Annotated in this window: 58 protein-coding genes, 1 tRNA gene and 1 pseudogene (2 of these 60 cut by a window edge); 32 read left to right on the top strand and 28 right to left on the bottom strand. The window is 29.1% G+C overall.

What is annotated here, in order from left to right; genetic code table 11:
* On the bottom strand, positions 1-1820 hold the 5' portion of the coding sequence (pheT, locus tag L8X27_RS04350) for a phenylalanine--tRNA ligase subunit beta (RefSeq protein ID WP_263681080.1). The gene continues 511 nt to the left of window position 1, outside the view; only the first 1820 of its 2331 coding nucleotides appear in the window; the start codon lies at positions 1818-1820; its stop codon lies off the left edge, out of view.
* The gene (gene pheS, locus L8X27_RS04345) at positions 1817-2809 is read right to left on the bottom strand and encodes a phenylalanine--tRNA ligase subunit alpha (protein WP_087699975.1); all 993 of its coding nucleotides are present in this window, start codon (positions 2807-2809) and stop codon (positions 1817-1819) included. The genes pheT and pheS overlap by 4 nt, the downstream gene beginning before the upstream one ends.
* An 85-nt stretch (positions 2810-2894) precedes the next feature.
* Between pheS and L8X27_RS04340 the strand changes: the two genes are divergently transcribed.
* Positions 2895-3260 (top strand): histidine triad nucleotide-binding protein, encoded by a 366-nt coding sequence (locus L8X27_RS04340; protein WP_220566684.1) that lies wholly within the window; start codon positions 2895-2897, stop codon positions 3258-3260.
* Between the two features lie 17 nt (positions 3261-3277).
* On the opposite strand, the gene pckA is transcribed toward L8X27_RS04340, so the two are convergent.
* Genes pckA through L8X27_RS04315 form a run of 5 tightly spaced genes read right to left on the bottom strand, consistent with a single transcriptional unit; the run spans position 3278 to position 10743 of the window.
* Positions 3278-4852 (bottom strand): phosphoenolpyruvate carboxykinase (ATP), encoded by a 1575-nt coding sequence (pckA, locus tag L8X27_RS04335; protein WP_263659753.1) that lies wholly within the window; start codon positions 4850-4852, stop codon positions 3278-3280.
* Between the two features lie 10 nt (positions 4853-4862).
* A complete protein-coding gene (locus L8X27_RS04330) occupies positions 4863-6641 on the bottom strand; it encodes a biotin/lipoyl-containing protein (protein ID WP_263671175.1) in 1779 nt (592 codons plus the stop codon).
* Positions 6642-6699: 58 nt separating this feature from the next.
* Positions 6700-8034: a sodium-dependent transporter gene (locus L8X27_RS04325; protein ID WP_133319885.1), complete on the bottom strand. Its 1335-nt coding sequence runs from the start codon at positions 8032-8034 to the stop codon at positions 6700-6702.
* A 9-nt stretch (positions 8035-8043) separates the two neighbouring features.
* Positions 8044-9381 (bottom strand): sodium-dependent transporter, encoded by a 1338-nt coding sequence (locus L8X27_RS04320; protein WP_263659755.1) that lies wholly within the window; start codon positions 9379-9381, stop codon positions 8044-8046.
* A gap of 9 nt (positions 9382-9390) precedes the next feature.
* Entirely contained in the window at positions 9391-10743 is a 1353-nt protein-coding gene (locus L8X27_RS04315) for a sodium-dependent transporter (protein ID WP_263661209.1), read from the bottom strand.
* Between the two features lie 195 nt (positions 10744-10938).
* Here L8X27_RS04315 and L8X27_RS04310 point away from each other — a divergent pair, with 195 nt between their 5' ends.
* From L8X27_RS04310 to L8X27_RS08045, 5 genes and pseudogenes are all read left to right on the top strand, one after another.
* Complete coding sequence (locus L8X27_RS04310; protein ID WP_012661906.1) at positions 10939-11262, top strand: F0F1 ATP synthase subunit C; 324 nt, start codon at positions 10939-10941, stop codon at positions 11260-11262.
* Between the two features lie 28 nt (positions 11263-11290).
* Positions 11291-11376 (top strand) — tRNA-Leu (locus L8X27_RS04305).
* A gap of 30 nt (positions 11377-11406) precedes the next feature.
* Entirely contained in the window at positions 11407-11841 is a 435-nt protein-coding gene (locus L8X27_RS04300; protein ID WP_220566681.1) for a hypothetical protein, read from the top strand.
* A 64-nt stretch (positions 11842-11905) separates the two neighbouring features.
* Positions 11906-12673, top strand: a pseudogene (locus L8X27_RS08050) (PAS domain-containing protein); the annotation flags it as partial.
* Positions 12653-13201: a methyl-accepting chemotaxis protein gene (locus L8X27_RS08045; protein WP_412175415.1), complete on the top strand. Its 549-nt coding sequence runs from the start codon at positions 12653-12655 to the stop codon at positions 13199-13201. The pseudogene L8X27_RS08050 and the gene L8X27_RS08045, both read left to right, overlap by 21 nt.
* Before the next feature lie 11 nt (positions 13202-13212).
* Here the strand turns inward: L8X27_RS08045 and L8X27_RS04290 are convergent, their stop codons facing one another.
* From L8X27_RS04290 to L8X27_RS04255, 8 genes are all read right to left on the bottom strand, one after another.
* Positions 13213-14376, bottom strand: a complete 1164-nt coding sequence (locus tag L8X27_RS04290) for a metal-dependent hydrolase (RefSeq protein ID WP_263671174.1) — start codon at positions 14374-14376, stop codon at positions 13213-13215.
* Entirely contained in the window at positions 14373-15275 is a 903-nt protein-coding gene (locus tag L8X27_RS04285; protein WP_263671173.1) for an NAD(P)H-dependent glycerol-3-phosphate dehydrogenase, read from the bottom strand. Before L8X27_RS04285 ends, L8X27_RS04290 begins: the two co-directional genes overlap by 4 nt.
* 2 nt (positions 15276-15277) lie before the next feature.
* Complete coding sequence (gene gatB / locus L8X27_RS04280) at positions 15278-16696, bottom strand: Asp-tRNA(Asn)/Glu-tRNA(Gln) amidotransferase subunit GatB (RefSeq protein ID WP_263671172.1); 1419 nt, start codon at positions 16694-16696, stop codon at positions 15278-15280.
* A 123-nt stretch (positions 16697-16819) separates the two neighbouring features.
* Positions 16820-17500 carry a F0F1 ATP synthase subunit A gene (locus L8X27_RS04275; protein WP_133319696.1) on the bottom strand — a complete coding sequence of 227 codons (681 nt, stop codon included), beginning with the start codon at positions 17498-17500 and terminating at the stop codon, positions 16820-16822.
* A 62-nt stretch (positions 17501-17562) separates the two neighbouring features.
* Positions 17563-19071 carry a phytoene desaturase family protein gene (locus L8X27_RS04270; protein ID WP_263681079.1) on the bottom strand — a complete coding sequence of 503 codons (1509 nt, stop codon included), beginning with the start codon at positions 19069-19071 and terminating at the stop codon, positions 17563-17565.
* Positions 19062-20402, bottom strand: coding sequence for a DNA repair protein RadA (radA, locus tag L8X27_RS04265; protein WP_258108000.1), 1341 nt, complete (start codon positions 20400-20402; stop codon positions 19062-19064). The genes L8X27_RS04270 and radA overlap by 10 nt, the downstream gene beginning before the upstream one ends.
* Positions 20403-20405: 3 nt before the next feature.
* On the bottom strand, positions 20406-21272 hold the full coding sequence (ftsY, locus tag L8X27_RS04260; RefSeq protein ID WP_263681078.1) for a signal recognition particle-docking protein FtsY: 867 nt from the start codon (positions 21270-21272) through the stop codon (positions 20406-20408).
* Positions 21272-21817 (bottom strand): TlpA family protein disulfide reductase, encoded by a 546-nt coding sequence (locus L8X27_RS04255; RefSeq protein ID WP_133319700.1) that lies wholly within the window; start codon positions 21815-21817, stop codon positions 21272-21274. The genes ftsY and L8X27_RS04255 overlap by 1 nt, the downstream gene beginning before the upstream one ends.
* Positions 21818-21883: 66 nt before the next feature.
* Between L8X27_RS04255 and L8X27_RS04250 the strand changes: the two genes are divergently transcribed.
* The 4 genes from L8X27_RS04250 to L8X27_RS04235 are packed head-to-tail and all read left to right on the top strand — an operon-like array spanning position 21884 to position 25818.
* A complete protein-coding gene (locus L8X27_RS04250) occupies positions 21884-22513 on the top strand; it encodes a 5-formyltetrahydrofolate cyclo-ligase (protein ID WP_263681077.1) in 630 nt (209 codons plus the stop codon).
* A complete protein-coding gene (gene rny / locus L8X27_RS04245) occupies positions 22437-23990 on the top strand; it encodes a ribonuclease Y (RefSeq protein WP_263660211.1) in 1554 nt (517 codons plus the stop codon). The genes L8X27_RS04250 and rny overlap by 77 nt, the downstream gene beginning before the upstream one ends.
* Positions 23991-23998: 8 nt before the next feature.
* On the top strand, positions 23999-24562 hold the full coding sequence (locus L8X27_RS04240) for a DedA family protein (protein ID WP_133319703.1): 564 nt from the start codon (positions 23999-24001) through the stop codon (positions 24560-24562).
* The gene (locus L8X27_RS04235; RefSeq protein ID WP_263669923.1) at positions 24559-25818 is read left to right on the top strand and encodes a ComEC/Rec2 family competence protein; all 1260 of its coding nucleotides are present in this window, start codon (positions 24559-24561) and stop codon (positions 25816-25818) included. The genes L8X27_RS04240 and L8X27_RS04235 overlap by 4 nt, the downstream gene beginning before the upstream one ends.
* Here L8X27_RS04235 and L8X27_RS04230 read toward each other — a convergent pair.
* From L8X27_RS04230 to L8X27_RS04220, 3 genes are read right to left on the bottom strand one after another with little or no spacing between them, the layout of a single operon-like run.
* Positions 25765-26577 carry a YihY/virulence factor BrkB family protein gene (locus tag L8X27_RS04230; protein WP_133319705.1) on the bottom strand — a complete coding sequence of 271 codons (813 nt, stop codon included), beginning with the start codon at positions 26575-26577 and terminating at the stop codon, positions 25765-25767. The two genes, L8X27_RS04235 and L8X27_RS04230, sit on opposite strands and share 54 nt — an antisense overlap.
* Positions 26577-27959, bottom strand: a complete 1383-nt coding sequence (locus L8X27_RS04225) for an FAD-linked oxidase C-terminal domain-containing protein (protein WP_263681076.1) — start codon at positions 27957-27959, stop codon at positions 26577-26579. Before L8X27_RS04225 ends, L8X27_RS04230 begins: the two co-directional genes overlap by 1 nt.
* On the bottom strand, positions 27959-28669 hold the full coding sequence (locus tag L8X27_RS04220) for a plasminogen-binding N-terminal domain-containing protein (protein WP_375154839.1): 711 nt from the start codon (positions 28667-28669) through the stop codon (positions 27959-27961). The genes L8X27_RS04225 and L8X27_RS04220 overlap by 1 nt, the downstream gene beginning before the upstream one ends.
* Before the next feature lie 127 nt (positions 28670-28796).
* Between L8X27_RS04220 and L8X27_RS04215 the strand changes: the two genes are divergently transcribed.
* From L8X27_RS04215 to tpx, 3 genes are read left to right on the top strand one after another with little or no spacing between them, the layout of a single operon-like run.
* Positions 28797-29954, top strand: a complete 1158-nt coding sequence (locus L8X27_RS04215) for a M23 family metallopeptidase (protein WP_263681075.1) — start codon at positions 28797-28799, stop codon at positions 29952-29954.
* Position 29955: 1 nt separating this feature from the next.
* On the top strand, positions 29956-31299 hold the full coding sequence (mgtE, locus tag L8X27_RS04210) for a magnesium transporter (protein ID WP_133319709.1): 1344 nt from the start codon (positions 29956-29958) through the stop codon (positions 31297-31299).
* An 11-nt stretch (positions 31300-31310) separates the two neighbouring features.
* Positions 31311-31829, top strand: coding sequence for a thiol peroxidase (gene tpx, locus L8X27_RS04205; protein WP_263671168.1), 519 nt, complete (start codon positions 31311-31313; stop codon positions 31827-31829).
* On the opposite strand, the gene L8X27_RS04200 is transcribed toward tpx, so the two are convergent.
* From L8X27_RS04200 to waaF, 6 genes are all read right to left on the bottom strand, one after another.
* Positions 31826-33211, bottom strand: coding sequence for a replicative DNA helicase (locus L8X27_RS04200; protein ID WP_263671167.1), 1386 nt, complete (start codon positions 33209-33211; stop codon positions 31826-31828). The genes tpx and L8X27_RS04200 overlap by 4 nt on opposite strands.
* A 12-nt stretch (positions 33212-33223) precedes the next feature.
* Entirely contained in the window at positions 33224-34126 is a 903-nt protein-coding gene (gene cysK, locus L8X27_RS04195; RefSeq protein WP_263662201.1) for a cysteine synthase A, read from the bottom strand.
* Positions 34127-34222: 96 nt separating this feature from the next.
* On the bottom strand, positions 34223-34525 hold the full coding sequence (locus L8X27_RS04190) for an HU family DNA-binding protein (protein WP_039619003.1): 303 nt from the start codon (positions 34523-34525) through the stop codon (positions 34223-34225).
* Positions 34526-34616: 91 nt separating this feature from the next.
* Positions 34617-35744, bottom strand: coding sequence for a hypothetical protein (locus tag L8X27_RS04185; protein WP_263671166.1), 1128 nt, complete (start codon positions 35742-35744; stop codon positions 34617-34619).
* 8 nt (positions 35745-35752) lie between these two features.
* Positions 35753-37255 carry an MBOAT family O-acyltransferase gene (locus L8X27_RS04180; RefSeq protein WP_263681074.1) on the bottom strand — a complete coding sequence of 501 codons (1503 nt, stop codon included), beginning with the start codon at positions 37253-37255 and terminating at the stop codon, positions 35753-35755.
* Entirely contained in the window at positions 37256-38176 is a 921-nt protein-coding gene (waaF, locus tag L8X27_RS04175) for a lipopolysaccharide heptosyltransferase II (RefSeq protein WP_263662631.1), read from the bottom strand.
* Between the two features lie 52 nt (positions 38177-38228).
* Between waaF and L8X27_RS04170 the strand changes: the two genes are divergently transcribed.
* From L8X27_RS04170 to L8X27_RS04085, 18 genes are read left to right on the top strand one after another with little or no spacing between them, the layout of a single operon-like run.
* A complete protein-coding gene (locus L8X27_RS04170; protein ID WP_263671165.1) occupies positions 38229-39062 on the top strand; it encodes a glycosyltransferase family 2 protein in 834 nt (277 codons plus the stop codon).
* Positions 39034-40401 carry a mannose-1-phosphate guanylyltransferase/mannose-6-phosphate isomerase gene (locus tag L8X27_RS04165; RefSeq protein WP_263671164.1) on the top strand — a complete coding sequence of 456 codons (1368 nt, stop codon included), beginning with the start codon at positions 39034-39036 and terminating at the stop codon, positions 40399-40401. The genes L8X27_RS04170 and L8X27_RS04165 overlap by 29 nt, the downstream gene beginning before the upstream one ends.
* The gene (gene gmd / locus L8X27_RS04160) at positions 40402-41541 is read left to right on the top strand and encodes a GDP-mannose 4,6-dehydratase (RefSeq protein WP_263671163.1); all 1140 of its coding nucleotides are present in this window, start codon (positions 40402-40404) and stop codon (positions 41539-41541) included.
* The gene (locus L8X27_RS04155; protein ID WP_263671162.1) at positions 41541-42077 is read left to right on the top strand and encodes a dTDP-4-dehydrorhamnose 3,5-epimerase family protein; all 537 of its coding nucleotides are present in this window, start codon (positions 41541-41543) and stop codon (positions 42075-42077) included. The genes gmd and L8X27_RS04155 overlap by 1 nt, the downstream gene beginning before the upstream one ends.
* Positions 42078-42088: 11 nt before the next feature.
* Positions 42089-42487: a hypothetical protein gene (locus L8X27_RS04150; RefSeq protein ID WP_263671161.1), complete on the top strand. Its 399-nt coding sequence runs from the start codon at positions 42089-42091 to the stop codon at positions 42485-42487.
* A complete protein-coding gene (locus L8X27_RS04145; protein ID WP_263671160.1) occupies positions 42487-43059 on the top strand; it encodes an acyltransferase in 573 nt (190 codons plus the stop codon). Before L8X27_RS04150 ends, L8X27_RS04145 begins: the two co-directional genes overlap by 1 nt.
* Positions 43060-43075: 16 nt before the next feature.
* Positions 43076-44179, top strand: coding sequence for a DegT/DnrJ/EryC1/StrS family aminotransferase (locus tag L8X27_RS04140; RefSeq protein WP_263671159.1), 1104 nt, complete (start codon positions 43076-43078; stop codon positions 44177-44179).
* A complete protein-coding gene (locus L8X27_RS04135; RefSeq protein WP_263671158.1) occupies positions 44176-45165 on the top strand; it encodes a hypothetical protein in 990 nt (329 codons plus the stop codon). The genes L8X27_RS04140 and L8X27_RS04135 overlap by 4 nt, the downstream gene beginning before the upstream one ends.
* A 2-nt stretch (positions 45166-45167) precedes the next feature.
* The gene (locus tag L8X27_RS04130; RefSeq protein ID WP_263671157.1) at positions 45168-46127 is read left to right on the top strand and encodes an alpha-1,2-fucosyltransferase; all 960 of its coding nucleotides are present in this window, start codon (positions 45168-45170) and stop codon (positions 46125-46127) included.
* An 8-nt stretch (positions 46128-46135) separates the two neighbouring features.
* Complete coding sequence (gene rfbA / locus L8X27_RS04125; protein ID WP_263671156.1) at positions 46136-47011, top strand: glucose-1-phosphate thymidylyltransferase RfbA; 876 nt, start codon at positions 46136-46138, stop codon at positions 47009-47011.
* Positions 47012-48046 carry a dTDP-glucose 4,6-dehydratase gene (rfbB, locus tag L8X27_RS04120; RefSeq protein ID WP_263671155.1) on the top strand — a complete coding sequence of 345 codons (1035 nt, stop codon included), beginning with the start codon at positions 47012-47014 and terminating at the stop codon, positions 48044-48046. It abuts the gene before it with no gap.
* Positions 48043-48621 carry an acyltransferase gene (locus tag L8X27_RS04115; RefSeq protein ID WP_263681072.1) on the top strand — a complete coding sequence of 193 codons (579 nt, stop codon included), beginning with the start codon at positions 48043-48045 and terminating at the stop codon, positions 48619-48621. Before rfbB ends, L8X27_RS04115 begins: the two co-directional genes overlap by 4 nt.
* A gap of 5 nt (positions 48622-48626) precedes the next feature.
* Positions 48627-49064 (top strand): sugar 3,4-ketoisomerase, encoded by a 438-nt coding sequence (locus tag L8X27_RS04110; protein ID WP_263671153.1) that lies wholly within the window; start codon positions 48627-48629, stop codon positions 49062-49064.
* Complete coding sequence (locus tag L8X27_RS04105; protein ID WP_263671152.1) at positions 49061-49462, top strand: sugar 3,4-ketoisomerase; 402 nt, start codon at positions 49061-49063, stop codon at positions 49460-49462. The genes L8X27_RS04110 and L8X27_RS04105 overlap by 4 nt, the downstream gene beginning before the upstream one ends.
* The gene (locus L8X27_RS04100; RefSeq protein ID WP_263671151.1) at positions 49459-49893 is read left to right on the top strand and encodes an N-acetyltransferase; all 435 of its coding nucleotides are present in this window, start codon (positions 49459-49461) and stop codon (positions 49891-49893) included. Before L8X27_RS04105 ends, L8X27_RS04100 begins: the two co-directional genes overlap by 4 nt.
* Positions 49894-49914: 21 nt before the next feature.
* A complete protein-coding gene (locus tag L8X27_RS04095) occupies positions 49915-50733 on the top strand; it encodes a formyltransferase family protein (RefSeq protein WP_263681071.1) in 819 nt (272 codons plus the stop codon).
* A gap of 2 nt (positions 50734-50735) precedes the next feature.
* On the top strand, positions 50736-51800 hold the full coding sequence (locus L8X27_RS04090; RefSeq protein ID WP_263671149.1) for a glycosyltransferase family 2 protein: 1065 nt from the start codon (positions 50736-50738) through the stop codon (positions 51798-51800).
* A 1-nt stretch (position 51801) separates the two neighbouring features.
* Positions 51802-52887, top strand: a complete 1086-nt coding sequence (locus tag L8X27_RS04085; RefSeq protein WP_263671148.1) for a DegT/DnrJ/EryC1/StrS family aminotransferase — start codon at positions 51802-51804, stop codon at positions 52885-52887.
* Here L8X27_RS04085 and L8X27_RS04080 read toward each other — a convergent pair.
* Genes L8X27_RS04080 through waaC form a run of 4 tightly spaced genes read right to left on the bottom strand, consistent with a single transcriptional unit; the run spans position 52884 to position 57483 of the window.
* A complete protein-coding gene (locus L8X27_RS04080; RefSeq protein ID WP_263671147.1) occupies positions 52884-54035 on the bottom strand; it encodes a glycosyltransferase family 2 protein in 1152 nt (383 codons plus the stop codon). The two genes, L8X27_RS04085 and L8X27_RS04080, sit on opposite strands and share 4 nt — an antisense overlap.
* A 3-nt stretch (positions 54036-54038) precedes the next feature.
* Positions 54039-55586: a glycosyltransferase family 2 protein gene (locus L8X27_RS04075; protein ID WP_263671146.1), complete on the bottom strand. Its 1548-nt coding sequence runs from the start codon at positions 55584-55586 to the stop codon at positions 54039-54041.
* An 8-nt stretch (positions 55587-55594) separates the two neighbouring features.
* Entirely contained in the window at positions 55595-56467 is an 873-nt protein-coding gene (locus L8X27_RS04070) for a lipid A biosynthesis lauroyl acyltransferase (protein WP_263661245.1), read from the bottom strand.
* Positions 56464-57483, bottom strand: a complete 1020-nt coding sequence (waaC, locus tag L8X27_RS04065) for a lipopolysaccharide heptosyltransferase I (protein WP_263671145.1) — start codon at positions 57481-57483, stop codon at positions 56464-56466. Before waaC ends, L8X27_RS04070 begins: the two co-directional genes overlap by 4 nt.
* A 65-nt stretch (positions 57484-57548) precedes the next feature.
* Between waaC and L8X27_RS04060 the strand changes: the two genes are divergently transcribed.
* Positions 57549-57671, top strand: partial view of a 3'-5' exonuclease gene (locus L8X27_RS04060; protein ID WP_263671144.1) — the start only. Its footprint extends 657 nt past the window's final position; only the first 123 of its 780 coding nucleotides appear in the window; the start codon lies at positions 57549-57551; its stop codon lies beyond the right edge, outside the window.

Below are 57671 nucleotides of genomic sequence, written 5' to 3'. Positions count from 1 at the left end.
GTATAAAAATCCACTAAAACAGGCTTGGCCTTATTTGTGATTTTAGCTTCTTCTTTATAACCACTAAAGATCATTGCAAATTTAGCATGCTCATTTGAAAACTCATCAAAAACACTACCACACTCAAAAAGTTTAATTTTCTTTTTTGAATTTCTTAGATTAAAGCTTACTGCATTTAAAAGATGATTTATCAAAGTACTTCTTAAAGTATTAAGTTCGTTAGTAATAGGATTAATGAGTTTGTTTTTAATACATTTAAATCCTAGCTGACTTAATTCTTCTTCATTATCCAAAACATAATGCACACTTTCAAAATATCCATTGTTGCTTGCTTTTAATCTTAAATTTTTAAGCTCTTGATAATCAAAATATACTTGATTTAAACGATTTTTTTCTCTAAATTCTAAAGCTTTTGATGGGATATTATCAATACCGATAATTCTTACTATTTCTTCACTAATATCAGCTATATTTACTATATCACTACGGTGAAGTGGAATTTTAATATTAAATTGTTCATCATTTACCACACTTATTTCAAAGCCTAGTTTTCTAAGAATTTTGACTAAATTATTTTTATCTATAGGCATACCAATGATTTTATCAACCTCTGTACCAAAAATCCCAATAATATTTGCTTCATTTTCTTTAAAAACTTGTTGGCTTCCTGAAAAAACACTCATTGCACTAATTTTTAAGCACTCATTAAATAAATACTCCATTCCCAAAGAAAGCTTAGGCTCACTACCTCTTAAAGAACGATATATAGTATCATTTTTCTTTTTATAAAAGGCTATTGCATTTGCTATAGTTTGAGGATGAGTATAGCTTGCTTCTATAATGATGATTTTACTCTCATCATTAATTTTAAATTTATCTTCTTGCTCTATACCTGCTAAAGCAATCAACTCATCTTTATAATAAACCCCATACTCTCCATGCTCTTGAGTTTTAATCTCTAAAACAATCTTTTCATCAATTTGACAATCTTGACAAAGCTTATGAAAATCATAAGCACAAAAAATCACTCCACTTGCATGAGTTGCATAAGTTAAAAGATTTTCTATGTTGTTATTTTTATATGCTTCAATCAAAGCAAGACGAATTTGTATCGTGATATTTAACTTAAATTCTTCTTTAATCTCTAGTGCCTTATAAGCAAAAAATCCTTCAACATCACTTTGATTTTTAACACTTAGTATTCTTCCTATACCTACGCTATTTTCACCTTCTTTTAAAGGATTTAATTCTTTTAAATTTAAATCAAGTGCTGCACTTAAATCTCTAGCAACACCATATAAACTCAAGCAATCCCCGCGATTTGGAGTAAGTTCTATTTCAATTAATTCATCATTAAACAAATCATATTCATTAAGAGCTTTTCCTAAAACTAACTCTCCCATACTTTCATCTAAAACCATAATGCCTTCATTACTTTTTCCAAAACCAAGCTCACTAGAAGAGCAAATCATACCCATAGATTCAACCCCTCTAAGTTTGGCAGGTTTTATCTCAAGTCCGCTAGGAAGCACTGTACCTACTAAAGATACGGCTACAAATTGATCTTTATCAACATTTTTTGCACCACAAACAATTTGTAAGATTTCATTCCCAACATCTACTTTACAAATATTCAATTTATCTGAATTTTCATGTTTAACTTTTTCTAAAACCTTACCTATTACAACTTTTTGGGGAGCTTTAACACTTTTGAAACTATCAACCTCTAATCCTATGGAATTTAAAGTATTTACTATAGTTTGTGTTGATATTTCACTTAAATCAATCCATTCATTTAACCAATTTCTACTAATAATCATCTAAATTGCTCCAATAATCTTAAATCACCTTCAAACATAGAACGCAAATCAGGAATTTTATGTAAAAGCATAGCAAAACGCTCCACACCCAAACCAAAAGCATAGCCACTTACATTTTTATAACCAACAAATTTATAAACATTAGGATCAACAACGCCACATCCTAAAACTTCAAGCCATCCTGTTTGCTTACAAACCCTACATCCACAACCTTTACAAAACACACAAGAAATATCTACTTCAGCAGATGGCTCTGTAAAAGGAAAAAAGCTAGGTCTAAAACGCACTTTTACATCGCCAAACATATGTTTTAAAAAATGCTCTAGCATATCTTTTAAATTTGCAAAATTTACCTTATCGCCTTCTTCTACCACAAGTCCTTCTACTTGATGAAACATAGGGGTATGAGTAATATCAAAATCTCTTCTAAAAACTGCACCTGGTGCTATCATTCTAATAGGTGGTTTTTGAGATAGCATAGTTCTAATTTGAACTGGAGAAGTTTGAGATCTAAGCAAGGTTTTATCTTCAAAATAAAAAGTATCTTGCATATCTCTTGCAGGATGATTTTGTGGTAAATTTAATGCTTCAAAATTATGAAAATCATCCTCGATCAAAGGCCCTTTTTCTATACTGAAATTTAAAGCTGTAAAATATTCTATAATTTTATCCATAGTTTGCATGATTGGGTGCAAAGCACCTGCATTTGAAGTTTCATCAAAAAAGCTAAAATCTTGCACATCTTGTTTCATTTTTTCATTTAAAGCTTTTTCTTCTAATTCTTTTAATTTTATTTGATAAGCCTCATTAAATTCATCTCTTGTTTTATTTAAACCATTGGCAAATTCTTTTTTTTCTTCACCTTGCAAATCTTTTAACTTTGCAAATTCTAAAGTCAAAATACCTTTTTTTCCTAAAACACTTACTTTTATATTTTCAAGCTCTGCTAAAGTATTTACAGAAGCAATTTTTTCTATCATATCTTGCAATTTTAGCTCCAACTAAATTTTTTTTAAACATTCTAATGTAAAATTATTTAAAATTAGCAAAAAATAACAAAAAAAGGATTACTAAATGAGAGAAAAAACCGTATTTGAACTAATCGTAGAAGGAAAAATCCCTGCTAATAAAGTTTTAGAAAGTGAAAAATTTTTAGCTTTTCATGATATCAATCCTAAAGCACCTATTCATATTTTAATCATTCCAAAAGAACATTTTGAAAACTTTCAAGAATTAAGACCTGAATTAATGAGTGAAATGACACAATTTATCCAAGAACTAGCTACTCTTTTAGGACTAGATAAAAGCGGGTATAGATTAATCACAAATTGTGGAAAAAATAGCGGACAAGAAGTTTTTCATTTGCATTTTCATATGTTAGGTGGATTTGAGCTTCCAAAAAATAAAGAAACCCAAATCAATCCTCAATCTTTATTCTAAAAAGAGCTTAACTCTTTTTAGATAGCAGGACCAGCTAGTTTAAATTCTGCTCCTTCTTTTACATCTTCATAGCGTTTGAAATTTTCTATAAACATTTTTGCAAGCTTTAATTTAGTTTCTTCATAAGCTTTTTTATCCTCCCAAGTATTAACAGGGTTTAATAACTTACTTTCTACACCCGCTAATTCTTTTGGAACTGCAAGATTAAATAAATCATAGTTTTCAAACTCACAATTTTGTATACTACCATCTAAAATCGCATTAATGCAAGCTCTAGTAGCTTTAATACTCATTCTTTTACCTACACCATAAGCTCCACCGCTCCAACCGGTATTTACCAGATAAACATTTACATTATGCTTGCTGATTTTTTCGCCCAAAAGTTTTGCATAAACAGTTGGGTGTAATGGCAAAAACACTTCTCCAAAACAAGCTGAAAAAGTCGCAACAGGCTCAGTAATGCCTCTTTCAGTACCTGCTACTTTAGCAGTATAACCACTTAGAAAATAATACATTGCTTGTTCTTTACTAAGCTTACTAACCGGAGGTAAAACACCAAAAGCATCCGCTGAAAGGAAAATGATATTACTAGGATGACCTGCACTAAGGCTTGGCTCGTGATTTAAAATATGCTCTATCGGATAAGAAACTCTAGTATTTTCAGTTTTAGAACCATCATTGAAATCAACGCTTAAATCATCTTTTAAAACTACATTTTCTAAAAGTGCATTTTGCTTTATAGCTCCATAAATTTCTGGTTCACTTTGAGGATCAAGGTTAATACATTTTGCATAACAACCTCCTTCAAAATTAAACACACCCTCATCATCCCAACCATGCTCATCATCGCCTATTAATTTTCTTTTTGGATCAGTTGAAAGAGTAGTTTTACCTGTACCACTAAGCCCAAAGAAAAGCGCTACATCACCTTTTTCTCCAACATTAGCACTACAATGCATAGAAAGTTTATTTTCTAGTGGAAGCCAATAATTCATCATAGAAAAAATTCCTTTTTTCATCTCTCCACCATACCAAGTTCCACCAATTACTGCTATATTTTTTTCTATGTTAAAAATGACAAAAACCTCTGAATTTAAACCATCTTTTTTATAATCTTCATTAATACATTTGCAAGCATTATACACCACAAAATCAGGTTTAAACTCACTAAGTTCTTCTTCTTTTGGACGAATAAACATATTTTTTACAAAATGTGCTTGCCATGCAATTTGAGTTACAAAACGCACAGCTTTACGACTTTTTAACGAAGCTCCACAATATGCATCTTGGATATAAATATCACTATTACTAAGTTGTTTTTTAGCTTTTGCTAAAAGCTTTTCAAATAATTCCTCACTAATAGGCTGATTAATCTTACCCCAAGCAATGTATTTTTGCGAAGGATCTTGTTTTACAAAATATTTATCTTTAGGACTTCTTCCAGTAAAAATCCCTGTATCTACACTAAAGGTACCATTTTTAGTACATACACCTTCATTGTTGTTTTTTTCGTGCTTTAAAAGCTCATCATAGCTAAGATTGTGAAAAACTTGTCCGATATTTTCTAAGCCTAAATTTTCTAAACCTTTCATCTTTACCTCCTTATTTATAAGTCATTAAAGCTTGACCTTCACTTACGCTCTCACCAGCATTTACTAAAAGCTCTGCAATTTCTCCATCTTTACTTGCATTAACCTCGATTTCCATTTTCATAGCTTCAAGTACAGCTACAACTTGACCTGCCTTTACACTATCATTTTCTTTAACTAAAATTTTAAATACATTTGCATTCATACTTGCAACAATAGCATTATCATTTACTTGAGTTTTTGCAACTTTTGCATTATCTGCACTTACTTTTACAGCACTTTTAACATTAACATCTCTATCAAAACCTGCACTTACTTCTACATGGTATTTGTTACCATTAACTGAAACGGTAAATTGATTTTCATCGATAAGACTTGATTTTAATTTGCTATTTTTTCTAACATTAACCTTAGCTTCACCTTTTAAGAAAGCTATGCCTTTTTCTTTACAAGCTGCAACGATAAAAATATTTTCTTCACTTGTTTCTAAATTTTCTTTTTCTAATAAGTTTTTAATATAAGCTGTACTTTTGCTCTCATCAGCATCAGCAATATCTGTGGCTAATTTTGTAGTTGGTTCTAATTTTAATTGCTCGCTTGCAAGCTTAATTACTTCAGGATCTGGAGCAACGGGAGTTTTTCCAAAATATCCTAAAACCATTTTTCCATATCCATCTGCAATTTTTTTCCAAGGACCAAACATTACATTATTAAAAGCTTGCTGGAAATAAAACTGCGATACAGGAGTAACAGAAGTACCATAACCACCTTTTTCTACTACTTCTTGCATAGCTTTTATAACTTGAGGAAATTTATCTAAAATATTATTATCTCTCATCATTTGTGTATTAGCAGTTAGTGCTCCACCCGGCATAGGTGAAAAAGGTATTAAAGGATTCACCGCTGTTGCTTCAGGTGGTAGAAAATAATCTTTTAAACAATCTTTTAACACTTCTTCGTATTTTAAAATTTTTTCTTCATCTAAACCAAGATCAAAATTGCTTCCTTTTAGAGCATGAAGCATTGTTAAAATATCAGGTTGAGAAGTACCGCCACTAACAGGAGCTGCAGCTAAATCTATACCATCAACACCTGCTTCTAAAGCCGCTAAATAGCATGCTATGCTTACCCCTGCGGTTTCATGCGTATGTAATCTTATATGCATATTTTCAGGCAGGTTTTTTCTAGCCATTTTAATAACTTCATAAATTTTATTTGGATTTGAAGTTCCGCTTGCATCTTTAAAACAAATACTATCAAAAGGAATTTGAGCTTGTAGGACTTCTTTTAAAATTCTTTCATAAAATGGCACATCATGCGCACCTTTACATTTTGGAGGTAAATCCATTAAAGTAATGGTAATTTCATGTTTTAAACCATGTTTAACTATACATTCTCCACTAAATTTTAAATTATTTACATCATTTAATGCATCAAAATTTCTTATTGTAGTTGTGCCGTGTTTTGCAAACATTTTTGCATGCAAATTGATAATTTCTTTACTACCTGTATCAAGTGCTACGGTATTAACCCCTCTTGCAAGAGTTTGTAAATTTGCATCTTTTCCAACGATGGCTCTAAATTTGTCCATCATTTCAAAAGCATTTTCGTTCAAATAAAAAAATAAACTTTGGAATCTAGCTCCACCACCAAATTCAAAATGCTTAATATCTGCTTCTTTAGCTGCTTCTAGGGCAGGAAAAAAATCATTCATTAAAACTCTAGCACCATAAACAGATTGAAAACCATCCCTAAATGTGGTATCCATCACATCAATTAACTTTTTAGCCATAATTTTTCCTTATTTTTACATCTTTGCAATTATAACTCTACTTTCTTAAAAAATAAATTTATAAAATTTGATTTAACATAATGATAATAATCGCAATAGGTGCAACAAATCTAAGTAAAAAATACCATACTTCAAAAATACTTCTACTCATAAACTTAGAAAATAAATTGTAAATTTTTATTTTTTCCACAAAAAATCCTACGAAAATAGCACTTGCAATAGCTCCAAGTGGGAGCATAAAATTAGAAGTTAATTTATCTAAAATATCAAAAAAACTTAAACCAAAAAAACTAAAGCTAGCCCCATAATTAGCACTAAAAGATAAAATACAACTCATTCCCAAAAGAAAAACTACAAAGCCTATAAAAACCAAAGCTTTTTTTCTTGAAATTTTATATTCATTTACAAGATAAAAAGTAAAAGGTTCTATCATAGAAACTGCTGAAGTAATCCCTGCAAAAAATAAAGCTAAGAAAAAATAAAAAGCTAAAAAATGTCCAAAGATAGCACCTAAATTAGAAAATAAAGTTGTTAAAGATATAAATACAAGCCCAGCTCCTTCTGCAGGATTAGCATTAAATTTAAATATAAAAGTAAATACAATAAGTCCCATCATCAAACCTATACTGATATTTAAAAGCACAATTATGGCCGAACTTGTAATTAAATTTGTATCGTCTTTTAAAGAGGCTGCATAAGTGGTAATACAACCTATACCTAAACATAAAGTAAAAAAAGCAAGACCTAAAGCTGTTAAAACAGAGTTTAAACTAAGCTTGGTAAAATCAGGATAAAACAAATAAACAAAAGCTTCCTTAAAACCATCTTGAAAAAAACAATATACTAGCATTAAAACAAGCATAATAAACAAACTTGGCATAATCCAAACATTAAGTTTTTCTATACCGCTTTTAACCCCTCTTGAGACAACAAACAAGGTAAGAAAAAAAGCAATTAAAAAATACAAACTACTTTCTAAAATACTATTTTGTATTAAATTTCCAAATAAAGCTCCTGCTTCTTGAGTATTACTAGGTAGATAATAAATCGAAGTTATCATGTATTTTAAAACCCAACCCATAATAACAAGATAAAAAGATAATACAAAAATTCCACCGAGCATAAAAAATCCAGCAAATTTCCATTTTTGAGCATATTTAGTTGCTAAGCTTTTATAAGCATTTACAGGATCACTCTGACTTAATCTTCCCATAGCAATTTCAGCCAAAAATACACAAAATCCTATACTAATAGTCAAAAGCAAATACAAAAGCACAAAAGCAAAACCACCATTTTGGCCTACTAAGGTTGGAAATTTCCAAGCATTTCCAAGCCCTATAGCTCCACCTGCTACTGCTAATACAAAACCTATTTTAGAAAATTTATCATTCATTTTAACACCTTAGAAAAAAAGCTGTCTAGCCATGATTAAAATAACCGCTAATGGAGAAATGTATCTTAAAAAGATATACCAAATTTCAAAATATATCCCACGCATAAATGGGTAAAATAAAGTTTGTAAAGCTTCTTTTTTAAGCACAAAACCCACAAAAAATGCTGTAATTAAAGCAGAAATTGGCATTAGCAAATTTTGTATGAAAAAGTCTAAAATATCAAAAAAACTTTTCCCAAAGAAATTTAAACTTGATGCACTTACATGATAAAAAGAAAGTATAGATAAACTTCCAAGAAAATAAACAATCATACCCACAAAAACCAAAGCTTTTTTTCTTGAAATTTGATAACGATTTATAAGATAAAAAGTAAAAGGTTCTATCATAGAAATAGCCGAAGTAATCCCTGCAAAAAATAAAGCTATAAAAAAGGCTATGGCTAAAACATTTCCCAAAAACCCTAACTTTGCAAAAAGCGTTGTTAATGATATAAATATAAGTCCTGGACCTTGTTGAGTAGGATCGGCTCCGAATTCAAATATAAAAGTAAATACAATAAGTCCCATCATCAAACCAATGATAGTATTAATAATGATAATATTTAAAGCACTGCTTATAAAATTTGTTTTATCGGGCAAACTTGCTGCATAAGTTAAAATCACACATACACCCAAAGACATACTAAAAAATGCAAGCCCTAGTGCATCTAATATAGAATTAACACTTAATTTTGAAAAATCAGGTACAAATAAAAACTCACTTGCTTTAGAAAAACCATCCATACTAAAAGAATATCCAAGCATTAAAATAAGCAGTATAAATAAGCTTGGCATCATCCAAACATTGAGTTTTTCTATACCACTTTTAACACCTTTTGATACTACATAAAAAATTACCATAAACACAAAAGTAAAACATATAAATTGAGATAAAACATCATTAGAAAGTAAATTTCCAAAAATAGCGCCTGCTTCTTTTGTATCTTTAGGTAATTCAAAAAACCCAAAATAAGCATATTTTGCTATCCAACCTATAACAACACTATAAAAAGACACTAAAATAATAGCACCAAGCATAAAAAATCCCGCAAATGACCATGCCTTTTTATTTTTTGGCGCTAAAGTATAATAAGCATTTACAGGATCTTTTTCACTAAGTTTTCCTATGCTAAGTTCAGCCAAAAATATCACAAAAGCCACACCCAAGGTTAAAAGTAAATATACCACCACAAAAGCTGAACCGCCATTGTTACCCACTAAAGTTGGAAATTTCCAAGCATTTCCAAGTCCAACAGCTGAACCTGCTACCGCTAATACAAAGCCTATTTTAGAAAATTTTTCATTCATCTTTTAACCTTAAAAAAATAATTGTTTTGCCATGATTAAAATCACAGCTAAAGGCGAGATATATCTTACAAAAAAATACCAACACTCAAAGTATTTACCCCTCATATAAGGATAAAATAAAGTTTGTAAAGCTTCTTTTTTAAGCACAAAACCTACAAAGATTGCACCAAATAATCCACCTAAAGGCATCATTAAATTTGAAGCAATAAAATCTAATATATCAAAAAAACTTTTTCCAAAAAATTCTAAAGAATCTTTACTCCACTCAATTCCTGATAAAATACACAAACTTCCCAAAAAATACACAATGAAAGCTATAAAAATCAAAGCTTTTTTTCTTGTAAAATTATAAGAATTGATTAAATAAAAGGTTAAAGGTTCTATCATGGAAACTGCTGAAGTAATCCCTGCAAAAAACAAAGCTATAAAAAAAGCCACAGCTAAAATATTTCCCAAAGGTAAAAAGCCAATTGGGTCAATATTTGAAAACAAACTCATCAAAGATACAAAAATCAAACCTGGACCTTGTTGAGCTGGATCTCCATTAAATTCAAATATGAAAGTAAATACAATAAGTCCCATCATAATACCAATAATAATATTAATAATGATAATGTTAATAGTGCTTGTAATAAAATTTGTTTTATCAGATAAACTTGCAGAATAAGTTATAATTGAACCCACTCCAATAGATAAAGAAAAACAAGCAAGCCCTAATGCACTTAAAAATGCTCCTACACTAAGCTTAGAAAAGTCTGGAGAAAACAAAAACTCACTTGCTTTAGAAAAACCATCCATACTAAAAGAATATCCAAGCATTAAAATAAGCAATGTAAATAAGCTTGGCATCATCCAAACATTGAGTTTTTCTATACCACTTTTAACACCTTTTGATACTACATAAAAAATTACTATAAACACAAAAGTAAAACATATAAACTGAGATAAAACATCATTAGAAAGTAAATTTCCAAAAATAGCGCCACTTTCTTCTATACTTTTTGGTAAAGGAAAAAACCCAAAATAAGCATACTTAACAATCCATCCTATTATCACGCTATAAAAAGAAACAATCAAAATAGCACCTATTAAAGAAAAACCAACTATAGACCAAGCTCTTTTGTGTTTTGGAGCTAAAGTATAATAGGCATTTACAGGATCTTTTTCACTAAGTTTTCCTATGCTAAGTTCAGCCAAAAATATTACAAACCCTACCCCCAAAGTCAAAAGCAAATATAAAAGTACAAAAGCTGAACCTCCATTTTGTCCTACCAAAGTTGGAAATTTCCAAGCATTTCCAAGTCCAACAGCTGAACCTGCTACCGCTAATACAAAGCCTATTTTAGAAAATTTTTCATTCATAAAGATAACCTTAAATTTATAAAACTATAAAAAACTTTTAATGTAGCTAAAAAAAACTTTAATTTATTTTAAAATATATAATATTAATTTAAATTTCAATAATTTTAAAGTTATATTTGTATATAATTTCGCTTTTATAAATCACGAGTAGGGATACGCAAGCCGAAAGGATTTAAATTTTTACAAGGAAAAACTATGAAAAAAATCGTATTTTTAATGCTAGCTTTAAGCGGTTTTGCATTTGCAGCTGAAGGTTCTATGAATCAATGGTTAGCTTCTTTTTCTATCTTAGCAGCAGGTTTAGGACTTGGTGTTGCAGCTTTAGGTGGAGCTATCGGTATGGGTAATACTGCAGCAGCAACTATAGCAGGTACTGCTAGAAACCCTGGTCTTGGTGGTAAATTAATGACTACTATGTTTATTGCTTTAGCGATGATTGAAGCTCAAGTTATTTATGCGCTTGTTATTGCTCTTATCGCTCTTTATGCTAATCCATTCCAAGCATTAGTAGCAGCTTAAAATTTCAAAGCCCTCTTGCGGGGCTTATGCGGTTATGGTGGAATTGGTAGACACGCCATCTTGAGGGGGTGGTGCGCTCAGCGTGTGCGAGTTCAAATCTCGCTAACCGCACCATTTTTATTTTTTAAGGATTATCAAAACAAAATGACTTTCTATATTTTAGTCAGTGCAATAGCTTTTTTAATTCTTTTTTTTGCCATAAAAAAATATACTCTAAAACTAGATGAACAAGCCTTACTTGAACCTATTAAAAATGATATTTATCCTGAATTTTGTGATCTGATTAATGAAGAGATAAGAAATATAAAAAATAATCTTTTACAAAATACCTTTACACTCCAAGATGAAAATTATAAAGATGAATTTTTAGAGAATTTAAGCGATATGAGTAGAAAACTTAATCATATCCAAACAATGAATTTAAGTAAAAGAAATAATGCTTTATGGGAAGAAACACTTTTTGGATTTTTAAAAGAGCTTGAAGAACTTAACAAACAATATCTAAATGACAATGAGAAAATTAACGATGAAATAAGAAATTCTCTCCAAGAAAAATTTTATAATTTAACAAAAAGCTAATATAAACAAATTATTTATTTTAAAAAGCACTATATAATTCCGAATTATTTTATAAAGGGGTTTTATGTTTATCAACAAGAAAAAAATTAATGAACAAATTACTCAATTAGAGCAATCTAATCAAACTTTTCAAGATATACTTAATGCTATTAGCAAAACTATGGCCATGATAGAATTTCAAACAGATGGAACTATTATTAATGCTAATGAAAATTTTCTAAAAACTATGAATTACTCTTTAAATGAAATCAAAGGTAAACACCATAGTATGTTTTGTTTACCAGAGGTTGTAAAGTCACAACGCTATGTTGATTTTTGGAGAGATTTAAAAAGTGGTATATCAAGAAATGGACTTTTTAGACGCATTGCAAAAGGCGGGAAAGATATTTATCTTGAAGCCAATTATCTTCCTATTTTAAACCAAAACAATGAAGTGTATAAGGTTATTAAATTTGCAAATGACATTACTCAAAGAAACTATGAAATGCTTGATCTAAAAAACACCATAGATGCTGCTAATCGTTCTATGGCTATTATTGAATTTAATCCTTATGGAGAGATTTTAAATGCTAATGAAAACTTCACTCAAACCATGGGTTATTCACTAAGTGAAATCAAAGGAAAACACCATAGTATGTTCTGCGAGGAAAAATTTAGAAATTCCAAAGAATATACAATTTTTTGGGAAGAGCTAAGAAGTGGTAAATTTCAATCAGGAAAATTCATACGCTTTGGTAAAAACAACAAACTAATCCATTTAGAAGCAAGTTATAATCCTATCAAAAATGATGATGGAGAAATTTACAAAGTTATTAAATTTGCAACAGATATTACCGAACAAGTTGTAAGAGATGAGGAAAAATTAAAGCTCATTAGTGAATTAGCTGAACAAAATGATAATCTCACTCAAGAGGGCGATAGTGTTATAGAAAATACGGTTCAAAATATTCAAGGCATTGCTGATATGATGAACAATAGTAGCAATCTCGTATCATCATTAAATGAGCAATCAGAAGAAATTAAAAATATTATTCAAACCATTAGCGATATAGCTGATCAAACCAATCTTTTAGCTCTAAATGCGGCTATTGAGGCAGCGCGTGCAGGTGAGCATGGTAGAGGTTTTGCTGTTGTTGCTGATGAAGTTAGAAATCTAGCTGAAAGAACTGGACATTCAGTAAATGAAATCACTACTACCATTAATTCTATCAGAAATGTAACAGCTGAAGTTGTACAAAGCATTAAAGATGGCTTAAGTGGCGTAAATCAAAGCGTGGATTTAGCCAAAGAAGCTAGAGAATGTATGGAAAAAATTAGAAATAGTTCAGCTCAAGTAGCTCAAGCTATGCAAGATAAATAAAAGTTTTTAGCTTAAAGGCTAAAAACTTTTCCTGCTATAAAACTTTTTTCTACCTTACCTTGCAAGATATCATTTGCATATAAACCTTCTCCATTAAAAGAAAGTTTTTCATCAAATACAACTAAATCAGCATCAAAACCAAGTTCTATTTTACCTTTATTTAATCCCAAAAATTGCGCTTGATTATAGCTTGTAAAATCACATAATTCTTTCCAAGTTAAGATACCTTCTTTTACTAAATATGTAAAACATAAACTCATATATATAGCTATGGCATTAACTCCAAAATCTGCTTCATCAAAAGCCAAATCTTTTTTAGTGTTAGGAGCATGCAAAGAACTTAAGAAAGTAATTTTCTTATCTTGAAGCAACTTTTTAAGATTTGTTACTTCATCTTTTGTTCTTAATGGAGGTAAAATTTTTGCTTGAGTGTTAAAATTTTCACAAGTACTTTCATCTTTGATTAAATGATGGATTGAAATTTCACTATATTGATCATGTAATAATTCAAACGATCTTGTAATTGCTAAAGAGCTAAAACAAGCTTTATTTTTATAAAATTCCACTAATTCTTTCATTTTTGCCACTTCGCTAGTTTCAGCTATATCACTAATTCCTATAAGTCCTGATTCAAAGCTTATTTGTCCATCATTCATTACTCCATGATCGTCAAAACTCCCATCAAAACACTTTAAAAATACAGGGGTTGATTTCATATTGGCATATTGCATACATTGTCTTAAATAATTTGCTCCTAAAGTACTTGAAAGCTCTAAGCCTTTTGCGCCCATATCAATTAAGGTAGCAATATTTTTTAATTTTTCTGTTTTATCTAATACATTAATAGTAGGTAAAACATTAATATCTAAAGATTTTAATTTATCAAAATAAAGCGCATAGCCTTGAGTGTTAGCTTCTAAACTATCTTTTAAAACAATAGTCCCTACCCCACCTTTTAAGCATGCTTTTTCAAGATCATATAATTTATCTATACTAAATTCATTATCAAGCAAACTAACATTTAAATCAATAAACGAGGGAAGTAAAGTTTTGCCTTCTATATCAACAATATACTCATCATCATTTAAATCATTAGCAATTTGAGTAATTTTCCCATCTTCTATTTTAAGATCAAGCTTTTGCTCGCCATAAATTTTTGCATTTTTGATGATCATGATATTTCCTCCTTTGATGACATCAAATCTTTTAAAGATTCCCAAGCATTCTTACCCTCTAGCATTAAGACTACTTCGTTAACAATCGGGGTATAAATTTGAAATTGTTTCGATAAAGAATGTATAGCATAAGCAGTTTGCACTCCTTCAGCTACCTCGCCAAGTTCCATTAAAATATCTTTTATATTTTTGTCACTAGCCAAACTCAAACCTACTCTATAATTTCTTGATAAGTTACTTGAAGCTGTTAAAAATAAATCTCCAGCCCCACTAAGCCCTAAAAATGTTTCTTCTTTAGCATTAAAAAATTGTCCAAAGCGGTGCATTTCCACTAAACCTCTTGAAACTAAAGAAGCTCTTGCATTATTGCCTAAATTTAAACCATCGCAAACTCCACTTGCAATTGCTAAAACATTCTTATATGCACCACAAATTTCAGCGCCTTTAACATCAGAACTTGTATAGGTTTTAATATAATTTGGAAAAAAACTTGCAAATTGACTACAAAGCTCTTGATTTTTACCGCTAACAACCAAAGCACAAGGTTTTTTTTCTAAAACTTCACTTGCAAAAGAAGGACCACTTAAAAAACAAAGTCTATCACTACTTATGAACTCACTAAAAACCTCATCCATAAATTTTAAACTTTTACAATCAATACCCTTAGAAGCTACAAGAATTTTTTGATTTAAATCTTTAAAATTATTTGCAAGCCATTCATGCATTCCTTGAGCATATAAAGCAAAAACTAAATATTCGTATTCTAAAGCTTCTTTGGTACTAACAAAATAAGAAAGATCTTTTTCGTGAAAAGAAGTTATTACGCATTCATTTTTAACGCTCAATGCATCATATAAAGCACTTCCCCATTTTCCTGCACCAACAACTGCTATTTTCATATTTAACCAAGTTTTGCTTTTAAAATTTCATTTACCTTAGCAGGATTAAATGCACCCTTACCTGCTTTCATTGCCTGACCGACAAAGAAACCAAAAAGTTTATCTTTACCACTTTTATATTCAACTACTTTATCTTCATTATTTGCTAAAATTTCATCAATAATCTTTTCAATAGCACCATCATCACTTACTTGTTTTAAACCAAGTTTTTCAATAGCATCATCAATTTCAACTTCTGTATTTTCAAATACATAAGCTAAAATATCCTTACCTGCTTTAGCGCTAATAACACCTTCTTCTATACGTTTGATCAAAACAGCTAATTTTTCTTGTTTTATAGGCGAGTTTTCTATAGTCAATTCGCCTTTTAAAAGCCCCATTAACTCTGTCGTAAGCCAAGTAACACAAAGTTTTGGATTTAATTTTTGATTAATTAGATACTCAAAATATCTACAAAGCTCTAATGAAGAAACAATCACTTCACTATCACTTTCTTTAATACCCAATTCACTCACAAATCTAGCTTTTTTCTCATCAGGAAGTTCAGGTATATCTTGATTTAGCATTTCATCATCTAAAATTACAGGTAAAAGATCAGGATCAGGGAAATATCTATATTCAGCAGAATCTTCCTTACCTCTCATACTTCTAGTAACTAAATTAACCGTATCAAATAATCTTGTTTCTTGCACAACTTCTTGATCGTATTTTCCATCTTCCCAAGCTTCACTTTGGCGTTTTACTTCATACTCAATCGCCTTTTGAATAAAACGGAATGAATTTAAATTTTTAATCTCCACTCTAGTATAAAGCTTATCATCACCTTTAGGACGAATACTAACATTAGCATCACATCTAAAACTACCTTCTTGCATATTTGCATCTGAAATGTCTAAAAATCTTATAATAGAATGTAATTTTTTCAAATAAGCCACTGCTTCATCGGAACTTCTAAGTTCAGGTTCACTGACAATTTCAAGCAAAGGCGTGCCTGCTCTATTTAAATCTACTTTTGAAAAATTACTCTCATGTATATTTTTTCCTGCATCTTCTTCTAAATGAGCCCTAGTGATACCTATGCGTTTATTTTCTCCATTTACATTGATAAATAACTCACCATTTTCCACTATAGGAATATCAAATTGCGAAATTTGATAAGCTTTTGGTAAATCAGGATAAAAATAATTTTTTCTATTAAAAATACTTTTTTTATTTATAGTTGCATTAACTGCTTTTCCAAATGCTATGGCTTTTTTTACCGCTTCTTGATTTAATACAGGTAAAGCACCTGGTAAAGCTAAACATGTTGGGCATACATTAGTATTTGATTTTTCTCCAAAAGAAGTCGCACATGAACAAAAGATTTTTGTTTTTGTATTTAATTGTGCATGAACTTCAAGTCCTATAACAACTTCAAACATTAAAATTTTCCTTAGAATTTTTTGTTTATTCTAGCGTTTTTTATTTCAAAAAGAGTTTAAAAAAGAATAAAAGAAGAAGATTAAAAAAGAAAAAAGCAAAAAATATTTTTTGCTTTTTAAAAATTAATGATGCTCATCAACTACAGTTGCACCTGCCAAATAAACATAAGTTAAAATCATAAAAATAAAAGATTGTAAAAATGCCATAAAAGTTAAAAGCATATAAGCAGGCAATGGCGCAACCCAAGGCACAAGAGCTAAAATAACTGCTAAGAATAAATCATCTCCCTTGATATTACCAAATAAACGGAAAGATAAAGAAATAACTCTTGAAAAATGAGAAACCACTTCTATAGGAAACATCAAAGGTGCTAGAATTTTCACAGGTCCCATGAAATGTGCAAAATACTTAAAAAATCCTTGAGTTCTAATACCTTCAAAATGATAATACACAAATACTATAATAGCCAAAGAAGCACTAAAATTTAAACTTGCTGTTGGAGCTTCAAAACCAGGGATGATTCCTATGATATTACTAAAAAATACCATAAAACCTATAGTTGCAACTAAAGGTAAATATTTTCTAGCAGCTTCATCGCTACCCATAGTATCCCTACCCATGCTTAAAATGCCTTCCATATAAGCTTCAGCCAAATTCTGACTACCTCTTGGGACAATTTGCATAGATCTTGTAGCAAGTTTTGCTAAAATCAAAGAAATCACAACCACTATACCCAAATGAAAAAAGTATGCAAAAGTGTGGCTAGAATCTATAAAAGAACTAAATAAAAATAAATCTTTCATTAAAAATCCTTAGCAGAATAAATATTTCAAAGCTAATATTATAAAAAAAAATTGCTTATATTTTAATGAAAATTCATTTTATTAGCACAAAAATATCCACCCAAAATCGCACCTGTAAAACCACCTCCAGGAAATATAAAAGCATTAGCAAAATATAAATTTTCTATACTTTTACTTTTATAATGTAATCTGTATTTAACCCCTTCTTGATCTTGAGAAAATCCATAAATTGTACCCTCGTAAGCTTTAGTATATCTTTGTATAGTTTTTGGCGTGGCTAATTCTTGATGGATTAAGTGTGAACTTAAATTTGGAAAAATCTCATCAAGCCTTTGCACTATGGCTTTTAATACTTCTTCTTTTTTAGTTTTATAATCTTGCTTATTTAAATCCCATTCGCTATAATTTGAACTAAAAGCTACAACACCTATATATTTATCGCTAGCCAAGCCACTATCAACCTTAGAATAATTCACAAAAGCCATAGGCCTTTGTTTAATATCTAGTTTTAAAATATTAGTGTTTTCATATGAACTATTTAAAAAATCATCTTCAAATATAAAATTACAATAATCCATATTTTCATAAATTTTAGAAATATCTTTATCATAAATAAAATAAGCGCTCACTAAAGAACAAGCACGCTTTTTAGATTCCATTGCTTTGATTTCTTGGGTTAAATTTAACTCTTTAAGCAAGTCTTTATATACGATTAAAGGATCGCAATTTGCGATGATATTTTGCGCATGGATGGTATGTTTTTGATTATTTTGAATGTATTCTACTCCATAAGCTTTTTGTTCTTTTGTGAGTATTTTAACAACTTCAGCCTTAGCTAAAACCTGCCCTTGATTTTCTTTGATAACCTCAGCCAAAGCATCACTTAAAGCTTGCGAGCCACCTTTAATATACACTCCACCATCATAATAATGCTTTTGAGCAATGCCATGAAAACTGAAAATAAATTCTTTACTATCATGATGATAATAACTCATATTTGCATTTAAAATCTTTTTTAGCTTATCATTTTTAATATAAGCATTTAAAACATCATAAACTTTTTTATTAAACAATCTATTTTTAATAAATATCCAAGCAGTGTCAAAAGGGAACAACAATAACTCACTTAATTTTAAATCCCAAGGAAATCTTCGAATAGCATAAGCTTGCGTTTTTATAGCTTTAAAATATTTATCTATACCTTTGCACTCTTGCGGAAATTCTTTTTTCAAAACTTCTTTTACTTTTTCTATACCATGAGGTAAAGTTAGATTATAATTTTTACTTTTAATACTCCATGCACTTGGTAAAGGTAAAATTTCAATTTTATCCTTTATACCAAGTTTTTCAAAAACCAAATGCTTCATATCAGTTTTTGCTTCACCTAGGTCCATCTCATGAAGTCCCGCATCAATCAAAGCGCCTTTTCTTTTAAAACAAGTAGCACAGCCACCAATTAAAGAATGCTGTTCTAAAACTAAAACCATTTTTCCATTTTTAGCTAAAAAAGCGCCTGCACTTAAGCCTCCAAGACCTGAACCTATAATAATTACATCAAATTTTACATCCATTCTAAAACCTCACGCAATTCTTTAGCTACAAAACATTTTAAGCCAAGTTCCTCCATAGGTTTTACAGGTACTATGGCATTTTTAAATTTTTGCATTTTAGCTTCTTTTAAACGCACATCAAGTGAAAATACTTCTTTGATTTCACCATTTAAACTAAGCTCACCCACAAAAACACTATCTTTGCTTAAAGGGCGGTTTTTAAAACTTGAAATAATTGCTGCAACCACCGCTAAATCTGCTGCAGTTTCACTAATTTTTACCCCACCACTTACATTAATAAAAACATCATAATGCCCCAAGGGAATTTCAAGCTTTCTCTCTAGTAAAGCTATGAGCATATCTAAACGATTTTTTTCATAGCCTGTTGCACTACGCTTTGGATAAGCACTCTCACAAACTAAGGCTTGAATTTCTAGCACTAAAGCTCTGCTTCCTTCCATCACTACACTCAAAGCGCTACCACTTACTGCCTTACCACGCGTAAAAAATCTATTAGCTATATCTTTAGCACTAATCAAGCCTTTGGAAGTCATTTCAAAAATACCAACTTCGGAAATATTTCCAAAACGATTTTTAAAGCCTCTTAAAATTCTTATTTCTTTATTGGCATCGCCTTCAAAATAAAGCACTACATCTACCATATGCTCTAAAATTCTAGGTCCAGCTATAGCCCCATCTTTAGTGATATGTCCTATGATAAAAGTGCTAATATTATTGGCTTTAGAATAGCGCATTAATTCAAAAGTAATTTCTCTAACTTGAGTGATACTACCTGCTGCTGAAGTAATTTTATTAGAATATAAAGTTTGAATAGAATCAATAATTAAAATTTCATAATCTTTTTTAGAAAGCTCACTTAAAATATCTTCTAAGCAAAGTTCAGTAAGTAAAAATAAATTCTCACAATTTGCATTTAAACGATCCGCACGCAGTTTGATTTGAGATTTACTCTCCTCGCCACTTACATAAAGCACTTTTTTACCGCTTTTAGCCAAATTCGAAGCAATTTTTAATAAAAGTGTGGATTTTCCAACTCCAGGCGACCCCCCAATTAACACCAAAGAACCCACAACAAGCCCACCACCTAAAACTAAATCAAGCTCATTATCATCAGTGCTAATGCGTGTGAAATTTTCTGCTATAACATCATTTATACATACTGCAGAACTTGGAGTATTTGAGAGTGAATTTAACTCTTTTAAAACCTTAATTTGTTCTTGCTTTAACTCAACAAAACTATCCCAAGAACCACACTCAGGACATTTTCCTAGCCATTTGCTTTGTTGATTTCCACAAGCTTGGCATTCAAATAAAATATGTTTTTTAGCCATAAATTACGCAAAAATCTCTTCAACTAAAGTTTTAACATATTCATTAGGATTAAACTCATGAATTTGTCCTAGCTGTTCCCCTACTCCTACATATAAAATAGGAAGTTCAAGCTCTCTTGCTATGCTAAATAAAGCTCCACCTTTGGCAGTTCCATCAAGTTTTGTAATAATCACTCCATCAAGTTTTACTAAATCATTAAAAGCTTTTGCCTGCAAAATTCCTGCCACACCTTGAGTGCCATCAAGTACAAGGATTTTTCTATGAGGAGCTCCTTGCATAGCTTTATCACTTATGCGGACAATTTTTTCAAGCTCATTAGCAAGATTTTTTTGATTTTGCAAGCGTCCTGCTGTATCTAAAATAACCCTATCATAGTTTTTTGCCAAAGCTTTAGAAATAGCATCATAAGCAACTGCCGAAGGATCATGTCCTTGTGAAGTAGCTATGATATCTATATTTAATTTTTGTGCCCATAATTTTAACTGCTCTATGGCTCCTGCTCTAAAAGTATCACAAGCCCCAAGTATAACTTTTTCACCATTTTCTTTATGCAAATGTGCCATTTTAGCAATGCTTGTGGTCTTACCTACCCCATTTACACCTAAAATCAAATCCACAAAAGGCTTAGCATTAGCAAGTTCTGGCTTATCATAAATAAAATAAGTCCCCATAACACGCTCTAAATCAGCCTTTTTAACCTCATCACTTGGAGGAAGATAGTAAATAATCTCTTCAACTATCTCATACGCCACATCAGCTTCTAAAAGCATTTCTTCAAGCAAATCTTTAGTAATAATTTTATTTGAAGCCTTAACTAAATGAATACTTTCTAAGGTTTTTTTCAAACCATTTTTTAAAAATCCAAACATTACATTATCGCTTTTTGTATATCTATATCTAACATTTCTTCAGGAATTAAACCTAAATACTCTTTAACTTTTTCGCCCTTTGCATTAAATAAAACCATTGTTGGAATAGAGCTGATATTTAAAACTTTAGAAAAAATAAAACTATTCTCTCCTAAAACCGAAGAAAAATTCATCTTTTCTTTTTGTATAAACTCCAATAATTCTTGTTTTTTATCTTCTTCTAAAAAAAGCGCTATGACTTCAAATCTATCTTGATATTTTTTATTTAAATTATTTAAATGTGGAATTTCAGCTTTGCATGGCTCACACCAACTTGTAAAAAATACAAACAACTTAGCTTTTGCTGTATCATCAAAATTAAATTCTTGTTCATGGTATTTCACATACATTTTTCTACCATCTAAAAATTTCAAAGTAAAATCAGTATTTTCACTTTGACTTAAACTTGCATTATCAGTATTTTCATTACTAGAATTTTCTTTATCACTTGAGCATGAAGTAAAAAAAATCATAGCAAAAATTGCTAAAAAAATTTTAAATTTCAAGTCATATCCTTATGATTTTTTAAGCTTAAAAGTATAACATAAAAAGTTAAAAAACCAAGGAAAGCTTTGATAAAAAATGACTTTAGAATAAAACAGAAATTTAAAATGAAATTAAAACTAAAATTTCAATACAAAAGAGATTTTTTAGTTTTTCAAGAAGTAAATAAAATTTTAAAATCTTGTAAAAATTATAAAAATATCCTTATATATATTCCTTTAAAATATGAAATTAATCTTTATAAATTCAGACATTTTTTAACAAAAAAATACCGAATTTTTGTTCCATTTATGCAAGATAAAAGTTTAAAGGTAGTAAAATTAAGGTTAGCTCTTGATAAAAAGAGTTTTGGGGTATATGAACCAAAAGATTCTTTTTTGCAAACTCGTATAGATGTTGCAATCATCCCTGTTATAGGAGTAGATGCAAAATTAGGAAGAGTTGGTCATGGCCAAGGATTTTACGATAGGTTTTTTGAAAATATTTCTTATAAAAAACCTTTAGTTATTTTCACACAAATGATGGATGCAAAATCTCATCAAATTTTTAGTCAAGACCATGATATAAAAGGAAATTTTTATATAAACCCTTATAAAAAATATTTTAGGAAAGTTAAAAACAATGATAGAAATATTAGTCGCATTAATAGCCGTTTTCATAGGCGGAGGGATTGGATATATAGTCGCCAAAAAGATTAATGATGCAAATTTCAATATCTTTTTAGAGCAAGCAAAAGCAAAAGCAAAAGCCATTGAATATGAAGCTGAGCTAACACTTAAAGATGCTAAAAATTCAGTTGCTGAGGCTGAATTTGCAGCAAAGAAAAAATTTGATGAAAAAATTCAAAAACTACAAAAAGAGCATTCTATTAAGCTAGAAGAACTCAACAAAAAAGAACAAAATCTTCATTATCAAGAAAAACTTCATGAAGAAAACAAAAACAAATTAGCAAAAGAGCAGCAAACTATAAAAGCTTTACATGAAGAAAATGAAAATTTAAAACAAAGCTACGAAACAAAGTTAAATGATGTTTTAAAAATTCTTGAACATTCAGCTGGTCTCACACAAGAAGAGGCAAAAAGTATAGTCTTGCAAAAAGTAGAAGAAACCTCAAGAGCTGAAATTGCTCATATTGTTAGAAAATACGAAGAAGAGGCTAGAAATGAAGCCAAAAGAAAGGCTAATTTTATCTTAGCACAAGCTACTTCAAGATTTGCAGGAGAATTCGCTGCTGAAAGGTTGATCAATGTGGTAAATATCAAAAATGATGAGTTAAAAGGACGCATTATAGGTAAAGAAGGGAGAAATGTTAAAACCTTAGAAATGGTTTTGGGTGTTGATATTATCATAGATGATACGCCTGGAGCAATTATAGTAAGTTGTTTTAATCTTTATAGACGCGCCATTGCTACAAAGGTGATTGAACTTTTAGTTGAAGACGGTAGAATACAACCTGCAAAAATAGAAGAAATTCATGAAAAAGTTTGCAAAGAATTTGAGGATAATATCTTAGAAGAAGGTCAAACTATAGTAATGGATTTAGGACTTAATAATATCCATCCTGAAATTGTTAAATTAATAGGAAAATTAAGATATAGAGCAAGTTATGGACAAAATGCTCTAGCACACTCTTTAGAAGTAGCGCATTTAGCTGGAATCATAGCAGCTGAGTGTGGTGGCGATGAAAAACTGGCAAGAAGAGCTGGAATTTTACACGATATAGGCAAGGCTTTAACGCATGAATTTGAAGGTTCTCATGTAGATTTAGGAGCTGAACTTTGCAAAAGATACAAAGAACATCCTATAGTGATTAATGCAATTTATGCGCACCATGGACATGAAGAGGCTACAAGTATAGAATCAGCTGCAGTTTGCACAGCAGATACACTAAGCGCTGCACGCCCTGGAGCAAGGCGTGAGGTACTTGAGGCCTTCTTGAAACGAGTTAGCGAACTTGAAGATATAGCAAAAAGTAAAGAAGGGGTTAAAAAAGCTTATGCTATTAATGCTGGTAGAGAAATTAGAGTTATTGTTAATGCAAAATTAGTCAATGATGATGAATCTGTGCTTTTAGCTAAAGAAATAGCTGAAGAAATTCAAGAAAAAGTTCAATACCCTGGTGAAATAAAAGTTAATGTCATCAGAGAGCTTAGAGCTGTTGATTTTGCAAGATAGGGTTTTTCATGCAAGAAATGATTGATAATCTTAGCACTTATGGTTATTTGATTTTATTTTTTTATTCTTTTGGTGGAGGAATGGTGGCCATACTTGCTGCCGGGGTACTTTGTGCAAGTTCAACTAAACTTGATTTGCATTTATGTATATTTTTAGCCTTTTTGGCTAATACCATAGGTTCAACCCTATTATTTATTCTAGGAAAATATTATAAAAAAGACATAATGCCTTATTTTAAAAATCATAGAAGAAAAATCGCGCTTGCTATGATAAAAATCAAAAAATATGGAGATTTACTTTTAGTAGTGCAAAAATTTATTTACGGGGTAAAAACTATCATTCCTATAGCAGCAGGTCTTTGCAAATTTAGCTTTGTAAGATTTTTTATCATCAATACCCTAGCTAGTTTAATTTGGGCTATAATACTTGGTTATGCTGGATTTATTTTTGGAAACACCTTAAAGGAGGCTTTTGAAATTTTTTCAAATCATCCTTATATAGCACCTGCCTTTATAATCACTTTAATTTTTATTATATGGTTATACTTATCACGCTTTTCTAAGAAAAAATGAATTTAAAATTCTCTATAAAAGATTCTTATAGAGAATTTTTAATTTTATTATTATGTTTTTTAGCAATTTTTAGCCTAAATCTCATTTATGAGTATAAAAAATACCAAAATTTTAAACTCACAAAACATTTATTGCTTAAAAATAATATCATTATATCTAGCTATCAAAAAACTAATAAAAAAGGTAAAAAATACCAAGTTTTTAAAATTAAAAATTCTGATTTTGTTTTTTACACTACTAGTTTTAAAGATCTAAATTTAAGTAAAAATGATATTATAAATCTTAGGATTATTACTAAAAATATTAACTTTAAAGATTATCTTAGTAAAAATTTTTTTGTACCAAGTTATGATTTTCATAAAACTAATGCTCAAAAAGAAAATATCTTAGTGGAGTATTTTTTAAATCAACATCAAAATGAAAAAATCAAAGAATTTTACGGGGCTTTATTCTTTGCAAAAAATGTATCAAGTGAACTTAGAAATGATGTAAATTTTTACAATATCGCGCATTTAATTGCTATTAGTGGATATCATTTGGGCTTGTTATTTAGCTTTTGCTTTTTGATTTTTGCTCCTTTATATGCCTTTTTTCACAAACGATATTTTCCTTATAGAAGTTTAAAACTTGATATTAGTATTTTTGCTTTCTTGCTTTTAATTTTGTATATATTTTTAATAGACTTTAGCCCTTCTTATATAAGAGCTTTATGTATGAGTATTTTTGCTTTTTATCTATTTAGCAAAAATATTAAAATTTTGAGTTTTAAATTTTTATTCTTAAGTGTAATTTTATGTATAAGCTTATTTCCAAATTTATTATTTAGCGTTGGCTTTTTGTTTTCAAGTTTAGGAGTATTTTATATTTATTTATATTTACATCATTTTAAAGATAATTTTTCAAAAAATTATATTCATATTATTTTTATAAATTTTTGGACTTTTTTAGCAATGATAATTCCTGTATTATATTTTTTTCCACTTATTAGTTTTCAACAATTTTTAGGTATACCTTTAAGCATATTATTTGCTTTATTTTACCCTATAAGTTTATTACTGCATTTATTATCTTATGGAGATGTATTAGATGAAATATTATTAGCATTATTTGATTTTAAATTAAATAGTATATTGTTACATATACCATTAGAAATTTATCTTATTTATATATTTTTATCCTTCATGGCTATTTTTCATCGTTATTTAGCTCTTTTTGTAATTTCTCTTGGTTTTATTCCCTTTATTTTCTTGATTTAAAATCAAATAAACCCTTAAACCCAAAAGATAAATAATCCAAGAAATATAAATCCACAAAAAGAAAAACAATATCACAGAAAAAGAACCATATACATTTAAATAAGTTTTATTATATACGGCATAATATACAAAAATCATCTTAGAAATATACCAAATCACAGAAGCACCAAAAGAACTAATAAGCAAAGTTTTTAAATCACCTTTTTTACTCACTGAACTTGAATAAGATGTAAAAAACAAAGCCCATATAATCACATAAGGTAAAATCTCAAAAAAATTCAAAGCAATATTAAAATCATCTAAGGTTTTTTGTATAAAACCTGAAATGTAAAAACTCACTCCAAGTCCAAGTGGAGTTAATGTTGCCAAAGTCCAATAAGAACTTATACTATGCCAAAGACTTTTAGAGTCTTCTTCTAAAAGCTTATTAATAACATAATCATAACCTGAAAAAAATGCTAAAGAAGTCAAAGCCATAGCTAAAAGACCAATTAAACCAAGATTGACACTATTTTTTAAAAAAGTGTTAATATATTGTGTTATTAATTCTTGTTGAGTTGGGATTAAAAAAGTAAAAATTAAATTTTTAATTCTTTCTTGATACATTTCAAAACTTGGAATTTGAGTAAAAACCCAAAAACATAAAAATAAAAGCGGTATTAAAGATAAAATAGTATAAAAACTCAAAGCTGCAGCATAATTTAAAATTTCTTTATCTCTTATGCTTAAAAGAATTTTTATGAAGTTTTTAAAATTCATCAAAGTCCCATTTTAAAAGGATTAAGTATATTATTTGGATCAAATGCTTTTTTGATATTTCTCATCAAGTCCATTTCAGCTTCGCTAAAAGCAAGCTTCATAAAAGGAGCTTTTGAAATGCCTATACCATGCTCTCCACTTAAAGTCCCACCCAAAGAAACTGTAAGCTTAAACACCTCTTCCACAGCTTCATAACCTTTTTTAACCAACTCAGGATTATTTTTATCACTTACCATTACATTAGTATGTACATTACCATCGCCAGTATGACCAAAACAAGGGATTTTAAAACCATATTTTTTAGAAATTTCAGCTATGCCTTTTAAAAGATCAGGCAGTTTTGAACGCGGCACTGTAATATCTTCATTAAGCTTTAAATTTCCATACATTGCTATACTTTGAGAGCAGTTTCTTCTAGCAAACCAAATATTGGCTGCTTCTTGCTCATCTTTTGCTATTTTAAACTCTCTTACACCAGATTCATAAAAACTCTCTTGCAAAATTTTTAAATCTGTTTCAATAGCCTCTTCTACATTGCCATCTACATCAGCGATTAAAATCGCACCCGCATCCATAGGTAAGCCTTTTTGGAATTTTTGTTCTAATGCTTGTATGCTTAATTGATCTAAAAATTCCATAGATACAGGAGTCACACCTTTAGCTAAAGTTTTATAAACTGCATTCATTGCTTCATCAATGCTGTTAAAAATCCCCATAGCTGTCTTTTTAAACTTTGGCAAAGCTACTAGTTTTAAAGTAATCTCACTAAGCACAGCCAAAGATCCCTCACTTGCTATTAAAATTCCAGCTAGATTATAACCCGCTACATCTTTTATAGTTTTTTTACCTGCTCTAATGATTTCTCCATTAGGTAAAACAGCTCTTAAAGCCATTACATAATCTTTAGTTATACCATACTTAGCAGCTCTCATACCCCCTGCATTTTCGCTTACATTCCCCCCTAAAGAAGAATACTCCATACTAGCAGGATCAGGTGGATAAAATAAACCATATTCTTTTGCTTTTTCTTGTAAAGCCATATTTATCACACCAGGCTGCACTACTGCAACTAAATTTTCAAGATCAATTTCTAAAATTTTATTCATATGTTTTTCAAAGCTTAACACTACTCCACCATTAATAGCTAAGCTTCCACCGGTAAATCCACTACCTGAGCCCCTAGGAATAACGATGATTTTATTTTCATTACAATATTTTAAAATTTGACTAATATCATTTTCATCTCTTGGAAAAAGCACTCCATCAGGTAAATAATGCTTTTTAGTAGCATCATAACTATACGCTCTTTTGTGGATAGGATCAAAATGAGCATTTTCAACCCCTAAAAGATCTTGAAAAAATTTTTGATGGATTTCTTGCATTATTTTTCTCTAGTTAAGCTAATTAATTTTTCATAATATACATAATAATTTCCAATTGCTTCATCATTTAAGCTAAAAATATCGCTTTTATAACCTGTAATTCTTGAATAAAATGGAATTTGCAAACTTTGAGCTTGAGGTATGTTAAATTCTTCTATCTTGCCAAAATCTTGACAATCAACTATCTCAGCTTTATTTTCTAAAGCTACCACTAAAAGCCCAACAGCATTTTTTGAACAAAAAGATCTAAAATCTGATCTTCTTGGAGTTTGGCGGTATTCTTGTATCATATGAGCACCAAATAAATCAGGGTGTAAAAAATAAAGTCCATTTAATTTTTGAGCTATAAAATCATACACATTTTTATCAGGAGCTATAATCAAGGCTCTATCATATAAATAATTTAAAACTATTTTATCGCCTACTTGTGGCAATACATTTGGTAAAGGCATAGCATCTTGAGCTAGCATATCAAAAACTTTAAATTGTAATTTAACTAAGCCATTTTCACGCCCTATCACACTAGCTCTTGCAATAATTGATTTTTGTGTATCAATTTCATGCACAACTATACCACTTGAGTGCAATAAAATTCTAGGATCATCTTTTATATAACCATAAATATCATCTACTTTTTCAAGTTTTGTTTGTATTAAATCAAAATTTTTAGCTTGCAAAAATGCTAAAAAACAACAAAGTATTAAAATAATTCTTGACAACTGATGCTCCTTAAAAAAGTGTAAAAATTAAATTATATTGTATTTTCCTTACAAAATTGTAAGAAAAATTAAGTAAAATACAAATTTATGTTTAAATTTTAGAAGGCTTTAAAATACCATGAAAAAAATTTTCATATCTTTACTTATATCGATAAAACTTTTTGCTATTTCAAGTGTTGAAGAACTTTCTTGGGAGAATGGCAAAACTTTACTTGATTTTTTACAAGATCACTCCATACCTTTAAATTTATACTATAATCTTGATGCTGAAGATAAAGAACTAAGTGCAGAAATTGCAAGTGGCATTAAATACCAAATGTTAAAAGATGATCAAGGAGAATTAGAACAGGTTTTAATCCCAATCAGTGATGATTTACAAATTCATATTTACAAAAACACTGAAAATAAATTCGTATTAAGTTTTACTCCAATTTCTTATACCAAAGAAAAAAGAACTATTCGCGTAGCTATTAACAATTCAGCTTATCAAGATGTTTATGATGAAAGTGGTAGCGTAACCTTAGCAAGAGCTATGGTAAGAGCTTTTAAAAATAGTGTTAATTTTAAAAATGTTAGAAAAGGCGATAGTGTAGTATTAATTTATGAGCAAAAAAGAAGACTAGGAAGACTTTTTGGCGATATTAATATCCAAGCAGCTTTAGCTAATATTAGAGGTAAAGAATATTCTGTATTTTTATATAAAGATTCTTATTATAATGCTCAAGGAAAAGAGCTTGAAAATTTCTTTTTAACTAAACCTGTCAAATATACAAGGATTTCAGATCGTTTTACTAGAGCAAGATACCATCCTATCCTAAAACGCTATAGAGCACACCTAGGTGTTGACTATGCAGCTCCAACGGGTACTCCAGTTAAAAGTGCAGGAGATGGAACGATTAGCTTTGTTGGGACAAAAGGTGGTTATGGTAAGGTTGTACAAGTAAAACACATGTCAGGCTATATGACTTTATATGCTCATCTTAGTCGCTTTGCAAAAATCAAACGCGGACAAAAAGTTAAGCAAGGACAAGTGATTGCTTATGTAGGCTCTACTGGTATGAGCACTGGACCACATTTGCATTTTGGACTTTATCTAAATAATAAAGCAATTAATCCTGAAACTATAGTTAAAATTCCAAAATCAAGCTTAAGTGGAAAAAACAAAGAAGAATTTTTAAAAATGGCAAAAGAGTATGAAAACCGCTTGCAAAGCATTGATGAAAATTATAAAAATCCACCAAAAGAACAAAATATAGAAAATTCTATGGAGCTTTGAGATGATGAATGATTTTTTAGAAGCACAAGAACTTTTAAAAAATACTTTCAAAGATCAAAGTACCTATGAAATCAATGAAGCCTTAAAAACTATTAAAAGGCATGATGAAGAGCTTTATTTAAAAACTCTTAAATCTTTTGATACTTACACACTTGCAAATGTAGCTACTATAACGCCTGAACATATCTTAGAAGATATTTTAGAAAACTTAAGCATTATAAAGATTGCAAAAGCAGTAGAAGAGCTTGAAAGTGATGATGCAACAGACTTAATTAAGCGTTTTGAAGAGCTAAATCCACAAAAAACTTTAGCTATTTTAAACCGCTTAAGTTCAGAAGATAAAGAAGAAATTTTACGCCTTAAAAATTATGATGAAAATACCGCTGGTGCTTATATGCAAACAGAAATTTTCACAGCCTCTATTAATGAAAGTATAGAAAAGGCCATTAAAAGATATAGAATTTTAAAGCATTCAGGACAAGTAGATCAAATTTTTCAAGTTTATATCATAGATAAACAAGGAAAACTTTGCAATGCTATCAACCTAAGCGATCTCTTGCTTTGGGATTTTAAACTAAGTTTTGCAGATATTATTAAAAACAACAATGAAAAATATAAATGTTATAGCATTAAAGATCATGAAGATATACAAAAGGCTATTGATATAGTAGAAGATTATGATTTAAGTGTTTTGGCTGTTATAAATGATGATGGAGTGCTTTTGGGTAGAATTACTTATGATGATATTCATGATTTAATCCAAGAAAATGCAACAGAGCAAATTTATAATTTAGCTGGAGTTGATGCAGATGTTGAAGAAGAAAGTGCTTTTAAAGCAGCTAAAGCAAGAGCTTTTTGGCTCATGATTAATCTTACAACTTCATTAATTTCAGCTAATATCATCAGTCTTTTTTCAGGTGAAATAGAACAACTTGTAGCTCTAGCAGTACTTATGCCTATTGTAGCTTCCATGGGAGGTAACACAGGCTCACAAGCCTTAGCGGTAACAGTTAGAAAACTCTCACTCAATGAAGTAGAATTTAAAGATGCTAAAAAAGTTATATTAAGAGAGAGTGGAATTTCTTTATTAAATGGGCTTATATTTGCTAGCGTTATGAGTATTATAGCTTTTATATGGTTTAAAACAGCCCTTTTAGGACTTGTTATAGCTTTGTCAATGCTAATCAATCTAGCCTTAGCCGGTTTTGTAGGCTCTTTTGTGCCATTAACTTTGAAAAAATTTAAAATTGATCCTGCGGTGGGTTCAAGTGTTGTGATTACTGCAATTACTGATGGTTTGGGTTTTTTCAGCTTTTTACTTTTAGCTAAGATGATTTTATTATAAAAAGGAAAATTGTGTCAAGCATTATATATAAAAAACAAAACATAAAACTCACAGGAAATCAACTACAAATTGGCGATAATGCTCCAAAAGTGACTTTAAAAACTAAAAATCTTGCCTCAGTAGAAATAGCACCACCTGGAAAAACTCAAATTTTACTAACTTTTCCTAGCTTAGACACTCAAGTATGCTCCAAACAAGCTAAAGAAACTAACAAAAGATTGGCATCTATAAAAAACATTGAAGTGATTGTTGTTAGCATGGACTTACCTTTTGCTATGGATCGTTTTTGTGCAACTGAAGGAATTGATAATATCATAGTTGCAAGTGATTTTGCCTTTAAAGATTTTGGCACTAATTATGGAGTATTAATACATGATAGTATATTTGCAGGATTATTAGCAAGATCAGCTTTTGTAGTTAAAGATGAAAAAATAATATACAAACAGCTCGTAAAAGAGCTGATGGGAAAAATTGATTTTAAAGATTTAGAGCTTTTTATACAAAACGATTATCGCTATTCTTTAAATTAACCTTCAAAATTGGTAACTATAAAATCTTCTTTTGGAGCTTCAATAAAGCACGATTTTTCTTTTAAGAAAAGCAAATCTACATGCCCTACAGGACCATTTCTATTTTTACCTATAATAAGCTCAGCTTTTTCTTGCACAGGATTTGGCATAAATTTTCTCTCATAAGTTTTGCCTTCATTTTTGGCTTTATTTTCTCTTTCTTTTTCTTCTTGTTCTCTATAAACCTCATCTCTATATACAAATAAAATCGTATCTGCATCTTGTTCTATAGCGCCACTTTCTCTTAAATCACTAAGCATAGGTCGTTTATTTGCTCTACTTTCTAATGAACGATTTAATTGCGAAAGTGCCACTACTGGCATATTTAATTCTCTTGCTAAAAGCTTTAAACCTCTTGAAATTTCACTCACCTGCAAATGCCTATCATTAAAAGCTGAATTACTCATCATAAGGCCGATGTAATCAACTACGCAAAGCTCAATACTCTCATCTTGAGCCTTGATTTTGCGTAAAATTGAACGAATGTCTGCTATGCTAGCATAACCACTATCATAAATATAAAGATTTTTTTGTGCATATTCATTACAAGCATCACCTACCCTACTCCACTCATCATCGTTTAAATCTGCGATTAGAATTTTTTGCAAAGGAATGGAAGTTTTTGCACTGATTAATCTTTGCATGATTTGCGTAGCAGGCATTTCTAGTGAAAACATTACAACACCTTTATTTTGCCTTAGTGTTTTTTCTATAAAATTTAAACAAATTGTAGTTTTTCCCATGCCAGGGCGTGCTGCGATGATTACAAGATCGCCAGGTTTAAAGCCTTTTGTCATTTTATTAAGCTCACCAAAACCTGTATCAAGTCCCAAAATATCTTTATTTTCAGCTTCTTTTTGCTTTTTAAACTCATCCATAAGCTCAGACATCACCATAGTCATATCCTTAATACTATTACTATTTACACGGTTTGTAAGATTAAAAATTTCTTTGCCTATTTCGTCTGAGATTTGAGAAATGCTTTTATCTTCATTTACCCTTGTAGGTATAGTATAAGCAAAATTTAAAAGCTGGCGTCTAATGGATTTTTCTCTTAATTCATAAGCGTATTTACTCACATCTGCTATGGAAGTAGTAGCTAAAACTTCAGCTAAAATTTGCTCATCTACTTTTTTATGTTTTCTTATAAAACTTGCACTTATAGGCTCGCCTGCATTCACACAAGCTAAAATAGCTTTATAAATATCTTGATGAGCTTTGAGTGAAAAATCATTAATTTCAATATCTGAAGAAATACTAAAAAAAGAATCTTCGCTATATATACAAGAACTTAAAATCGCCCTTTCAAGATCTAAATCAAAATGTTCATTATTTTGACTCATACATGCTCCTAATTATAAATTTGCAAATAAATCAGTTGATAAATACCTCTCGGCTGTATCATTTAACATAGTCAAGACTTTTTTATCAGGGTTTTCTAAAGCAATTTTTCTAGCCATATATACATTTGCACCACTTGAAATTCCTGCCATTATGCCATTTTTACCAAGCTCTAAGGCTGTATTTATAGCATCTTCATTGCTTACACAAACTATCTCATCTATAATTTTTTGATTTAAAATTTTAGGGATAAAATTTGCACCTATACCTTGAATTTTATGGCTTGCAGCGGTATTTTGGCTCAAAAGTGGCGAAGATGCGGGTTCTAAGGCTATGATTTTGACATTAGGATTGTGTTCTTTTAAAATTTCTCCTACCCCGCTAATAGTCCCGCCTGTACCAAAACCTGCTAAAAAAATACCAAGATCGGGTAAAGCTTTTAAAATTTCTAAAGCAGTATTTTTTTTATGTGCGTTTTTGTTGTTGATATTTTCAAATTGACTTACCATAAATGAATTTGGAATTTCACTCAAAAGCTCATTAGCTCTATCAAGTGCTCCTTGCATGCCTTTACTTGCTTGAGTAAGTTCTAGCTTTGCACCAAAAAAACTCATCATTTTTCTACGCTCAATACTCATAGACTCAGGCATAGCTATGATAAGTTTAAGCTTTAAGCTTGCACAAATCATTGCTAAAGCTATGCCGGTATTTCCACTTGTAGCTTCTATAATGGTTGTTTCTTGATTGATTTTACCTTCATTTAAAGCTTGTTTTATCATCTCCACAGCCGCTCTATCTTTTATAGAATGACTTGGATTAAAATACTCGCATTTAGCATAAAGATTTGGAGCAAATTCTTTTAAAGAAATAATCGGGGTATTACCTATACAATCTAAGATATTATTATAAACTGACATTGTCTTCCTTTAATATTTTTAAAAACAATATCAAAAGAAAATTAATACTTAACTATGAAGAAAAACGCAAAAGTTTTTTAACTTTTGCGCAAAGAATTATTTTTTAGCTTTTTTAGCAGTTTTAGCAGCAGCAACTGCGTCTTTAAGGTTTTTACCTACTTTAAATTTAGCAACTTTAGTAGCAGGTACTTTAATAGTAGCACCAGTGCTTGGCACTCTAGCTTCTCTAGCAGCTCTTTCAGCTACAGAAAATGTACCAAAACCGATAAAGCTAATGCTATCACCTTTAGCTAATACATCAGTAATAGTAGCGATTACTGCATCAGTAGCTGCAGTTGCATCTTTTTTAGTTAGCCCAGCAGTTTGAGCAACTTGAGAAATAAAATCTGCTTTAGTCATAAAAAGCTCCTTGATTAAAAATGATTGTTAAGTTTAACACATTTATCAAGCTTTTGCAAGAGGTTTTCATGCAAAAAAGCTTTTCTTAGCACTATTTATCTAAAATACCACTTGCTTTTATTTGCTCAATTAAAGGATTTAAATCATAATTTTTGATTTTTTCTTCCATGATTTTAAAATACTCATCCATATTTTCAGGTGTTAAAATATTTGTTTGGTTTTTAATAGCATCAAGTTGCATTGAATTCATATCTATGTCATGATGGCTTATATCATAATAATTTTCTATTTTATCTGCATAGTCAAGATCATCAAAGCCATAAATTTTTACATTAAAGTCATTTTTTGTTTGACAAATCAACCATTTTGTTATCTTTGTAAGTTTTGAAAAATACAATCCAGCATTATTATAAGTGCGATTTACATTTTTCATTTTATAAGACAACCTAGAGCTAACAGGAATAACTAAATGAAAATTTACATTATTATTCTTTTGAATATATTTTAATAAATAATTCATTATATATTTTTTTTGCTCACTAATATCAATATTACTATATGTTTTAAAATCTTCTGTTTTGATATTATTTTTTAACTTTTCCAAATCATTTTTAGAGTAATATTTTATCCAATTAGCAAATCCTCCTAAATACTCTATTTTTGTTATCCAATTTTTCATATCTTCTAAATTAGTATATTTTCCAATGCATTTTTCTTTTATAGAAAATTTCAATGCACATAATAAAAATTTTGTATTTAAATAAATTTTAAAAGGTAATGCTTTTCCTGTATATAAAAAATCAAAATTTGTAGTATTATCATATAAATCATAATTTACTAAAGTAAAATAATCAATAGATATAATTACATTTTTAACCTTTTGGTGTTTTAGTAGATAGTTTAAAATAAAACTTCTAGCTTTTAAAGTGCTACCTAAAATTGAAAGATTAACCCACTCACCACCTAGTTTTTCTTTTGCTTCAATTGCAGAAAAACTTTTCATCATCGAAGTACCTAAAATCACAGAATCAAAATCATTATAATCAATAATACCTTTTGCCTGAATTCTCATATCATCATGATATGTTTTTTTTCTAAACCAAGGTTCATGATAAAGTTGCAATGGATCATACACATAAAGTAAAACTCCTAAAAACAATATAAAAGGCAAAGGTATTAATAAAGAATAAATTACAAATTTTTTATATGATTTAAACATTTTTATCCTTAGAAATTAAAATAAATAAATTCAGTATAAGGAACTACTCCTAAAGTTATCAAAGCTATATATAAAAAAAGCATGACTAATAAAGAATTTATATAACTAGCTTTAAAATTTTCAAGTTTTTCAATACTATTTTTAAACCCAATACATAAAATCATACAAATGATAATATAAATTAAAGTTTCATTACTACCACTAATTTGCGCTAAAGATTCTTTCATTCTATGCCATTTTATTGGTAAATCTACCCAAGTTAAACCAAACATAGCTTTTAAAAGATTTATAGCACCTTGAAGATTTTCGCTTCTAAAAAATATCCACGCAAGATTAATAAAATTAAAAGTTACAAACCATGCAAATATTTTATAAACAATATTTTCTTTAAATTTGGCATTTGGGGTTATAAAAGTATATATTCTATGAAGTACCATAGCTAGTCCATGCAACACTCCCCATATCACAAAACCCCATCCAGCTCCATGCCATACTCCACTTACAAAAGCCACTATAAAAAGATTTCTCAAATTTACAATCTTAGAAACTCTATTACCACCTAAAGGTATATATAAATAATCTTTTAAAAATTTACCTAATGTCATATGCCATCTTCTCCAAAAATCACTTATATTTAATGCTTTATAAGGAGAATTAAAATTAATAGGGAGTTTTATACTAAAAAATAAAGCTATGCCTATAGCCATATCACAATATCCACTAAAATCAAAATAAAGTTGAAAAGTATAAGATAAAGAAGTTGCCCAAGCTTCAAAAATATTTAAAGCACCTCCATTTTCAACTATCTTAAACCCTGCATTAGCCCAAAGTACAAAAGAATCAGCAATATACACTTTCTTAAATAAACCCATAGAAAATATAAATAATCCTTTGGCTATATTTTCCCAATTAATAAGAATAGAACTATTCCAAAGCATATTCTTAAATTGAGGCATCATTTCTTTATGATGCACTATTGGACCTGCTATAAGCTGAGGAAAAAATGTTATAAACAAAGCATAATCTAAAATATTTATTTTATATGTATTTTCACTTTTTAAACCTTCTATGTTTGTTCTTTTATAACAATCTATCAAAAAAGCAATTTGTTGAAAAGTAAAAAAAGATATAGCCAAAGGTAGTAATATATGCGGCAAAGGAATATTAAAATCTAGTTGGGCTATTTGAAAAAATACATTAAAATTTTCTAAAAGAAAATTGGTGTATTTGAAAAAAGAAAGCAAAGCTAAATTAAAAAACACTCCGCTATAAAATAATAGCTTTACCCCCCCCCTATTAAGTAAAATTAAATTTGCAAGATAAAAATTTACACCCATAGAGAGCAATAAAATCAAAACATATTCAACCTTCCAAAAGGCATAAAAAAATAAACTTGCTAAGACTAAAAATAATTTTGCGCTTTGAATATGATTAAATTTTTTAAGCATATAAAATATAATTAAAACTATAGGTAAAAATATAAATATAAATTCATAAGAACTAAAAACCATTTACACTCCTAAAATATTTTTTGCTAAATTTATTACCACTTCAGGCTTTAAATCTTTCATACATTTATGGTGTTTTAAAGGGCAGACCTTTTGCATACAAGGCATACAAGCTAAATTTAAATGTGCTATTTTAGCATTTTCTTGCCAAGGCGAGGTTTGACTAAATTTAGTCGAGCCAAAAATAGCCACCGTTTTCACCCCATAAACTGCACCTATATGCATAGGACCACTATCGTTTGTGATGAGCAAATCAAGCATAGAAATATTTTTACATAAAGCATAAATACTAGTTTTGCCACAAAGATTTTTTGATTTGATACCTTCTTTTAGAAAAAAATACTCAATTTCATCACAAATTTCTCTCTCACTTTCTACTCCAAAGATTAAAATTTGATGAGTTGAGCTAAATTCTTTTGCTACCCTTGCAAAATAGCTCGCTTCCCATCTTTTCGCACTTCCAAAATGTGCACCCGGGTTTATACCTAAGATTTTTTGAGTTGATTTTGCTTTTATAGGGAGTTTTAAAGCATTTGAAGTGGCTTTAAAATTTAAGGCTTTTTCTATGAAATTTAAGTATTTTAAGACTTGGTGTTCTTCTTTTAGAATATTTTTATCAAAATAAAATCTTTTTTTTGCTTTGATTAGATTTAAAATGATCTTGCTTGAAAATGCCGAGCGAAACGAAAAAGCTAGATCAAATTTACCAAGGTTTTTTCTAGCTTTTAAAATTTGCCTATATCTTTGCTTTTTATTTTCTACTAAAATTTGAGCATTTTCAAAGCGTTTAAAAAGCTCTGTGCTTACAAAAGAACCATAAAAAGTAAATTTAGCTTGAGGGTATTTTTCTTTCATAGCATAAATAGCCGCACTAGCCATCACCGCATCACCAAGCCAAGTAGGAAGGTTGATAAAAATATTCATAATTTTCCTTAAAAATAAAAGCTATAATTATATCAAAAAATAAAGAGCTAAAATGAGTCAAATTTCCATCATACTACCAACCTATAATGTGGAAAAGTATATTGCTAGAGCATTAGAAAGTTGTATTAAACAAACTTTTAAAGATATAGAAATCATTGTGGTAGACGACCTTGGCAATGATAAAAGTATAGATATAGCTAAAGAATATGCTAGTAAAGATGATAGGATAAAAATCATACACAATGAAGAAAATTTAGGAACTTTTGCTAGTAGGAATATAGGTGTATTAAATGCAAAATCAGATTTTATAATGTTTTTAGATCCTGATGATTATTTAGAGCTTAACGCTTGTGAAGTTGGGCTTGAAAAAATCAAAAATGTAGATATGGTAGTGTTTGATGCATATGTACATAGAGTGAAATTTAAGAAATTTTATAGATTTAAACAAGATGGGCTTTTTAACAAAGATGAATTTTTGGAATTTTTACTTAAACAAAAGCATTTTTGTTGGAGTGTTTGGGCGAAAGTATATAAGAAAAATTTGATTTTAAAAAGTTTTGAGCATGTTGATTTTAAAGAGAGGCTTTGCTATGGAGAGGATGTGCTTTTTAACTATGTAAATTTTCTGATTAGTGAAAGTTTTTTTATATCGAAAGAATGTATATACCGCTATGAATTTAATGAAAATGGTAGATATGAAAACAAAAATAAAGAAATTTTATGGCAAAATTACATGCATAAAAAGCAAAGTTTAAAATACATTAAAAAATTAACTAATATTTTTCAATATAAGCATTTTAGTGAAAAAATATTAGAAGTTTTAGAAAAAGAAATTTTAGGATTAGAGAGTAGAACAAATGACCAATATCCTTCTTTGTGGTGGTAGCGGCACAAGACTTTGGCCACTTAGCAGAACACTAATGCCAAAACAATTTTTAAAATTATTTGATGATAAGTCTTTATTTGAGTTAGCTTTGCAAAGAAATTCCAAATTTTGCTCTAATACTTTAATAGTATGCAACGAAGAACAGTATTTTCTAGCTCTTGATCAAATTTCAAACACAAGTGAAGCTAGGTTTATCTTAGAACCACTAGCAAAAAATACTGCGGCAGCTATTACTTTAGCTTGTTTATCTTTGCCTAAAGAAGAAATAGTTTTAATTACACCAAGTGATCACTTAATCAAAAATGAAAAAGCATATCAAGAAGCAATAGCTAAAGCTTTAGAATTTGCAAATAATAATTATCTTGTCACTTTTGGTATAAAACCTGATAATCCACATACTGGATATGGCTATATTAAATCCAAAAATACTTATGATGTTGAAGCTTTTATAGAAAAACCAAATTTTAAAAAAGCTAAAGAATTTTTAGAAGATGGAAATTATTCATGGAATTCTGGTATGTTTATGTTTAAAGTTGGTTTTTTCTTAGAGCAAATACAAGCTTATTCAAAAGAAATATATGATTTTTGTTTAAAAGCGCATAAAAATGCTTTAATACAAAATGATTTTATCAAAATCAAATCAGCAGACATGGAGAAAATTCCAGAACTAAGTATAGATTATGCCTTGATGGAAAAATCAAACAAAGTAAAAGTGATACCTAGTAACATTTCTTGGAGTGATGTAGGAAGCTTTGAAAGCTTAGCTAAAGAGTTTAATAATGGTAATAATTATTCTAATGTTAATACCAAATTTTTAGATTCTAATAATATCTTTTGCTATGCAAGCGATCAAAAGAAATTTATAGCTACAATTGATCTTGATGATATATTTATCATAGATACTCAAGATGCGCTTTTAATTAGCAAAAAATCATCCTCTCAAAAAGTAAAGCAAATTTATGAAGCTATTCAAGAAAATGAAAATCTAAGTAAAAATCATCTTTGTACGCATAGACCTTGGGGGAGTTTTACTATACTTGAAGATGAAAAAGGATATAAAATCAAACGTATAGAAGTTAAACCTGGTAAAAGACTTTCTTTGCAAAAACATTTTCACAGAAACGAACATTGGATAGTTTTAAGTGGTACGGCAAGCGTAGAAATAGATGGAGTGGAAAATTTAGTAAGACCTAATGAATCAATCTATATAAAAATGGGGCAAAAACATCGTTTAAGTAATTATGGCAAAATTCCTGTTGTGATTATAGAAGCTCAAGTGGGTGAATACACAGGTGAAGATGATATAGTAAGATTAGAAGATGATTATAAAAGGATATAAATGAAAAAAGTGGCATTAATAACTGGAGTTACTGGACAAGATGGGGCGTATTTGTCTGAATTTTTACTCAATAAAGGTTATGAGGTACATGGCATAAAAAGAAGATCTTCTTTATTTAACACAGATAGAATAGATCATTTGTTTGAAGGTCATCATGGAAAAGAAAATGATTTTTATTTACACTATGGTGATATGACTGATTCTATGAATTTAACTAGAATAATAGCTGAGATTAAACCTGATGAGATTTACAATCTTGCTGCTATGAGTCATGTGCATGTTAGCTTTGAAACACCTGAATACACGGCAAATGCTGATGGTATAGGTACGCTTAGAATACTTGATGCGGTGAGATTTTTAAATCTAACTCAAAAAACTAAAATTTATCAAGCCTCTACCTCAGAGCTTTTTGGAAAAGTACAAGAAACCCCACAAAGTGAAAAAACTCCATTTTATCCAAGAAGTCCTTATGCAGTAGCAAAAATGTATGCATATTGGATTACAGTAAATTACAGAGAAGCTTACGATATGTTTGCATGTAATGGAATTTTATTTAATCATGAAAGTCCCGTTAGAGGAGAAACATTTGTAACTAGAAAAATCACCCGCGCGGCTGCAAAAATAGCTTTAAATTTAGATGATATACTTTATCTTGGTAATTTAGATGCTAAAAGAGATTGGGGTCATGCAAAAGATTATGTAAAAATGATGTGGATGATACTTCAACATAAAAAGGCCGATGATTGGGTTATAGCTACTGGAAAAACTACTACAGTGAGAGACTTTGTGAAGCTTGCCTTTGAATACTGCGGGATAAAATTAAATTTTAAAGGAAGCGGAGTAGATGAAGAAGGTTTTATAGAAGATTTTGACCAACAAAGAGCTAAAGAGCTTTCTTTAAATTTTAATCATCTTCAAAAAGGTCAAGTAGTAGTAAAAGTGAATCCTAGATATTTTAGACCTACTGAAGTTGATTTGCTTTTAGGTGATCCTTCTAAAGCCGAAAAAGAACTAGGCTGGAATAGAGAGTATAATCTTAAAAATTTAGTTGATGATATGATGAAAAGTGATTTAAAACTTATGAATAAAGATGTCTATCTGAAACAAGGTGGATATAAAATAATGAGGTATTATGAGTAATGGCTATAGAATTTAATATAGAAGAATCCAAAAAAATTAAAGGGGTTTATATTGTAACTCCAAATATTTCAACTGATTTGAGAGGAAATATTTGGACTTCTTTTTTAAAAGATGAAATAGAAAAATTACTACCTAAAGGATTATATTTTAAACATGATAAATTTTCAAAATCATGTCAAAATGTATTAAGAGGTATACATGGAGATTATAAATCTTGGAAATATGTAACTTGTGTTTATGGAGATATAATGCAAGTTGTAGTAGATTGTAGAAATGACTCTTCTACCTATCTTAAATGGGAAAGTTTTGATATCAATGAAGATAATCAAAAAATGATTTTAATCCCACCTAATATGGGCAATGCATATTATGCTAAAAGCAAAGAAGTGATATATCATTATAAATTAGCATATGATGGAGAATACCTAGATGCCAAAGAACAATTTACTTTTGCTTGGAATGATGATAAAATCAACATAAATTGGCCTACAAATAACCCTATTTTATCAGATAGAGATATGTTAAGTAAAAATTAAGGGAGATAATGATGAAAGAGATAATCAAAGATGGAATTATTTTAGCAAAACACATTCAAGCTTCAAAATGGGAGCAAGGACTCAAATTTTATTCCAATGATGATGAATTTATACAAGTTGGCACTTGGAATTATGATGCAAATAAAGAATTATTAGCACATACTCATAATGAAGTGGAAAGAAAAGTATATTGGACTCAAGAAGTTTTATATATAAAACAAGGTTCGATAAGTGCAAAAATTTATGATATTTATGATAGCTTTGTAGAAGAATTAATTGCAAAAGAAGGTGATGTTTTAATTCTACTTAGAGGTGGACACGGTTACACTATACTTGAAGATAATACTCAAGTTTTAGAAATAAAAAATGGCCCTTATGTGGGTGCGGATAATGATAGAAGAAGATTATAATGGCTTTTGATTTAGATGAAATGTTTTACACAAGAAAAGAACTTGAAAATATGAATTTTAAAAGTTTAGGTGAAAATGTCTTGATTGATCGTTTAACCCAAATTTATAAACCAGAAAAAATCTCTTTGGGAAATAATGTGCGCATAGGAAGTTACTGTATATTATCAGGAGATATTAACATAGGTAATTATGTCCATATAGCTTCATATAGCTTTTTAAATGGTGGTGGTGGTATAGATATTGGAGATTTCGTAGCTATATCAAGTTTTGTTAGAATATTAACAGAGAATTCAGACTTTTCCGGTGAAAGTTTTGCGACACCAATGATAGATATCAATTATCGTAACGACACAATTCTAAAAACTAAAATAAAAAAACATGTTGTCATCGGCTCAGGAAGTTTGATACTCCCTGGATGCCATCTTGAAGATGGGGTTGCAGTGGGTGCAATGAGTATGATAAACCAACAAACAGAGTCCTTTTGGATATATGCTGGAATTCCTGCAAAAAAAATAAAGAAAAGAAAAAAGAATATTTTAGAACTTGAAAATGAAATATTAAATAAATTATAATCAAAAAAGGACTAATATGGATTTTATAATGCAAATGAAGCCATGGTTTGGCAAGGAAGAAAAAGAAGCTATATGCTCTTATATGGATGAAGATGGTTTTATAACAGAATTTAAAAGAACTACTTTGCTAGAAGAAATGATAGCTAAATATACTAATGCAAAGCATTGTATAATTGTAAATAATGGAACTATAAGTTTAACTTTAGCAGCTCTTGCTTTAGATATAGGCTATAATGATGAAGTGATAGTTCCCAACTATACTATGATAGCTACTCCAAATTCTGTCAAAATGATAGGTGTAAAACCTGTTTTTGTTGATGTAGAAAAAGAAACTTTATGTATGAATATAGAAAAAGCTAAATCAGCTATTACTTCAAAAACCAAAGCTATTATTTTAGTCAGCGCAAATGGTAGATATCCCAAATCAGGTATAGAAGCATTTGAAAAATTATGCAAAGAAAAAAACATATATCTTATAGAAGATGCTGCACAATCTCTAGGCTCTTTTTACCCTGATAAAAGACACATTGGAACCGCAGGATGTATAGGTAGTTTTTCTTTTTCAGCACCAAAGATTATTTCCACTGGTCAAGGTGGAGCGTTAATAACAAATGATGATACTTTGGCTACAAAACTTAGAAAACTAAAAGATTTTGGTAGAAGTGGTGGTGGAAATGATTTCCATGATAGTATAGGATATAATTTTAAATTTACCGAACTTCAAGCTTGCATAGGTATAGAGCAAATGAAAAAACTTGATTTTAGAGTAAAAAGAAAAAAAGAAATTTACATAATGTATAAAGAACTATTGCAAAATATAAAAGAAGTAAAATTATTTGAGCAAGATATTATAAACACTACTCCATGGTTTTATGATATTTTAGCTGAAAATAGAGATGAGCTTCAAAATTATTTAAAGGATAAAAATATAGGAACAAGATTAATGTATGGGCCAATCAATAAACAAATAGCCTATCAAATTCCTGGCGAACATGAAGTTTCAAATTTAATTGGAAAAAAAGGACTTTGGTTGCCTTCATTTACACAAATTAGCGATGAAGAAATAGGATATATTTGTAAAATGATTAAGGAATTTTATAATCAAGAAAGTTTGCAATGAAATTAAGTGATCACATCCATATTTTACCTAAAAATATTTTTCAACATAAATATTATGGAAAATGTTATTACCCTTATTACAATAAAAGCTCGTTATTAAGCGATGAAACTCCTAACATATATAATGCCAATAGCGACAAAATGGAAATATTTTTTCTACGTGATGAACATTCAGCGCACAACCCTTATGGTGTAAACCATAAAATAGAAAATAAATATTTTTTATGGGATCGTTTTAATTTTGGGTTAAAAACACATTTTTATACTGGTAAAAGTATTTTAGAAACCATGGGAAAGCCAACAAAAAAAATAGCTTGGATCATAGAACCAAGATCCATTTTAGAAAAACCTTATAATTATTTTTACAAATACAAAGGATTACATGAAGAATTTGATTATATTCTAACACATGATGAAAAAATATTAAATGATTTTCCTAATGCAAAATTTATATATACAGCTGGAGTATGGTGTTATTTAGAAAAAAATGACAATCTCACTTGGAATGAAAATAAATTTCAAATTAAAGACAAAAATATCTCTATGGTTGTCTCTGGTAAAAATTTTACCCCTATGCATCAAATTCGCAATACAATAGCAGATAAAGTAAAAGATAAAATAGATGTTTTTGGAGCCTATGTGAACAAACCAATCCAATTTAAATCTCAATCTTTAGATAAATACAAATATCAAATAGTAATAGAAAATGAAATTTCATCATATGGTTTTACCGAAAAAATACTTGATTGTTTTATCTCGCAATGCATTCCTCTATATATAGGTGCTACAAAAATCAATGAGTTCTTTAATTTGGATGGCATTATAAAACTTTCCCCGGACAAGCTAGATGATTTAGAAAATATTTTGTTAAAATGTAATGAAAAAGAATATTTCTCTAGATTAGAAGCGGTTTTAGATAATTATCATAGAAGCCTTAAATATTTAAATTGCAATAACTTAATGTATGAAAAATTATTTAAGGAATAATAATGAATAATACTGTGATTATAAAAGTAGACGGCGGTATAGCTAGTCAAATTAACTTCTATACCCTAGGGCAATTGTTTGCAAAAAAAGGCTATAAAGTAAAATATGATATCACATGGTTTGATATAAATGGCGTAAATGTTTATAATACCAACAATGGATATTCGCAAAGTTTTAATGCTTATTGGGATTTGCCAAAAATTTTTCCTGATTTAAAAATCGACATAGCAACAAAAGAAGAAATTCACACTTTTAAGAAAAAATATAAAGTAAATGATGAACGCGCTTTAGAATTTAAACCACCAATGTATATAGATGGTTACAATCTAACACTTGGTAGACAAGCTAATACGACTTGTATTTATAATAATCTAAAAAAATATTTCAATCCTATAGACCTATCATCAAATAAAGAATTTGCAACTTTAGCAAATGAAATTGAAAATTCTCCAAGTTGTGGAATTCATATAAGAAGAGGTGATCTTAGTCAAGAGCATATAGTTTATGGTAAACCTACAAGCATTGAGTACTTCTTAAAAACCATTGATTTAGCAAATAAACTCAAACCAAATTTAAAATTATTTTTATTTAGTGATGATAAACAATGGGTGCAAGATAATTTAATTCCATACATCAAGCAAAATTATACATTATGTGACATTAGTACTCCTGAAAATGGGTATTTAGATCTTTATCTTTTATCAAAATGCAAAATCATCGTAGGGTCACATGGCGGCATGGGGTTAATGGCAAAATTACTTGCTGATTCTAATAGTATTTTTATAACTCCAAAAAATATACCACAATATAAATCTATAGATAATATAATCATGATAAATTGGCAAACCGAAGAAGATACGCAAACTACAAAGCCATTAAAAATAAAGTTTAGATATAAGCTAATACTAAAACTATACTATATTTTAAGACAAAAATTACTTGCAAAATTTATTATCAATTAGAGGAAAAAATGAAAGGTATTATTTTAGCAGGTGGCTCTGGAACAAGACTATATCCTAGTACTTTAACTTTATGTAAACAATTACTTCCAATCTATGATAAACCCATGATTTATTATCCACTTTCGGTGTTAATGCTTGCTCAAATTCAAGAAGTTTTAATTATATCTACACCAAAAGACATAGTAAAATTTCAAGAACTTTTTCAAGATGGATCATGGCTTGGGATGGATATATCCTATTGTATTCAAGAAAAACCTGAAGGATTAGCACAAGGCTTAATACTTGCTAGTGATTTTATAAAAAATGATGACATAGCTTTAATTTTAGGAGATAATATCTTCTATGGACAAGGTTTTACAGATATACTTAAAACCGCAAAAGAAGATGCAAAAAATCATTATGCAAGTATATTTTCATATCATGTAAAAGATCCAGAGCGTTTTGGGGTGGCAGAAATTTCTAAAAATGGAGAAGTTTTAAGCATAGAAGAAAAACCTCGGCATCCTAAGAGCAACTATGCTGTTACAGGATTATATTTTTATGATAATCAGGCTATAGACATAGCTAAAAATATCAAACCAAGTCAAAGAGGCGAGCTAGAGATAACTGATGTAAATATAGAGTATTTAAAACTAAAAAAACTAAAATCCCAAATTCTAGGAAGGGGTTTTGCTTGGGTTGATACCGGAACACACGATAGTCTCATAGAAGCAAGCTCTTTTGTGCAAACAATAGAATTAAGACAAGGTTATAAAATAGCCTGCTTAGAAGAAATAGCCTTTAGAAATAGGTGGATTGATGAGGCTAAGCTTTTAAAACGAGCTAAATTATTAGAAAAAAGTGGATATGGAAACTATCTTCAAAAAATTTTACAAGGTTTTTAAATGAATAATATCTTAATTACCGGAGGAGCGGGTTTTATAGGGAGTAATTTTATAAATCATCATTTACAACATCACCCAAAAGATAAAATCATCAATCTTGATTTACTAACTTACGCGGCAAATTTACAAAACCTTCAAGCAAGTAGTAATCATCCTAACTATACTTTTTACAAGGGAGATATTTGCGATCAACATCTAGTCCGTGATATTTTTCAAAAACATTCTATTAATATAGTTATTCATTTTGCAGCAGAATCACATGTAGATAATTCCATACAAAATCCTGATATTTTTATAAAAACCAATATCAATGGAACTTTTAATCTTTTACACAATGCCTATAAACATTGGTTTTTAGAGCCATTTGTGAAAAATCCAAAATTTAATAAAACTCTTTTTTATCATATTAGCACAGATGAGGTTTTTGGAAGTCTTGGGGAAGATGGTTATTTTACAGAAAAAACACCATATGCTCCAAATTCGCCTTATTCTGCTTCTAAAGCAAGTTCAGATATGCTCGTAAGAAGCTATCATCACACTTATGGATTAAACACTATAATCTCAAATTGTTCTAACAACTATGGCCCAAATCAACACGATGAAAAACTCATACCAACCATCATAAGAAACGCATTAAATGACAACTCTATCCCAATATATGGAGATGGTAAAAATATCCGAGATTGGCTTTTTGTACAAGATCATTGTGAAGCTATAGAGCAAATTTTACACTATGCTTTAGAAAATTCTAAAGATACTTTTTTTGATACATTCAATATAGGCGGAAATGAAGAATGGCAAAATATAGACATAGCTTATAAAATTTGCTCATTTTTAGATACAATTTTACCAAAACAACACTCATATAAAGAACAAATTTCTTTTGTAAAAGATAGAGCTGGGCATGATAGAAGATATGCTATAGATTCAAGCAAGCTTAAAAATACTTTACAATGGAAACCAAAAGAAAGTTTTGAGAGTGGCTTGGAAAAAACTATAAAATGGTATATACAAAAATATAAGGATATTAAATGACCTTTATTGGTAAGTTTTATCAAAAATGTCGAATATTATTCTATCGATATATTTTATCAAATATATATATAAAGGGTAAATTTAAAATAAATTCTCCAACGTTATTTCAAAGTTCCAATATGGGACAAATTAATATAGAAAAAAATGTTAATTTGGGATATTTTCCATCACCATATTTTTATTCTTGCTATAACCATATAGATGTAAGAGATCTAGGCTCATGCACCATTAAAAAAGATACATATCTTAATAATAACTTTAGTTTAATTTCTTATAAACATAAAATTATTATTGGCAAGAGATGTTTAATAGGAACAAACTTCTCGGCAATTAATTCAGATTTTCATGGTATTACTATTAACAATCGTAATAATCCAGAAAAAATTTTAAGCGCAGATATTGTAATCGGTGATGATTGTTTTATAGGAAATAATGTGACAATACTAAAAGGGGTTACACTAGGAAAAGGGTGTGTAATTGCAAACTCAAGTGTAGTTACCAAATCATTTAAAGATAATTCTTTAATAGGTGGCAATCCGGCTAAATTAATCAGAATGATCTCTCAAGAGGATTAAAACATATGAAATATAAACTTATAAACTTAAATTATTTTGATGATAAAAAATCAACATTAATAGCATGCGAAAAAAATATCAACTGCCCTTTTGAAATAAAAAGAATTTTTTATATTTTTGATATTCCAAAAAATACTATCAGAGGTGATCATGCAAACATAAATTCTCAATTCTTTTTTATTGCTCTAAAAGGAGAGTGTAAGATAAAAATTGATGATGGTAATAAAAAAGAAATTTTTTTGCTAAATAATCCAAAACAAGGGTTATTTTTAGATAAAATGTTATGGAAACAAATGTATGATTTTTCAAAAGACTGTATTTTACTAGTACTAGCTAATACTTACTATGATAAAAATGAATATATTTATAATTATGATGAATTTTGCAAAGCTAAAAATACGGAGGGGGGGGGATATGAATATGCTATCCTAAATGTAGCATGAAAGAAAAATATAAAATTTTAAATTTTTCAGCTATTACTGACAAAAGAGGTTCTTTAATAGCACTTGAAAATTTAAAAAATATTCCTTTTGAAATAAAAAGAATATATTATATTTTTGATACAAAGCCAGAATTTCCAAGAGGAGCTCATGCTCATACAAACTTAGAACAAGTTTTAATTATGATAGATGGATCATGTGAGATTATATTAAATGATGGTAAAATATCTCAAAATATAATCTTAAATCGTCCTGATATAGGGCTTTACATAGGTAAAAACATATGGAGAGAGATGAAAAATTTTTCTTATGGGGCAAAAATGCTTGTACTAGCAAGTGATTTTTATAATGAAAAAGAATATATAAGAAATTATGATAAATTTTTAAAGGTTATAAAGTGATACATTCTCTATCAGATGTGCAAAGTAAAAGTATAGGAGTTAATACAAATATATGGCAGTTTTGTGTAATTTTACCAAACGCCATTATTGGGGATAATTGCAATATATGTTCACATTGTTTTATAGAAAATGATGTAAGAATTGGTAATAATGTTACCATAAAATGTGGTGTACAAATTTGGGATGGTATAGAAATAGAAGATAATGTCTTTATAGGGCCTAATGTGACATTTTGCAATGATAAATATCCAAAATCAAAGCAATACCCTAAAGAATTTTTAAAAACTATTATTAAAAAAGGTGCTAGCATTGGAGCAAATGCTACTATTTTACCTGGAATTACTATAGGAGAGAATGCTATGATTGGGGGGGGGGCTATCGTTACCAAAAATATTCCAGCAAATGCAAAGTATTATTGCAAAATCAATTAATTATCTTAAAAAGCTATACAAATGATTAAATTATGTATAGCAGGAAAAAATGATATAGCGGTTAATTCGCTAGAATATATTCTAAAAAACCATTTTAAACCAAATCAAGTTGCAATCATTCCAAATAAAAATGATTTTGGTGTTAATTCATGGCAAAAATCACTATTAAATTATGCTCTTAATAATAATGTAAAAATTATAACTCTAGAAGAAGCATATAATTTGGAGCAAATAATATTTTTTTCATTAGAATTTGATCGAATAGTCAAAGTTGAAAAATTTAAATCAGATAAATTATTCAATATACATTTTTCTGCCCTTCCTAAATATAAAGGTGTTTTTACTTCTATCACACCTATTTTAAATAATGAAACAGAATCTGGAGTTACATTGCATTGTATAGATAATGGAATTGATACAGGAGATATAATAGATCAATATCTTTTTCCGATAAATATTAACGATACAGCAAGAGATCTTTATTTTAATTATTTAAATTACGGAGAGTACCTTTTTAAAAAAAATATTCAAAAAATAATAAACAATACTTATGAAAATTTTAAACAAAACAGTATAGGTTCGAGTTATTTTTCAAGACAAGATATAAATACAAATCATAAGATTAATTTTAAAAAAACAAGCTTTGAAATACACAATCAAATTAGAGCTTTTATTTTTAAAGAATATCAACTTCCAATCATAAGCAAAACAAAAATTATCAAATCAACGCTAACCAATGAATTTATAGGATATAATATATTTGAAGAATTTAAAGAGTATTTTATAATTTCAGGTATTGATGGATTTAAAATTATAGTACAAAAACACAATATAGGATAAAGATGAAAATTTCTATTTTAACCCCTTGTTTTAATCATGAAAAATATATTAAATATTTTATACAAAGCATTTTAGAGCAAGACTTTGAGAATTTCGAACTTATTATAGTAGATGATTACTCAAGTGATAACAGTGTAAAAGAAATTCAAAAATTTCAAGATCCAAGAATAAAACTCATAAAGCATGATTTTAACCAAGGTATAAATGGGGCTTTAAATACTGCTTTTGAAAATTCAAGTGGAGATTACATAGTATTTTGCGCAAGTGATGATATGCTGGAAAAAAATGCTTTGGAAAAGATTTATCAAATTTTTAACTCTTTAGAAGTAAATGTAATATATCCTAGTATGAGTGTTATAAACGATGAAAATATAGAAATTTCAAAAAGCTTTATCACTCAAAGATCAAATCTTGAAGCTTTGAGGCATTTATTTTTTAAAGGGAATTGTTTTTTCTCTCCCGGAATGGCTGTAAAAAAAGAGGTATTTAAAAAAATCTATCCTTTACCAAATGCACTATGCAATCACCAAGATACTCAAATACACATAAGCTTACTTACTCAAAAAGCTAAAATCCATTTTTCAAAAGAAACCTTAGTAAAATATAGAATTCGAGCTAATGAAGCAAATATAAGCACGCCTAATGCTTCCACAAAAGCTAGAGAAAATTTAGAAATAGAACTTTTAATGGATTCATTTTTAAAAATTCAAGATATAGAATTTTTAAAAGAAATTTTCAAAGATGAAATTAAAAAATTAAAAATCGAGCCTTTTGAAAATACCATAGAATTTTTTCTTGGAAGAATGGCGATAGAATCTCAAGAAAAAACTAGAAAATATTGGGGTTATCATAAAATAATACATTTTTATAACGACAAAAACAATGTTAAAATTCTTTTAGAAAAGTATAATTTTACCTTTAAAGATTTACTATCCTTATCTATTTTATGTGATGATGATAGAGTAGAGAAAAAATATAGAAAATATAAAAAGCTTTTTAATTATTCTCTTATATTTTCAAGTATAATTACCTTGATGTTTATATGTATTTTATTGCTAGGATTATAATATGATTAGTTTTTTAGATTTACACAAAATTAATGCAAGATTTGAAGATGAAATAAAAGATAAAATAAATGAAGTTATTAATAGTGGCTGGTATATATTAGGAAAGCAATGTGTAAATTTTGAAACAAATTTTGCAAAATATTGCGGTGTAAAACACTGCATAGGTGTTGCAAATGGTCTTGATGCATTAAGAATTATCATCAAAGCCTATGAATTTAACAAAGATGATGAAATCATAGTTCCTGCAAATACTTATATTGCTTCTATATTAGCTATAACTGATAATCTTTGCAAGCCGGTTTTAATAGAACCTGATATAAATACTTATAATATAAATGCAAAATCAATCGAAGATAAAATTACAAACAAAACAAAAGCTATCATGGTAGTTCATCTTTATGGGCAAGTTTGTGATATGAAGCCAATATATACTCTAGCAAAAAAATATAATCTTAAAATCATAGAAGACTGTGCACAAGCTCATGGAGCAAATTTTAAAGAAAAAAAAGTTGGTAGTTTGGGTGATGCTGCTGGGTTTTCATTTTACCCTGGGAAAAATTTAGGTGCTTTGGGTGATGCGGGTTGCATTACAACAAATGATGATTTACTAGCTAGTAAAATACGAGCTTTAGCAAACTATGGTTCTCATAAAAAATATGAAAACTTATATGCGGGTTTAAACTCAAGACTTGATGAATTACAAGCTGGGATTTTAGATATTAAATTAAAATACCTAGATAGTGACAATCAAAAAAGAAAAGAAATAGCTGATTATTACATGAAAAATATAAGAAATGAAAATATCGTATTACCTAAAATAGACATCGATCATGTATGGCATTTATTTGTCATAAGAACCAATTTTAGAGATAAACTTCAAAAATACCTTAATGAAAACAATATACAAACAATTATCCACTACCCTATACCACCGCATAAACAAGAATGCTATAAAGATTTCAATAATCTTTCATTACCCATAACTGAACAAATTCACAATGAAGTATTATCACTACCAATTTCACCTGTGATGACACAAGATGAAATCAAACAGGTCGTTGAAGCGATAAATGATTGGAAAATTTAAGCTTTAAAAATCCTTTTGATTTTTTGCCAAATTTTCCAAATATCATAAGGAATTCTTGTCTCAACATATGGTGTGATAATGGGCAATTTTTCCTTTAAATTTAAAGGATCTTTTTTGAATTTTTTGATCATTAAAGCTTTTTTTGCATAAAAAGGCAAAAATACTTTTTTCATTGCTTCAATATTCTCTCCATAATTATTTTTAAAAAATTCTATGAATTCCAAAACCATTACAATCCGACTTGCAGCCTTAAGATAGTCTTTTGTTTTTTTAGGATCTTGTTCAAAAACATCATATATATCTTTAAAATAGCCAGCTATATTTGCTTTTGTAACTTTTTTATCATGATTAGAAACACTATTGGCTCTTAATCGACATAAATACATTTTTTTTGGAAAAACATATATAGATTTAGCACTTGCAAATAAAATCAGGCCAAAATGCACATCTTCATTAATGATTTTATTTATAAATTTTAATTTTATCTTTTTTAAAAAGTTAAAATTTATCATTCCCATTACACCAAAAGCAACATCCCTTGAACCTACTTTTAAAGCTTGCTTAGCATACTCTCTTGAAGTAATAATACACTCTTTAGTATAATTAAATATTTCCATTTTTGTTTTTTGGCCTTTATCTTTTATTCCTTCTTCATAAATACACATATAATCAAACCATAAAACATCAACATTATTCATTCTTAAAACACATTCTTCTATGGTATTTAACTCCCAAAAATTATCTGAATCTAAAAATATAATATAATCAATCTCTGGAATTTTTAATAATTTATCATTTTGCTTGTTTTTATAAATTCTTGAAATACCATAGGGATTTGCATTAGAAATACTAAAAATATATAGTTGCTCCTCTTCTTTTAAAAAAATTATTTTATAATCATTTGATAAAAATTCAATTCCAACATTTTTAGCACTACTTTGTCCACCATTTTTTTTATCAAAAAGAGTTATTCTTTTATCTTTTAGAGTATATTCTTTTGCAATATTGAGTGAGTTTTCATCTGTACTACCATCATTTACGAGTATGATTTCTAAGTTAGTATAGGTTTGATTGATTACACTATCTAAACATTCTTTTAGATATTTTTCTACATTGTATATGGGGATTACTACGCCTACGGTTTTCATGCCTTATCTCCAAGTTGTTTTTTTATTTTTTATAGTTTCAAGATAAATTTGATGATTGATTACAAGCATATTTTTACTATTTTCTTCATGGTAAATATGATAAGCTAGGGCATTAAATTTAAGCCTTTTAAACACTCCATTATTAAATAAAAATCTAGCTACAAACTCACTATCTTCCCTACCCCAACCTATAAATTTTTCATTAAATCCCTCAATGGCTTCAAAATCACTTTTATAAAAGCTCATATTACAAGTTTTACTACCTTTAACAAGTTGTGATTTTTTAAAAAAATTCTTAGTTAATTTTGAAAATTTATATATACATTTAGCTAAAAAAATATTTCTTTGATTTTTAAAACCTTTTTTGTCAAATGCCAAACTAAAATCATTTTTGCTTAAAAGTTCTTTGCTTTCTTTTTCATTTAAAATAGTTCTTGAACCTTGCAAGATAGTCTTTAAACTAGCAAATTTTAAATGATCGCTAATGAAGTTTTTTTCTAAAATCATATCACCATCAATTAAAACAATATATTCGCTATTAGAAGCATTAATTGCCTTATTGCGACTTGCCGCAGCACGAAATCCCTCATCTTTTTGCCAAATATGCTCTAACTTACATGGAAAATCTTTCTGATAAGCTTGTATAAGTTTAGCCGTATCTTCCCTGCTTCCATCATCAGCTATTAAAACCTCATCTGGTAAAGGCTCTAAGTTTTTAACGCTATCAAGCACCAAAGCAAGCCTTTCTTTTTGATTATAAGTAGTAATAATCAAAGCACAAGTTTTTGGCTTTTGTTTTTTTAACTCATGCAATTTCATATATTTAAAAAAAGCTCCAAGACCATTGCAAGTACTTATGATAAAGCCTTTATAGCCATAAAAAATCCCTTTTTTCAAAACATAATTTCTAAAAAAAGTCCAAATTCCTCTTAGCAAAGCCTTGCAAACACTACTTTCTTTATGTAAATTTTGCAAAGCCCAAAGCTTAGAATATTTTTGAAGCTTATCTAACAAACTATCGATATCATCAAACGCAAAATGCCTCAAACCATTTTGCAACTTAATCTTTTTGCTATCTTCATGTAAAATTAAACTCTCATGCACTAAATTTTTATTAAAACTAGTATGGGTTTTATTAAACACCCGCATTACATGATCAGGCCACCACCCACAAGCTTTAATCCACTCTCCATTGTATAAATTTTCTCTTGGTAAAGCTATGATATCTTCTTTATTAGGCTCAATTTGCCCTAATTCTTGTAAAAATTCTTTCTTAGCAAGCTCATCTGCGTCAATATTAAAAATCCAATCATTGCTAGCATAACTTATGGCTAAATTTTTTAAAGGTCCAAAACCTATAAATTTATGCTGATAAATCTTGATATTTTTATAATTTTTACTAAACTCATAAGCAATTTTTAAAGTATCATCATTGCTATCATTTTCTATTAAAACGATCTCGCCAAATTCTTGCAAAGATTCCAAGCAAGCTTTTAAAGTTTTTTGAGCATTTTTAACAATCATTATCACACTAATTTGTTTTAAATCCATTTTATATCCTATAAATATAATTCATGATTGTATCTTTTAAATCTCTTATGAAAGAAAAAATACTCATCAGGTTTAAATTTAATCATCTCTTCACAACACTTTGCTTGATACTTAGTAAGCTCTTCTATACTTGCCTTGCTTGCATCTAAAGCCTTAAAAGTTTTTACAAAAAATTTCTCATCTTTTTGATACACAAAACAAGGTAAAATCATAGCATTTGTTTTTTTAGCAAGTACACTTGCACCTGCTATGAAATTTACTTCTTGGTTAAAATATTGTATTTTTACACTTTCACTATCCACTGCATCTTGATCGGTTAAAATTCCAAGCGATCTACCTTCTTTTAAGGCTTTTAGCATTTTTCTAAGCCCGCCCTTTTTTTCTATAAGCTCTATATTAAATTGCGTGCGATTTTTACTTAAAATTTTATCCATTATCACGCTATCAAGTGCTCTTCCAACTATGGAAATTCCTTGAAATTTAGCCCCAAAAGACAAAGCCAAAAGCTCCCAGTTACCATAATGAGCCGTAGTTACAATCAAGGGTCTTTTACTTTGCATTATATTTAAAATTTGCTCCTCATCATCAAAGCAAATTTTATTGATGATTTCTTCTTTGCTTGCATTTTGATTTTTGATAAAATCAATCCCAAATTTAGCAAAATTTTTATAGATATTAAGGCTAGTTTCATCACGCCATTTTTGATCTTTTTCAGGAAAACAAATTTTTAAGTTTATGTCAATGATTTTGCGGTGTTTGTGATTAAGCCTATAAGTGATCAAAGCAACCAAATTTGCAAAAGAGTTTAAAAGCTTTGAAGGTAAAATCTTCACAAGGGCTTTTAATATATAAAAAAGGCTTAGATATACATAATTTATCATTTTTCTAAAAGCTCACAAGCAAGTTTAAAAATATCTTTTTCATCGATATTTTGTATGCAAAAATCACTCTTATCGATATGCTTTGAATGCAGTATTTTTTTACCTGCATTGATTGTTTTGTTGATATTTGTTTCATAAGCATTTCTTTGACTAGGAGTAGCACCAAAAATCGTTATAGAAGGCTTATTTAGTGCAAAAGCTAAATGAGTAGGCCCGCTATCATTTCCGATGACTAGATCGCTTGCCTTAGTTAAAGCACAAAGCTCACTTAAGCTTAATTTTGGCGCAAGTTCTATTTTCAAATGTTTTAAATTTAAAACTATATCTTTAGCAAAATTAAACTCATTAACATTGCCCCAACCAAGCATGATTTTTGCACTAGTAAAATACTCTAAAAGCATTCTACAAAGTAGTATCAAACGCTCTTTTGGGTAAATTTTATTAGGCATAGATGAGCCTACATGTATGAGTATATTTGGCGCACTTTCACTTAAAGAAAGTCTTTGCTCTAGCTCTTCTTTTAACTCATCATCTACGCTAAAACAACTTTGTTTTAACTCTATGTCACTATGATCAAAATGCTCATTTAGCACATAAGCTACCAAAGAAAGATTACGCACGATAATATTTTCTTCATAATTACACGCAAATTTATGCGTATAAAAATTGCTCGCAAAGCCCTCTTTTATGCTTTCTTGATCAAAACCAAAAGTATTAGCACATAAAAATTTACTCACTAAAGCAGATTTAATCAAACCTTGCAAGTCAATCACAACATCATATTTATTTTGTCTGGCTTCAAAAAGTATTGCAAAAACTTCTTTGAATTTTCTATCTTTTAAAGGCAGGGCATATACTTCATTAATCATTGGATGATCTTGCAATAATCCTGCAAATCTTGCATCTACAAACCAATCAATACTCGCTTTAGGATAATGCTTTTTAATAAATTGCAAAACAATTACCGCATGGATGATATCTCCAAGTGCGGATAACTTAACCAAACCTATTTTCATATACTACTTTATTTTTAAATTTTCTGTTATGATTTTAACAAAGATTTTTTAAAAAAAGGTTTATCATGCAAGAATATATTTGCGTTTTTGATTGTGAGAGTATTCCTGATGTAGAATTGATAAAACATCTTTATGATTTTAATGGCAATGATTTAAGCATTAGCAGGCAAGCTTTAGAAAGACAAAAA

It is taken from the genome of Campylobacter sp. CNRCH_2015_1657, assembly GCF_025772685.1.
In the GTDB taxonomy this organism is placed as follows: Bacteria; Campylobacterota; Campylobacteria; order Campylobacterales; family Campylobacteraceae; genus Campylobacter_D; species Campylobacter_D lari_D.
The sequence above is the reverse complement of the archived record's forward strand: the minus strand, read 5'-3'. Positions and strand labels throughout refer to the sequence as shown.

What these genes read in the sequence shown, in the direction of transcription:
- L8X27_RS04340 (WP_220566684.1), top strand. Translation starts at nt 2,895, where the DNA reads ATGAGAGAAAAAACCGTATTTGAACTAATCGTAGAAGGAAAAATCCCT.
- pckA (WP_263659753.1), bottom strand. Translation starts at nt 4,852, where the DNA reads ATGAAAGGTTTAGAAAATTTAGGCTTAGAAAATATCGGACAAGTTTTT.
- L8X27_RS04330 (WP_263671175.1), bottom strand. Translation starts at nt 6,641, where the DNA reads ATGGCTAAAAAGTTAATTGATGTGATGGATACCACATTTAGGGATGGT.
- L8X27_RS04325 (WP_133319885.1), bottom strand. Translation starts at nt 8,034, where the DNA reads ATGAATGATAAATTTTCTAAAATAGGTTTTGTATTAGCAGTAGCAGGT.
- L8X27_RS04320 (WP_263659755.1), bottom strand. Translation starts at nt 9,381, where the DNA reads ATGAATGAAAAATTTTCTAAAATAGGCTTTGTATTAGCGGTAGCAGGT.
- L8X27_RS04315 (WP_263661209.1), bottom strand. Translation starts at nt 10,743, where the DNA reads ATGAATGAAAAATTTTCTAAAATAGGCTTTGTATTAGCGGTAGCAGGT.
- L8X27_RS04310 (WP_012661906.1), top strand. Translation starts at nt 10,939, where the DNA reads ATGAAAAAAATCGTATTTTTAATGCTAGCTTTAAGCGGTTTTGCATTT.
- L8X27_RS04300 (WP_220566681.1), top strand. Translation starts at nt 11,407, where the DNA reads ATGACTTTCTATATTTTAGTCAGTGCAATAGCTTTTTTAATTCTTTTT.
- L8X27_RS04290 (WP_263671174.1), bottom strand. Translation starts at nt 14,376, where the DNA reads ATGATCATCAAAAATGCAAAAATTTATGGCGAGCAAAAGCTTGATCTT.
- L8X27_RS04285 (WP_263671173.1), bottom strand. Translation starts at nt 15,275, where the DNA reads ATGAAAATAGCAGTTGTTGGTGCAGGAAAATGGGGAAGTGCTTTATAT.
- gatB (WP_263671172.1), bottom strand. Translation starts at nt 16,696, where the DNA reads ATGTTTGAAGTTGTTATAGGACTTGAAGTTCATGCACAATTAAATACA.
- L8X27_RS04275 (WP_133319696.1), bottom strand. Translation starts at nt 17,500, where the DNA reads ATGAAAGATTTATTTTTATTTAGTTCTTTTATAGATTCTAGCCACACT.
- L8X27_RS04270 (WP_263681079.1), bottom strand. Translation starts at nt 19,071, where the DNA reads ATGGATGTAAAATTTGATGTAATTATTATAGGTTCAGGTCTTGGAGGC.
- radA (WP_258108000.1), bottom strand. Translation starts at nt 20,402, where the DNA reads ATGGCTAAAAAACATATTTTATTTGAATGCCAAGCTTGTGGAAATCAA.
- ftsY (WP_263681078.1), bottom strand. Translation starts at nt 21,272, where the DNA reads ATGTTTGGATTTTTAAAAAATGGTTTGAAAAAAACCTTAGAAAGTATT.
- rny (WP_263660211.1), top strand. Translation starts at nt 22,437, where the DNA reads ATGATAGAAATATTAGTCGCATTAATAGCCGTTTTCATAGGCGGAGGG.
- L8X27_RS04240 (WP_133319703.1), top strand. Translation starts at nt 23,999, where the DNA reads ATGCAAGAAATGATTGATAATCTTAGCACTTATGGTTATTTGATTTTA.
- L8X27_RS04235 (WP_263669923.1), top strand. Translation starts at nt 24,559, where the DNA reads ATGAATTTAAAATTCTCTATAAAAGATTCTTATAGAGAATTTTTAATT.
- L8X27_RS04230 (WP_133319705.1), bottom strand. Translation starts at nt 26,577, where the DNA reads ATGAATTTTAAAAACTTCATAAAAATTCTTTTAAGCATAAGAGATAAA.
- L8X27_RS04225 (WP_263681076.1), bottom strand. Translation starts at nt 27,959, where the DNA reads ATGCAAGAAATCCATCAAAAATTTTTTCAAGATCTTTTAGGGGTTGAA.
- L8X27_RS04215 (WP_263681075.1), top strand. Translation starts at nt 28,797, where the DNA reads ATGAAAAAAATTTTCATATCTTTACTTATATCGATAAAACTTTTTGCT.
- mgtE (WP_133319709.1), top strand. Translation starts at nt 29,956, where the DNA reads ATGATGAATGATTTTTTAGAAGCACAAGAACTTTTAAAAAATACTTTC.
- L8X27_RS04200 (WP_263671167.1), bottom strand. Translation starts at nt 33,211, where the DNA reads ATGAGTCAAAATAATGAACATTTTGATTTAGATCTTGAAAGGGCGATT.
- cysK (WP_263662201.1), bottom strand. Translation starts at nt 34,126, where the DNA reads ATGTCAGTTTATAATAATATCTTAGATTGTATAGGTAATACCCCGATT.
- L8X27_RS04190 (WP_039619003.1), bottom strand. Translation starts at nt 34,525, where the DNA reads ATGACTAAAGCAGATTTTATTTCTCAAGTTGCTCAAACTGCTGGGCTA.
- L8X27_RS04185 (WP_263671166.1), bottom strand. Translation starts at nt 35,744, where the DNA reads ATGTTTAAATCATATAAAAAATTTGTAATTTATTCTTTATTAATACCT.
- L8X27_RS04180 (WP_263681074.1), bottom strand. Translation starts at nt 37,255, where the DNA reads ATGGTTTTTAGTTCTTATGAATTTATATTTATATTTTTACCTATAGTT.
- waaF (WP_263662631.1), bottom strand. Translation starts at nt 38,176, where the DNA reads ATGAATATTTTTATCAACCTTCCTACTTGGCTTGGTGATGCGGTGATG.
- L8X27_RS04170 (WP_263671165.1), top strand. Translation starts at nt 38,229, where the DNA reads ATGAGTCAAATTTCCATCATACTACCAACCTATAATGTGGAAAAGTAT.
- L8X27_RS04165 (WP_263671164.1), top strand. Translation starts at nt 39,034, where the DNA reads ATGACCAATATCCTTCTTTGTGGTGGTAGCGGCACAAGACTTTGGCCA.
- gmd (WP_263671163.1), top strand. Translation starts at nt 40,402, where the DNA reads ATGAAAAAAGTGGCATTAATAACTGGAGTTACTGGACAAGATGGGGCG.
- L8X27_RS04155 (WP_263671162.1), top strand. Translation starts at nt 41,541, where the DNA reads ATGGCTATAGAATTTAATATAGAAGAATCCAAAAAAATTAAAGGGGTT.
- L8X27_RS04150 (WP_263671161.1), top strand. Translation starts at nt 42,089, where the DNA reads ATGAAAGAGATAATCAAAGATGGAATTATTTTAGCAAAACACATTCAA.
- L8X27_RS04145 (WP_263671160.1), top strand. Translation starts at nt 42,487, where the DNA reads ATGGCTTTTGATTTAGATGAAATGTTTTACACAAGAAAAGAACTTGAA.
- L8X27_RS04140 (WP_263671159.1), top strand. Translation starts at nt 43,076, where the DNA reads ATGGATTTTATAATGCAAATGAAGCCATGGTTTGGCAAGGAAGAAAAA.
- L8X27_RS04135 (WP_263671158.1), top strand. Translation starts at nt 44,176, where the DNA reads ATGAAATTAAGTGATCACATCCATATTTTACCTAAAAATATTTTTCAA.
- L8X27_RS04130 (WP_263671157.1), top strand. Translation starts at nt 45,168, where the DNA reads ATGAATAATACTGTGATTATAAAAGTAGACGGCGGTATAGCTAGTCAA.
- rfbA (WP_263671156.1), top strand. Translation starts at nt 46,136, where the DNA reads ATGAAAGGTATTATTTTAGCAGGTGGCTCTGGAACAAGACTATATCCT.
- rfbB (WP_263671155.1), top strand. Translation starts at nt 47,012, where the DNA reads ATGAATAATATCTTAATTACCGGAGGAGCGGGTTTTATAGGGAGTAAT.
- L8X27_RS04115 (WP_263681072.1), top strand. Translation starts at nt 48,043, where the DNA reads ATGACCTTTATTGGTAAGTTTTATCAAAAATGTCGAATATTATTCTAT.
- L8X27_RS04110 (WP_263671153.1), top strand. Translation starts at nt 48,627, where the DNA reads ATGAAATATAAACTTATAAACTTAAATTATTTTGATGATAAAAAATCA.
- L8X27_RS04105 (WP_263671152.1), top strand. Translation starts at nt 49,061, where the DNA reads ATGAAAGAAAAATATAAAATTTTAAATTTTTCAGCTATTACTGACAAA.
- L8X27_RS04095 (WP_263681071.1), top strand. Translation starts at nt 49,915, where the DNA reads ATGATTAAATTATGTATAGCAGGAAAAAATGATATAGCGGTTAATTCG.
- L8X27_RS04090 (WP_263671149.1), top strand. Translation starts at nt 50,736, where the DNA reads ATGAAAATTTCTATTTTAACCCCTTGTTTTAATCATGAAAAATATATT.
- L8X27_RS04085 (WP_263671148.1), top strand. Translation starts at nt 51,802, where the DNA reads ATGATTAGTTTTTTAGATTTACACAAAATTAATGCAAGATTTGAAGAT.
- L8X27_RS04080 (WP_263671147.1), bottom strand. Translation starts at nt 54,035, where the DNA reads ATGAAAACCGTAGGCGTAGTAATCCCCATATACAATGTAGAAAAATAT.
- L8X27_RS04075 (WP_263671146.1), bottom strand. Translation starts at nt 55,586, where the DNA reads ATGGATTTAAAACAAATTAGTGTGATAATGATTGTTAAAAATGCTCAA.
- L8X27_RS04070 (WP_263661245.1), bottom strand. Translation starts at nt 56,467, where the DNA reads ATGATAAATTATGTATATCTAAGCCTTTTTTATATATTAAAAGCCCTT.
- waaC (WP_263671145.1), bottom strand. Translation starts at nt 57,483, where the DNA reads ATGAAAATAGGTTTGGTTAAGTTATCCGCACTTGGAGATATCATCCAT.